This is a genomic window from Rhizobium sp. C1 (assembly GCF_021026335.1).
Taxonomy (GTDB): domain Bacteria; phylum Pseudomonadota; class Alphaproteobacteria; order Rhizobiales; family Rhizobiaceae; genus Ensifer_A.
In genome coordinates this window covers 1-56,428 of record NZ_JAJNCY010000010.1, presented here as the reverse complement: position 1 = coordinate 56,428, position 56,428 = coordinate 1, and the positions used below count along the sequence as shown (strand labels likewise).

Here is a 56,428-nt window from a genome sequence, read left to right as displayed (position 1 = left end):
CGAAGCGTTCGAAGCGGGACTGGTCGCCGTCGATCGCGTTGGCGAGGATCTTGCCGAAGAGATGCGTGCCGGTGACGCCATGGCCGGAATAGCCGTGGGCGAAATAGACGTTCGGCGCGAGCCGGCCCATCTGCGGAACGCGAGTGAAGGAGATGGCGAAATTGCCGCTCCAGGCGTAATCGATCTTGACGTTCGCCAGTTCCGGGAAGACCTTGGTCATGTTCGGCCGTATCTTCGCGATGATATCGGACGGATCGGTACCGCCATAGATCGTGCCGCCGCCGAAAAGCATGCGGCGATCGGCTGACAGACGGAAATAGTCGAGGATATAGCGTGCATCCTCGACGCATTTGTCGCCGGGGATGAGCTTCCTTGCCAGGTCTTCGGACAGCGGCTCGGTGGCGATGATCTGGGTCGAGGCTGGCAGCACGCGATCGGTCAGTTCCGGGATCACATGACCGAGATAGGCATTGCCGCAGGCGACGACGACGCGGGCCGTGACCTTGCCCTTTTCCGTATAGACGACCGGCTTGGCCGCCGATTTGTCGACGCGGGTAACGGGCGACAGTTCATAGATCGTGCCGCCGAGGCTTTCCAGCGCGCGGGCTTCGCCGAGCGTCAGGTTCAGTGGATGCAGATGGCCGCCGGACGTGTCGAGCATGCCGCCGACATAGGCGTCGGTGCCGACTTCCTTGCGGACAGCCGCACGATCGAGCATGACGTGATCGTTCATGCCATAGCTTGCCCAGAGCGCCTTCTTGGCTTCGAACTCGCGCATATGGGCGCCCGTATAGGCCGTGTAGATATTGCCGCGCTTGAGGTCGCAATCGATATTGTACTGCTCGATCAGACGGTAGATCGTCTGCGCGCCCTCCTGCACCATGCCGCCGACGAAGCGGGCGGCATCGTCGCCATAGGCGCGCTTGATCTTGTCGAGGCCGGCATTCAGGCCGTTGACCACCTGGCCGCCATTGCGGCCGGAGGCGCCCCAGCCGATCTGCGCGCCTTCAACGATTGTGACCTTGTAGCCCTTTTCGGCAAGGTGGATCGCGGTGGCAAGGCCGGTATAGCCGCCGCCGATGATGCAGACGTCTGTCTCGACATCACCTTCCAGCTTTACCGGCTGGCGCTGGATATTGCGCGAGGCGGCGTAATAGGAGCCCGGATAGCTGCCGTCCCCGGCATAGGATACGTTTCTAGCCATCACACAATCTCCAGGTAGGCGCTGAATTCGTAGTCGGTCACTTGTTCGGCAAAGCCGGCGATTTCCTGCCGCTTGCAGGCCACCAGCATGTTGCGGAGCAGCGGCGAGAAAACCTCTTCCATGATCTCGCCATCCTCGAAGGCATCGACGGCGCCGCCCCATTCGGAGGGGATCTTCTTGAGCCGTTCGCCATAGGCGCGGCCTTCGATCGGGCGCGGCGGCATCCACTTGTTCTTGATGCCGACCAGAGCCGCGCCGAGAATGGCAGCCATGGCCAGATAGGGATTGGCGTCGGCGCCGGGCACGCGATGCTCGATGCGGCGCGACTTCGGGCCACCGCCGGGGATGCGGATCGCCGCCGTGCGGTTCTCGAAGCCCCAGGTGATCGAGGTCGGCGCATGCGTGTCGGGACGCAGGCGACGATAGGAATTGAAGTGCGGCGCGAAGAGCAGCGTCGATTCCGACATGCCCTTCAGCATGCCGGCGACGCAATGCTTGAAGAGATCGGTGTTCTCGCCGTCGGCATCGGCAAAGACGTTCTTGCCGTCCTTGTCGACCAGGCTCATATGCATGTGCATGCCGTTTCCGGAGCGCGTGCCGTAGGGCTTGGCCATGAAGGTGGCGGCAAAGCCGTGCTTGCGGGCCACACCCTTGATGATGCGCTTGGCGAACATGATGTCGTCAGCCGCCTTCAATGGATCGTTGCCATGCAGCAGCGTGATTTCGAACTGGCCGATGCCGTTTTCGGCAATCGCCGCATCGGCCGGCACATTTTGGCGCTCGCATTCGGCATAGACGTCGGAGAAGAAATTGCCGAAGTCGTCGAGTTCGTCGATCGAGAGGATGGCGTCGGAGTCGAGGCGCTTGCCGGTATAGGGCGAGATCGGCGGCTCGGGATAATCCGGCTCGGAATCGATCAGATAGAATTCAAGCTCGGAACCAACGACGGGGTAAAGCCCCATCTCGTTATACTGCTTGACGATAGCGGCGAGCGCCTGGCGCGGATCGGCAAGAAAGGGCTTGCCGCTTTCCTCGAACATCCAAAGCGGCACCATGGCGCTGGGACGCTGGGTCCAGCGCACCGGCACGACGCCCCTGCCCGTCGGTTCGCAGATGCCGTCATTGTCACCGTGGATGAAGACCTGTTCAGAGCCAACGATATCCTCGCCCCAGATATCGACGCCGACGATCGAAAGCGGCATGCGGATGCCGCCGCCTGTGACCTTGTCGATCTGGCTGACCGGCACGCGCTTGCCGCGCAAAATGCCGTTGAGGTCGCAAACGACCGCCTGGATGCTCTCGATGTCCTTATCGAGATCGTTTGTAATGTCCGAGTTTTCCACTTTGGTTCCGCCTGGGGTGCTGGTTCTTTGATACAGAAAATCCAAACTTTTGATCAAATTGTCAAGGGCCGACGAAAAAGCCCGCCTCGATGACGAAGCAGGCTCAGCGAAAATTTGCGCTATGCCATTCAAAAATCTGGATTTTATACCCGATTTTCAAGTGAGGTGGAACGCCTCGGTTCAACGGCAGACGCGCACGGTATACACGCGGCGATAGCCTTCCCAGTCGCGCTTGACCCGCTTTTCGAGCCAGCAGTCACGGCGAACATGCCGACGCGGCGGCACGACACGGACGCCGCCCTCGCCAATGTATACGCCCGGAGGCGCCGCATGGCGGTAACCGCCGTGGCGATGGTGGTGATAGGGCTCGGCGCTGGCGGTGCTGATGCCGACCCCCGTGAACAAAAGCGCGGCGGCGGCGATGACGAGATGCTTCATCTGATCTTCCTCCCTGTTTTCCGGTGATGATCGCAGAGAACGCTATTTTAGCGTTTCTTGTTCCACAAAATGAATAAAGGCTTTTCTCTGGTCTTTCCGATATCGGACGGGCGTTTGTCTCATCCATCGACCCGTCATGCCGCAGCCTGTCGCACCACGCTGCTCCCGTGGAAACACCGAACCGTACCGGCAAGGACGCTCTCGCGCTTGAAATGCCGGATTTCCCGCTATAAGAACCCCGCCATCACAAGCTTTTCAGGAGACTTTCGACATGACAGCGCGCAATCTCTTCCTCCTGCCCGGCGACGGCATCGGCCCGGAAGCCATGGCGGAAGTCCGCAAGATCATTGCCTGGATGAACGAGGCAAAGGGCGCCAATTTCGTCACCGACGAAGGTCTCGTCGGCGGATGTGCCTATGACGCGCATGGCGCGGCCATTTCCGACGCCGACATGGCCAAGGCCATGGCGGCAGATGCCGTTCTCTTTGGCGCGGTCGGCGGTCCGAAGTGGGACGACGTGCCTTACGAAGTTCGCCCGGAAGCCGGCCTTCTGCGACTGCGCAAGGATCTCGAACTCTTCGCAAACCTGCGCCCGGCCATCTGCTACCCGGCGCTTGCCTCTGCTTCGTCGCTGAAGCCGGAACTGGTCGAAGGCCTCGACATCCTCATCATCCGCGAGCTGACCGGCGGCGTCTATTTCGGCGAGCCTAAGACGATCACCGATCTGGGCAACGGCCAGAAGCGCGCGATCGACACGCAGGTCTATGACACATACGAAATCGAGCGCATCGCCGGCGTCGCATTCGAGATGGCCCGGACGCGCAAGAATTCCGTCTGCTCGATGGAAAAGCGCAACGTGATGAAGTCCGGCGTGCTCTGGAACCAGGTGGTCACCCAGACGCACAAGGACAAGTATTCCGACGTGAAGCTCGAGCACATGCTGGCGGATGCCGGCGGCATGCAGCTGGTGCGCGCGCCGAAGCAGTTCGATGTCATCGTGACGGACAACCTCTTCGGCGACATGCTCTCGGACGTTGCCGCCATGCTCACCGGTTCGCTCGGCATGCTGCCGTCGGCCTCGCTCGGCGCGCCGGATGCCAAGACCGGCAAGCGCAAGGCGCTTTACGAGCCCGTGCACGGTTCGGCCCCGGACATTGCCGGCAAGGGCATTGCCAACCCGATTGCCATGATCGCATCCTTCGCCATGTGCCTGCGCTACTCGTTCAACATGGTCACGGAAGCCGACAATCTTGAAAAGGCGATCGCCAACACGCTCGACAAGGGCATCCGTACCGGCGACATCATGGCCGACGGCTGCACAAAGGTCGGCACGGTCGAGATGGGTGACGCAATTTTGACGGAATTCAAGGCTCTGTCAGCCTGAGGCCGATCATAACGTGTCGGAGCGTCGCACCCGTTGAAACGGTGCGGCGCTTTCTACATTTAAGAAGCCGCACACCCCTGTGTTTCCGATCCCTGCCCCTGGGCCGGATCTTGTTGCGAAAGGCGACTGACGCATATGATGGGCCTCGACGGCTTTCTGAACTGGCTCGCGGAACGCCGCGCGCAATATTCCGCCTCCACTCCCCCGATCCGCTGGAAAACCTGGGCCGCGATCACTGTCTTGCTCGTCGTGTTGGCCATGGTGTTTCGCGACAGCGCGTTGACCCTCGCCGCGCGTCATGAGCCGCACTGGCTGCGCGTTCTTGCCGAAAATACGACCGATATCGGCAAGTCGTGGTGGAGCCTGACGCTGACCGGCATTGTCTTTATCGCCGCCATTCTGATCATCCGGTACGGCGATCTTGCGGCCGCCGCGCGCGTAAGACTGCGCTATGTAGCGACCGCGTCTGCCTATGTCTTTCTGAGCGTTGCGCTCTCCGGCATCATTACCAATATCGTCAAGCGCATCATCGGCCGCGCCCGGCCGCCGCTCTTCGATGCGGAAGGCGCCTTTCACTTCAAAGCTTTCTCAGGCCATCTCTATGAAAGCTTTCCCTCCGGTCACTCGACGACGGATGGGGCCATGGCCATGGCGCTGGCGGTGCTGTTTCCGTCGATCCGCATCCCGATTCTCATCCTTGGCGGCTTCCTCGCGCTGACGCGCATCATGGTCGGCGCGCACTACCTCAGCGACGTCATCGCCGGCTACTCGTTCGGCCTGTGGTATGCCTATATGAGCGCACTGTTCTTCGCCAAGCACGGTTTCTCGCTGAAGCGGCCTAGGTGGTAATTAAGCGACCGCTGGGCGGCGACCGCCCAGCATCAACAATGATACGATCAGCGCCACCACGCCGCAAAGGCCGATAACGGCTGCCATCGTGACCGGCTTGCCATCGAACACGGCGCTGACGCCAACGATGGCCGCAGCGCCGATCAGCATCTGCATCGTGCCGCCGAGCGAGGCGGCGGTCCCGGCGATCGGCCCATGCTCTTCCAGCGACAGCACCATGGCGGTCGGGATCACGAGACCGAGGAAGGCATTGGCGACGATCAGCAGGCCGACCAGCATGACGAACGAGCCGATGCCCGTAGCGAACACGATGTAAAGCAGCACGGTCGCGACGGCAAAACCGGCCACGCAGAAACGCACGACGGGCATGGCGCCGAAGCGGTTGCCGAGATTGGCCGCGAACTGACTGGAGCCGAAGAAGCCCAGCGCATTCAAGGCAAAGGCCAGGCTAAACTGCGTGGATGTCAGGCCGAAATGCTGGGTGTAAAGGAAGGGCGCGGTGGCGAGGAAGGCGAAGAAGCTCGCCATGCCGGCGCCGCCGATCAGCGTCTGGCCGATAAAGTTGCGGTCGCGGATCAGCACCTTGAAGGCGGCGATCATGCCGCTGAGCTCGAAGGGCGTGCGATATTCCGGATGCAGGGTTTCCTTGAGACCGAAGCGGGTGAGCAAGAGGCTGACGCCCGCCGTACCCGCCGCAAACCAGAAGACCGCCGGCCAGCCGAAGGCGGCCATCAGCCCGCTGCCGCCCAGCGGAGCAAGCATGGGCGAGACTGACGTGACGAGCATGATCGTGGACATGAGCCTGGTGGCGTCGCTTCCCGTGTAGAGATCGCGGATGACGGCGCGCGGGATCGACATGACCGCAGCGGCTCCCACGCCCTGCACGAAGCGCGCGGCAATCAGCCAGCCCATGGAGGGCGCGAGCGCGCAGGCGGCGGATGCAACGAGGAAAAGGCCAAGCCCGAAATAGAGCGGTGGCTTGCGGCCGACGCTGTCGGATGCGGGACCATAGATCAGCTGACAGATGCCGAAGGCCGAGAAGAAGGACATGAGCGTCCATTGCGCCGCGGCGGCATCGGCATGCAGATCGGCGGCGATCTTCGGCAGGGCCGGAATGTACATGTCGATCGCGACGGGCCCGACAGCGCCGAGCAGCGCGAGGATGACCGCGAGCTTGAAGATTTCCGGTTTCATGAGGAAGAGTGCCTGACTTTATATTAGAAATGTCTTTTCTAAATCTCAGATTCGACCCTGCGCCACAAGGCGCGATCGCTCAATAGTTTTGAACCCGGGATTTACCTTCTTGATGAACCGCAAGCCGGCCTCTGTAACTTTCCCGACACATATTCACGTTAGGGCATTGTTTCCTGACCCCATCCGGGGTAAGGGGGCCGCTTCGCGCGCCGGGGTCAGGGTTTTGGCCTTCGGCGCACCATCTTTTCCGGGGCACGGACTTTAGGATTGATGCTGAAAACACCCTATTACCTGATCGACAAGGCGAAGCTTCTTCCCAACATGGAGAAGATCGCATGGCTGCGCGAGAATTCTGGCGCGAAATCGCTGCTGGCGCTGAAATGCTTTGCCACATGGTCGGTCTTCGACCTGATGCGCGAGTATATGGACGGCACGACGTCCTCCTCGCTCTATGAAGTGAAGCTCGGCCGCGAGAAGTTCGGCAAGGAAACGCATGCCTATTCGGTGGCCTATGGCGACGACGAGATCGGCGAAGTGATCGACAATTGCGACAAGATCATCTTCAACACGATCAACCAGCTCGAGCGTTTCGATACGGCCTCCTCTTCGAAGGTTCGCGGCCTGCGCGTCAATCCGCGTGTCTCGACCTCCGAGTGGCTGATCTCCGACCCGGCCCGTCCGCATTCGCGTCTCGGCGAATGGGATGCAACGAAGATCGAGGCCGTGGCCGACAAGATCACCGGCTTCATGTTCCATAACAACTGCGAGAATGACGATTTCGATCGCTTCTCGGAAATGCTCGGCAAGATCGAGGCGGATTTCGGCCATCTGATTGCGAAGATGAAATGGGTGAGCCTCGGCGGCGGCATTCACTTCACCGGCGAGAACTATCCGATCGACAAGCTGGCCGACCGGCTGAAGCGCTTTGCCGACACCTATGGCATCCAGGTCTATCTGGAGCCGGGCGAGGCCTCGATCACCAAGTCCACCACGCTGGAAGTGACCGTGCTCGACACGCTCTATAACGGCAAGAACCTCGCCATCGTGGATTCCTCGATCGAGGCGCATATGCTCGACCTGCTGATCTACCGGCAGTCGGCCAAGATGGCCCCGAACGAGGGTGCGCACGAATACATGGTCTGCGGCAAGTCCTGCCTGGCGGGCGATATTTTCGGCGAATTCAAATTCGACCATGAACTGAAGGCCGGCGACCGCCTCTCCATCCAGGATGCGGCCGGCTACACCATGGTCAAGAAGAACTGGTTTAACGGCGTGAAAATGCCGTCAATCGCCATCCGTGAATTGGATGGCAGCATCAGGACGGTCCGCGAGTTCACCTTCGCGGACTACGAACAAAGCCTGTCCTGAAGCGACCTGCTTCCGGAAGGCTTCTGACGATTGGACACAAGGAGTTTAGTCCTCATCATGAAGAAGAACGTTCTCATCATCGGCGCCGGTGGCGTCGCCCAGGTGGTTGCGCACAAGTGCGCGCAGAACAACGACGTCCTCGGCGACCTGCATATCGCCTCGCGCACCAAGTCGAAATGCGATGACATCATCGCTTCCGTGCACGAGAAGAAGGCCATGAAGCAGCCGGGCGTGTTTGAAGCCCATGCGCTCGACGCGCTCGACATCGAAGCCACCAACGCGCTGATCCAGTCGACCAAGTCCGAGATCGTCATCAATGTCGGCACGGCCTTCCTCAACATGTCGGTGCTGCGCGCCTGCATGGACACGGGCGTCGCCTATATCGACACCGCGATCCATGAAGAGCCTAACAAGATCTGCGAAACGCCGCCGTGGTATGGAAACTACGAGTGGAAGCGTGCCGCCGAATGCGAAGAGAAGGGCATCACCGCCATTCTCGGCGCCGGCTTCGACCCGGGCATGGTCAATGCCTATGCCAAGCTCGCCAAGGACGAGTATTTCGACAAGATCACCGATGTCGATATCGTCGACATCAATGCCGGCAGCCATGGCAAGTATTTCGCCACGAATTTCGACCCGGAAATCAACTTCCGCGAATTCACCGGCGTCGTCTATTCCTGGCAGAAGGGCGAATGGCAGGTGAACAAGATGTTCGAGATCGGCAAGGATTATGACCTGCCGGTCGTCGGCACGCGCCGCGCCTATCTCTGCGGCCATGACGAAGTGCATTCACTGGCGAAGAACATGGATGGCGCGGACGTGCGCTTCTGGATGGGCTTCGGCGACCACTATATCAACGTCTTCACCGTGCTGAAGAATCTCGGCCTGCTCTCTGAACAGCCGGTCAAGCTGGCTGACGGTTCGGAAGTCGTGCCGCTCAAGGTCGTCAAGGCCTGCCTGCCCGATCCGGCATCGCTTGCGCCCAACTACGAAGGCAAGACCTGCATCGGCGACTTCGTGAAGGGCACAAAGGACGGCAAGGAACGCGAAGTCTTCATCTACAACGTCGCCGACCACAAGGAAGCCTATAACGAAGTTGGCTCCCAGGGCATTTCCTACACCGCCGGCGTTCCGCCGGTTGCCGCTGCAATCCTCATCGCCAAGGGCGTCTGGGATGTGAAGAAGATGGTGAATGTCGAAGAACTGCCGCCGCAGCCCTTCCTCGCCGTCCTCAACCGCATCGGGTTGCAGACCTGCATCCGCGACGAACAGGGCGACCGCCCGCTGGAATTCATCGAGCCCTGAGATTTGGGATCATTGAATTGAAGAACCCGCCGGAGCGATCCGGCGGGTTTTTTGTTGGCGGGTGTGGCGCCCCCTCATCGCCTCGCTGTGCTCGGCACTTCTCCCCGATGGGGAGAAGAGGGTGGATGCCGCAGCGTTGCGGTCCCCCTCGCCCCTTCGGGGAGAGGTCCGCCGAGCGGAGCGGAGGCGGGGTGAGGGGGGCGAAGCGGGAGAGCCCTAAGCCGCCAGCCCCTTCTTCCGCAACATGGCCTCCGGGCTCGGCAGCTTGCCGCGGAAGGCCTTGTAGGCGTCTTCGGGGTCCATGGAGCCGCCGGAGGAGTAGATCTTCAGCTTCAGCTTCTCCGCCATTGCCGGATTGAAGGCGTCGCCGGTTTCCTCGAACGCCGAGAAGGCGTCGGCGTCGAGCACTTCCGACCACATGTAGGAGTAATATCCTGCCGAATAGCCGTCGCCGGAGAAAACGTGCTGGAAATGTGGCGAGCGGTGGCGCATGACCATGGCGTCCGGCATGCCTATATCCTTGAGAACCTTGGCTTCCAGCGCCATCGGATCGGCTGGCGGCTCGGCGGCGGTGTGGTACGCCATGTCGACCAGCGCGGAAGAGGTGAACTCGACCGTGGCAAAGCCCGCATTGAAGGTGCGGGCGGCGAGAACCTTGTCGAGAAGCGCCTGCGGCATCGGCGCGCCGGTCTCATAGTGCACAGCATAGGTCTTGAGGATTTCCGGAACCGTCAGCCAGTGTTCATAAAGCTGCGAGGGCAGTTCGACAAAGTCGCGCGAAACCCCCGTGCCGGAGACGGTCGGATAGGTCACGTCCGAGAGCATGCCGTGCAGCGCATGGCCGAATTCGTGGAAGAGCGTGCGCGCGTCGTCCAGCGACAGCAGCGCCGGCTTGCCCTCGGCGGGCTTTGCGAAGTTGCAGACATTGTAGATCAGCGGAATTTCGCCCTCGTCGCCATTCTTCAGGGTCAGCTTGTGCTGGCTCTGGAACGAACTCATCCAGGCGCCGGAGCGCTTGGAGGGCCGTGCAAAGTAATCGCCGACGAACATGGCCTGCAAGGCGCCCGACGCGTTGCGGATCTCGAAGACGCGGGCGTCGGGGTGATACGCCTTCACGTCCTTGAGCTCCGTCGCGGTGATGCCGAAGAGACGGCGGGCGACATCGAAGCAGGCCTCAATGATCTTTTCGAGCTGGAGATAGGGCTTCAGCTCGCCTTCGGAGAAGTTGAAGCGCTCCGCGCGGATCTTTTCGGCATAATGCCGCCAGTCCCAGGGCTTCACGTCGTGGTTCTTGCCCTCGTCTGCGATGGCTTTCGCAATATCCGCCTCTTCTTCGGCGGCCCGCGCCCGCGCCTTTTCCCAGACCTGCATCAGGAGGCCGTTCACGTTTTCCGGCGTCTTTGCCATTGTGTTGTCGAGCTTCATTTCGGCGAAATTGGCATAGCCCAGAAGCTTCGCCTTCTCGTCGCGCAGCGTCAGCGTCTCGGCAATCACGCCGCGATTGTCGGTCGCGCCGCCGTTTTCACCGCGCGCAATCCAGGCCTTGAAGGCGGTTTCGCGCAGGTCTCGCCTGTCGGAGAATGTCAGGAACGGCTCGATGATCGAGCGCGACAGCGTCACCGCATACTTTCCCTTCTCGCCTCGCGCCTCGGCCTGTATGGCCATCGCGTCCTTCAGGAAATCCGGCAGGCCGGCGAGATCGGCCTCGTCGCTGAGGATCAGGAACCAGCTCTTCTCGTCGGCGAGCACATTCTGGCCGAAGGTTGCGCCGAGCGAGGCGAGCCGCTCGTTGATGGCCGCCAGCCGCTCCTGTTGTGCACGCGGCAGTTTCGCGCCGGAACGGACAAAGCCCTTCCAGTGGCGCTCCAGAACACGCGTCTGCTCCAGATCGAGGTTCAGCGTCTCCCGCGTCTCCCAAAGCGTGTCGATGCGCTTGAAAAGCGCTTCGTTCATCCCAATCTTGGAATAATGACGCGACATCTTCGGCGAGATATCCCGCTCCAGCGCCTGAATCACATCATTGGTATCGGCCCCGGCCCGGTTCCAGAAAATTGCGGAGACGCGCGACAGCTCGTCACCGGCGATTTCCAGCGCGACCACTGTGTTTTCAAAGGTCGGCGCCTCGGGATTGTTGGCGATTGCGTCGATTTCGGCTTCATGCAACTTGAAAGTGACGTCAAAAGCCGGCGCAAAATCGTCATCGCCGATAAGGGCGAAATCCGGGAGGCCGTTCAGTCCGTTCCAGTGAATCAGCGCGGGATTGATGGGGGCGTCCGCCATTGGGGTTATCCTCATATGAATCGATTATCCCTGGCAATATAGGGTCCTGTCGGTCCTTTGGAACATGGTGTTCCAAAAAAAGAACCTGTAATCCTTGCAATCACAGCCATGTTATAATAAGAAACCCTTATTAATTGAACGGACCCAGATCATGATCGAACCGGAATCCATCGGTTTCCTCATTGTAGAAGTCGCCCGCCTTCAGCGGACCGAATTCGAGAAGCGTATTGCCACGGCAGGCTTTGAACTGACGCCTGGCGAGGCGCGTGCTCTCCTGAATATCGGCAATCGCTCAGGCTGTCGCCAGAACGAGATCGCCGAGAAGATGGGCGTCGAGCCCATGACGATGAGCGGCTATATCGACAAGCTGGAAAGTCTGGGCCTTGCAGAGCGAATGCCTGACCCCACCGATCGGCGCGCGCGTAACGTGATCCTGACGCCAAAGGCGGAGCCCATGCTGGCTGAAATCCGCCGCATGGCAAAATTGATGCTGGCCGACATGGTTTCGGAACTCGGCGAGGGCGAACGCGAAGGGCTTCTCAACGCGCTCAAGGCACTGAAGATCTCCCTGCTCGAAATGTCGGCGGCCCGGGACGCGGCATGAATGTCGCGCCCAAAGGGGCCTCGCAGATGGTCGAAAACAAGCCGCTGATGTCAGAGCGGCGAACGAGCCTCATCGGCGCGTTCATGACGATGATCGGCTCCATCTCGATGTCTCTTTACACGCCGGCCATGCCGGCGTTGGCGCATGCTTTCGGGGTCAGCGGTGCATCCGCCAAGATGACGCTGACCTTTTACTTCGCTGGCTTTGCGGTGGCGCAGCTGATCACCGGCCCCGCCTCGGATGCGATCGGGCGGCGCAACGCGGCCATCGTTTTCATGCTCGTCTACATGGCGGGCAGCCTGATGGCCATTTTTGCCCCGACGATCGAATGGCTGATGGCAGCACGTCTGATCCAGGGCGTCGGCGCCTCTGTCGGCACCACGGTGTCGCGCGCGATCGTCCGCGACCAGTTCACCGGCGAGCAATCCTCCCGCATCATGAACATGATCGGCATCGTGCTGGCCGTTGGCCCGGGCATTGCCCCGACGATTGGCGGCCTGATCCTGGAATTCTCCACGTGGCAGGGAATTTTCCTCGTCATGGTCGGCATGGGCTTGGCTGGCATCGGTATTGCCCTTTTTGCCCTGCGGGAGACCGCCATTCCCGACCTCGCGCGCGCCGCGCCCGGCCCGCTGCTTCGCTCCTACGGCAGGCTGCTGTGCAGCGGACCCGTCATGTCGGCAGCGCTGACCATCGGCTTTGCGGTCGGGGCGCTCTACATGCTTGCCACCGTGCTTCCCTTCGTGCTGATCGATGAAGCGGGGCTGACGCCTGCCCAGTTCGGGCTCGGCATGTTGGGCCAGACCGGCAGCTATTTCCTTGGCTCCGTGCTGTTTCGGCTGCTGCTGCCCTCGGTGTCGGCCGAACGGCTGGTGCTGCCCGGCCTCGCGCTGATTCTGATCGGCAGCCTGCTTGCATTCCTGTCGATCCAGTTCCTGCCGGTTTCCTATCTTTCGGTGATGGTGCCGGTCGGCTTCTATGCCTTCGGCATCGCCTTCGTCATGCCGCATATGACGACAGCCGCCCTCATGCCGTTTCCGCGCATTGCAGGGACGGCGGCCGCCATGCTCGGCTTCGTGCAGATGGGCTCCGGCGTGTTCGGCGGGGCCGTGGCTGCCGCCATCGGGGAGCCGGTTCTTTCGCTGCACATCCTGATGCCGGGCATGGGCGTGCTCTGCGCCCTCTTTTATCTCTGGCACATCAGGGAGATGCGGTCACTGCAGGCGATCACGATCGCCTGAGCCCCGCTGCGCCAATGTGTGGCACACATCCCCGAAATGGGACCGATCGTTCAAATTTTACACATCCATTTTATCTTATGTAACCGTCCCTGCGATAAAACACATATCCGGCGGCAACGACTGGTCATACAGGTTGTGCCTGCGCCGCAATGTTGAAGGCAGAATTTAGCTTGGGGGACGCATGGCGATTCTGATCGTCGAAGACAATCCGACCAACGGTCTCATCCTGCGCCATCTTGTGGCGAAGGCCGGCGACTGCGAGACCGCCGTCTTTGAAGACCCCGCCGAGGCGCTCGAGGCGTGCCAGAGTCGATGCTTCGACCTGGTGATGGTCGATCACATGCTCCCCGGCATGACCGGCGTCCAGTTCGTGCATCGCCTCCGCACCGTCGAGAATTTTCGCGAAACGCCGATCGTGATGGTGACCGCAGACACTTCGGACGGGTTGCGGGAGGAGGCCCTTGCCGCCGGCGTGACGACCTTCCTCACCAAGCCGATCGAAGCCCTCGGTTTCACGCATTTGGTGGGCCGTCTGATCGCTGGCAGCAACCCGCATTCCACACCGCCAGTCTGATCTTTCTCAGGAGACAAAACCGTATGAAAAGCATGATCCATACCCTGATATTTGTCGGTGCCTTTGCCTTTTCCTCCACCGGCGCCTTTGCGCTGGACAAGCCCGCGGGCGAGCCCATCCTGACCATTACCGGCCATATCAGCGAGACGAATGCCGGCAAGTCGGCGACATTTGATCTGGCAATGCTGGAGAAGCTTGCCGGCCGCCAGGCGACCATGGAAACGCCATGGACAAACGGCAAGACGGAATTCTCCGGCCCGTATCTGCGTGCTGTGCTCGCCGCGGCGGGTGCAAGCGGCAAGAAGCTCGTCGTGAAGGCGCTGAACGATTACGCCTCGGACGTCCCGTTCGAGGATGCGCAAAAGCTCGACACGATCCTGGCGGTCCGCATGAATGGCGAGGAAATGTCGGTTCGCGAAAAGGGTCCGGTTTTCCTGATCTACCCGTTCGACAAGGACAAGTCGCTCTATAACGAGAAGTATTTCTCCCGCTCGGTCTGGCAGATCAAGGAAATCGAGGTCGTTGAGTGAGCACGGGCGGGGAAAAGACCAGCGATATCCTCAGGCGGGCCGGCAAGCGGACCGCCTTGCTGCAGGCCTTTGCCGCCGTGCTGCTGGTCGTCCTCATCTATCTTTATCTGGATATGGCTGACCGGCAGGCCTCGCTGCAGAACGGCATTCGCGAAAGCGCGATGTGGGCCGCCTTCCAGCTCGACCGCGAAGCGCATGAACTGGAAATGGAAACGCAACTCGCAGTTTCCGCTCCGGCGACCATCACGCCCGACCGGATCAAGGGGATCGCTCGGCGCTACGACATCGTCTATTCGCGCGCAGACCTTCTCCGGCAAGGTCATTTCCTCGATTTCTTCATCCAGCCGGGCGATGTCGGCCAGATCAGCAACGAGGTGCGGCAGATGGTGCATTCGCTGGACCCGGTGTATTCCGCACTGCAGAAAGCGCCGGATCCTCGTTCACAGCTTGCGCAGGCCCTGCCCGCGGCACATGAACTGCACGAGAAGACAAACAATCTGCTTCTGGCCGCCAATACCGTCATTGCCGACAACCGCGCGCAGGCCCGCGACGAGCTCATCCGGCTCCAGCAGACTTCGGGCATTTATGTCCTTCTTCTGACCGCGTCCGTGGGTTTCCTGATCTTTACGCTACGTCGCCAGCTGAAGGCCGTTCGACTGGCGGGGCTGGCCTTCGAGACCATGGCCACCGACCTTGCCTCCTCCTATCACGCGGCGGATGCCGGAAACCGCGCCAAGTCGCAATTCATGGCGACCATCGGCCACGAAATCCGCACCCCGCTCAACGCGATCCTGGGGACGGCGGAACTCCTGCAGCTCTCCGACATCCCCGACGACGTGCGCGCAAGCGTCGATACGATCAGCGCCTCGGGCGAGGCGCTTCTGGAAGTTCTCAACGAAATCCTCGACTATTCGAAGATCGAATACGGCAAGCTGGAAATCGAAACGCGACCGACCAACCTTGTCGATCTTTCCAAGACGGTCGTGAACATCATGATGAGCCGGGCGCGGGAGCGTGGCAACACGCTGGTTCTCGACATGCCGGATCAGCTGGAAAGACCATGGGTCAACACCGACCCGACGCGGCTTCGCCAGATCATCCTCAATCTGCTGAGCAACGCGACCAAATTCACCAGCCATGGCACGGTCACCTTGCGCCTTCGCGAAAGCGCAGCGGCGGGCGGCCTTCGTCTCTTGCGCATTGAAGTGCAGGACACAGGCATCGGCATTGACGAGGAAGGCCGCAAGAAGCTGTTCAAGCCCTTCTCGCAGGTCGACGCCTCGATCAGCCGCCGCTTCGGCGGGACGGGTCTCGGCCTGACGATCTGCAAGGAAATCACCGGACGGCTCGGCGGAAAGATCGGTGTCGAGAGCGAGAAGGGCAAGGGCAGCACCTTCTGGCTCGAGATGGCGGTCGAGCCGGCAGACCAGCCGGAGATCGCGCAGCCGGTGGAGCGCCGCAGCAGCCTCGCGCCCCTGCCGGGTCTGAAGGTTCTGCTTGTCGAAGACAACAAGGTCAACCAGCAGCTCGCCTCGCGCTTTCTCGAGCGCCTCGGCCAGACGGTCGAGCTTGCCACGAACGGTGAGGAAGCCGTGGTTGCTGCGGGCCAGAAGCCCTACCATCTCATCCTGATGGACATGCAGATGCCTGTCATGGACGGGATCGAGGCCGCGCGGATCATTCGTGAAAATGTCGGCAGCAATCGGGCCACGCCGATCATTGCCATGACCGCCAATGCCTCCGACGAGGATCGCGACGCCTGTCTGGAAGCCGGCATGGACGGGTTCGAGCCGAAGCCGATCACCTTTCAGCGGCTGCACAGCATCCTGGCGGGCGTGGCTGCAGAACGAGCGGCACCGATCAGTACGCCCCTCGAGACACCGCCGGCGCCCTCTGCCGCCGAAGCACCGTCGCTTCCCGAAGACGGGATCGATCCGGCCCGCAAGGCGGAACTGGTGGACGTGCTCGGCGAGGAGATTTTCAATGAACTCGTCGCCTCCTTCTTCAAGGATGCCGACCTGCTTCTCAAGGATTATGCCGCGGCGCGCGCCGCCGGCGACAGCGAGACAGCCGACAAGGCCTTGCATACGTTGAAGGGCGCGGCCGCCAATGTCGGCTTCAAGGCCGTAGCCGAAATCGCCCAGGCGCTGCGGCAGACGCCGCAGACACAGGACAGATCGGGTGAACTTGCCGCGCTTCTGGCGCGCTACACATTTCAGAAAGCCGCATGAAGGGGGAAAGCATGAAAGTTCTGATCGTTGATGACAACAACACCAATCTTCGTCTTCTGACCAGCATGGTGCAGAAACTGCCCGGCTGTTCGCCGATCCCCTTTTCCTCACCGGCAGACGCGCTTGCCGCCATGCCCGATCTGGAATTCGATGTGGCGATCCTCGACTATATGATGCCGGTCTATAACGGCGTCGAATTCCTGACGGAAATGCTGCATTTCGACCGCTATGCCGGTGTGCCCGTGATCTTTGTGACGGCGGATCACGAACTGACGACCCGCATGGACGCGCTGAATGCCGGCGCAATCGACTTCCTGACCAAGCCGGTCGACTTCCAGGAGTTCAAGGCGCGTGTGCAGAACATCGCTGCCCTTGCCGAGGCACGGCGGCGACATTCGGAGAGCATCGGCGCAAACGGGGCGGGCAATGAAAACGCCGTGCGCGAACACGAATGCGAGATCATCCAGCGCATCACGCTCGCCGCCGGCTACAAGGACCCGCAGGCAGCACAGCAGCGGATGCGGGTGGCCGCCTATTCGGAGGCGATTGCGAGGGCCGCCGGTCTGCCGGAACCGTTCTGCCGCGATATCCGGCTTGCCGCCCCGCTCTTCGACAACACGACAGCACTTGCTTCCGACACCGCGCTGCTGAAAAGCGGGCGGATGACGGAAGCCGATTTCCGCCGGCGCTCCAATGGCGGCGAAGCCGGCGCCGGCGGATCCTCTCTGCTCGAGCTTGCCGCCGAAATTCACCGGACGTATCGCGAGCGCTTCGACGGCCAGGGCTATCCTTCGCGGCTGAAGGGCGACAGCATCCCGCAGGCGGGGCGGATCGTGGCGATCGCCGCGAGCTTCGACGCGCTGATTTCGGAACGTCAGTTCAAGCAGGCGTGGCCCTTCGAAAAGGCCGCGGATTACGTTCGCGGCAAGGCGGACAGCCATTTCGACCCGAAGCTGATTGCGGCTTTCGGGACTGCACTGGAAGACATCCGCAAGATCGCCTTTGCCGATACGGTCCCCATGGGAACGGAGGCTGCCTGACGCGGCAGCACGGCAGGCTTTGGCTGCCCTTTGTCACCGCGTCGATTGAACGCATCGCGCCGGAATGCTATCAGCGGCCTGACCGGCTGGCAGAAGAAGGACGCGCGTCATGACGAAAATCACCCTCCGCAGGCCCGACGACTGGCATCTGCATCTGCGTGACGGCGCGATGCTGGAGGGCATTCTGCCGGAAACGACGCGGCATTTCGCCCGCGCGATCATCATGCCGAACCTCGTGCCGCCGGTGACAACGGTGGCGGATGCAAGCGCCTATCGTGACCGCATCCTGGCCGCCATCCCGGAAGGCGACCGGTTCGAGCCGTTGATGACGCTTTATCTCACCGAAGCGACCGAGGCCGACGACGTCGCGCGCGGCAAGGCGGAAGGCCTGATCCATGCCGTCAAGCTCTATCCGGCAGGTGCGACCACCAATTCGCATGGCGGCGTGCGCAATCTCGACAAGGTGATGCCTGTTCTGGAGCGCATGGCCGAGATCGGCCTTCCCATGTGCGTCCATGGCGAGGTGACGACGCCGGAGGTCGACATCTTCGATCGCGAGGCCGTGTTTATCGAAACGGTGCTCGATCCGCTGCGCCAGCGCTTGCCCGAGCTCAAGGTGACGATGGAACATGTCACGACGGCTGATGGCATCAACTATATCCGTAGCGCCGAGAAAAACCTTGCAGGCTCGATCACCACGCATCACCTGATCATCAACCGCAATGCCATTCTCGTCGGCGGCATCAAGCCGCATTACTACTGCCTGCCGGTCGCCAAGCGCGAGAGCCACCGCGTGGCGCTGGTCGAGGCGGCCACATCCGGCGACCGCCGTTTCTTCCTCGGCACGGATTCCGCGCCACATGCCGATCCGCTGAAGGAATGCGCCTGCGGCTGCGCGGGCTGCTTCACCGCAACCAACACAATGAGCTGCCTTGCCCATGTCTTCGAGAATGCCGGCGCGCTGGACAAGCTTGAGGCCTTCGCCTCGCTCAATGGTCCGGCCTGGTATGGCCTGCCGGCGAATGAGGAGACGATCACACTGGTCAAGCACGACGCGCCCGTGGCCTATCCGGCAAAGATCGACACCGGGGCCGGGCCGGTCACCGTGTTCGATCCGATGTTCCCGCTGTATTGGGCCGTCGAGGCCTGACATTCGTCCGCCAGAGGAAAGTGGGACGCGCTTTTCCCGTAAAGGCAAATTGCTACAAAGAACAAGCAAAAGGGCCGGACTTCTATCGAGGTCCGGCCCTTTGTGATGTTTCGCTTTGAGCGGAATTACTTCTTCGGCGCGGCGGCGTCTGCAGGCTTGGCCGCGTCGGCAGCAGGCGCTGCATCCGCCGCCGGGAAGGGAACTTTCGTATCGGCCAGCGTCTGCAGATAGGCCAGAAGATCGGCGCGCTCGTCTTCCTTCGGAAGACCGGCAAAGCCCATGGCCGTGCCCTTCACGTAATCCTTCGGCTTCTTGAGGAAGTGGTAAAGGTGATCATAGGTCCACTTTTCCGAACCGCCCTTGGAGAATTCCTTCATGCCGGCCGAGTAGGAGAAGCCTTCGTGGCTGGCGACCGGGCGGTCGACGATGCCCCAGAGGTTGGGACCAACCTTGTTCGGGCCGCCCTTGTCGCCGGTGTGACAGGCTTCGCACTTCTTGAAGATGGCGGCACCCTTGGTTGCGTCGGCCTTGGCCAGAACCACGCCCACCGGCGTGTCGGCCTTGGCGGCTTCGGCCCCGGCACCACCGGCAGCCTCGCCCTCGGCGGCGGCAATGGCGTAGCCAGGCTTTTCGGGTGCGGGCGACTTGAAGATGCCTTCCGAAGCGATCGAAACCGACATCAGAACGAACACGGTCCCCAGAAGGGCGCCCACGCCCATATTCACATGAGAATTCATCTGCTAACGCTCCCCTTAGCGATGTCCGGGTGATCAGCGCCGGCGCATCTTGAAATCGAGCGGAACCTATGTCTTTTAGCGCGCGAGCGCAACAATTCTTGTTCCTCCCGGACTGAGACCTTTTGCCACTTTTCGCTCAGGAATTGAAGGGATCCTTGATGCAGATCAACCGCTTTGATCAATCGCTGGTCCTGATTCCCGCGCGTATGGCCTCGACGCGACTGCCCGGCAAACCGATGGCCGACATCTGCGGCGAGCCGATGATCGTGCAGGTCGTAAGGCGCGCCGTGGAGGCCAATGTCGGCCGGGTCGTGGCCGCGGTCGATCATGAAGAGACCTTTCACGCCGTCACGTCCGCCGGTTTCGAAGCGGTGATGACGCGGGAGGATCATCAATCGGGCTCCGACCGTATCTTCGAGGCGCTGGAAAAGGCCGATCCGCAGGCGCGCGCCCGCTATGTCATCAATGTGCAGGGCGACTTACCGACCATCGAGCCGGAAACCGTGCGGGCGGCACTTGCGCCGCTTGAGGACGAGGCGGTCGATATCGCGACGCTGACCGTCGAGATCACCGACGAGGAAGAGAAGACCGCGCCGAGCGTCGTCAAGGTCATCGGCTCGCCCGTCTCGGAAACCCGGCTGCGCGCGCTTTACTTCACGCGGGCGACCGCGCCCTGGGGCGACGGGCCACTCTATCATCACATCGGGCTTTACGCCTATCGCCGCCAGTCGCTGAAGCGTTTCGTGTCGCTGACGCCGTCCGTTCTTGAAATGCGCGAAAAGCTCGAGCAGCTGCGCGCGCTGGAAGCCGGGATGCGGATCGATGCGGAAATCGTGAAGGCCGTTCCCCTCGGCGTCGACACGCCGGCCGATCTTGAAAAGGCGCGCCGCGTGTTGGCCGCGCGCATGAAGTGAGTACAAGACCATGATCGCAAGAACCAACCGCATTTCCTTCCAGGGCGATTTCGGCGCCAATTCAGACATGGCGGCCCGCGACATGTTTCCCGACATGGCGCCCCTGCCCTGCCAGACGTTCGAGGACGCCTTCAACGCGGTGGAAAGCGGCGACGCAGATCTCGCGATGATCCCGATCGAGAACACGCTGGCCGGTCGCGTGGCCGACATCCACTACCTGATGCCGCAGTCGCGCCTCTACATCGTCGGCGAATATTTCATGCCGATCCGTTTCCAGCTGATGGTGCTGCCGGGCGTGGCCAAGAGCGAGATCAAGACGGTTCATAGCCATATTCACGCGCTGGGCCAGTGCCGCAAGATCGTGCGCTCCAACGGCTGGAAGGCCGTCGTTGCCGGCGATACGGCAGGCGCTGCCAAGCTCGTTTCGGAAACCGGCGACCGGTCGATGGCAGCGCTCGCCCCGCGCCTGGCGGCCGATCTCTACGGGCTGGAGATCCTAGAAGAGAATGTCGAGGATTCCGACAACAACATCACCCGCTTCGTGGTGCTCTCGCCCAACGAGAAGCACGCCACGCGCGAAAGCGCCGACGAAACCATCGTCACCACCTTCGTCTTCAATGTCCGCAACATTCCCGCCGCGCTTTACAAGGCGCTGGGCGGCTTTGCGACGAACGGCATCAACATGACGAAGCTCGAAAGCTACCAGATCGGCGGCAAGTTTGTCGCCACGCAGTTCTTCGCCGATATCGAGGGTCATCCGGACGACGAGAACGTCAAGCGCGCGCTGGACGAACTGAAGTTCTTCTCCGAAAAGGTTCGCATTCTGGGTGTCTACAAGGCGCATCCGATGCGCAAGCAGTTCTGATCCTCACGAATTTACCGGAAGAGCGACGTGCTTTTCCGGGACATGCTCCAGAAACGCAGCCTCAAACGCGATCAGCGAACGAGGCGGTAGACCTTGAGATTTGTCGCGCCCGACGGCGTGACATCCTTCAGGAAAGCCGGTGGCCTGTCTTTAAGAAGGGCTGCTGCGAAGCCATCGGGTGCGCGCTGCGCCAGTTCCTTCAGCTCGCCATCCCCCGGGCAGAAGGCGACATAGTCCGTACCGACATTCCCGAGGATCGCTTCGGCCTTTTCAGGCGCGGCAAGGCCGGCCTGCAACACGACCAGCATGCCGTTGGGATCGCGATGATAGGGCGCCGACAGAACGCTGTGCCCCGTGAAGCGCAGGATCGGCGACCCCATGTTGGAGGGCGCGGCGATCATGCCCTTCGGCAGGCGGTTCAGCTGCTCGAGATTGGCTTCCTTCGTGCAGGCGGCGATCTTGTCGCCGGCTGCTGCAAACTGGGTGGCCTTTTCGTTGCCAACCGCCTCCGAGACCAGGAAGCCCGCCACGAACCAGAAGGCCGGAATGCTGGCAAGCGTCATGACAGCGAAGGGCAGGCCTGCAATGACCGAGTCAGGATCGCGCCGGCTGATCGTGTGCAGTTCCGCGATGAGAACCGATAGCGGCAGGATGGAAAGCATCTGCGGAAAGGTTGCGGCGCGCACCTGAATGAGCGAGATCGCCCAGGCGGCGGTGAGCAAGACGAGCAGAACGAGATGGACGCCCACGCGGTCGCCCATCTTCACGCGCCATGCCGAAACGACCATGGCGATAAAGCCGACGAAATAGAAGCCGCCGACAGTCGCCGGGTGGAGCTTGGCCTGCGAGAGGATCGGTTGCGCTTCCGCCACGCGATCGAGCCAGATTTCCTTCAGCAGCGGATCGAGACCGGCCAGCGGGTTCTGCAGGCATTGCGGCATCACGGTGAGGGTGAGCCCGGCTGCCCCCAGGCCGATGCAGGCCAGAATGACGAAGCGCAGCGCGATCGGCGCGCGACTGGCAAGACCAGCCGCACAGAAAAGCGCAAAGCCGCCATAGACCGTCAGGACAAGGAAGCCGAAGGAGAGATTGTCGCAGGTGACAGCGGAGTAGAGCGTCTTCGGCACCGTGGCGACATAGGCAGCCCCGGTCAGAAGCGCGAAGAAAAGGCCGAAGCTGCAAGCGGCCGCCCGATAGGACGGGCCAAGCACGGCCCATCTGGCTGCAACGATGACGGCGGCGACGCCCAGAAGCGGCGTGGTTTCAGCGCCCACGGCCAAGGCAATGGCTGCGGCCAGCGCCGCCAGCGCGTAGCTGGAGGCGCGGTGGAGCGGATCGACCAGGGCCGCGGCGACGATGGCGATCAGCGCCATCTGGGCATTGTGATGATCGATCCCGCCGGGCTCGAAGCGATGGACCTGCAGCACGAACAGGGCCGCCATCGGAATGGCCGCCCACATGGCCCTTTCGCCCCCGATGCGGCGCGCGCCAAGGCCGATAAAATAGAGGACCGGAAGCGAGAGCGAGACCGGCCACACGAAAAGCGCTGTCGCCTCGGCCATGCGCGGCGACATAAAGAGGCTGAAAAAGGTAATCAGCGCGGCAATCGGCAGGTCGATGAAACGCGACCAGTGCATGAGTGTGCCCGGCGCGGGACCGAGGCGATATTGCATGAGATCGTACCAGCCCTGGCCCGCCAGGAAATCGCGCACCTCGACCAGCCGCATCGCATCGTCGTTGTCGGGACCGACATAGTCGGTATAGCTCGACAGCAGGTTCGTGACATGGAAGAGGAGAATGACGATAAAGGCGACGAGGACGGCAAGGCCAAGGCGGCTGCCGCCAACCCTTGTCTTGCTGATGCCTGCGCCTGCCTTCATCGGAGACAGAGTGCCGGTGTTGTCGATGCTGGCCATGACCGATCCTGGATTACGCGTGGCCCTTCATCTCACATGGACGGGGCCGAACCGGCGAAGAGGGGTGGATAATTTCGTGGCGCGGGACGCCCGGAATTCAAGCTAACTTAACCTTCTCAAGAAATAGTAAAGCGCAAGGCAACGCGCGCCCATGACGGCGCAAACCGCAGGAAAAGAACAATGGCGACGCACGGAGCCACGGATGGCATTCTCGACGATCTCGACATCGCCGTGCTTCTGCCGTGCTACAACGAGGCCGCGACCATTGGCGATGTGGTTGCAGGCTTCAAGGCGGCGCTACCCGGCGCGCACATCCATGTCTATGACAACAATTCGACCGATGGCACGGCGCTGAAGGCGGCGCTGGCGGGGGCGACCGTGACGCGCGAACGCCGACAGGGCAAGGGCCATGTCGTGCGCCGCATGTTTTCCGATATCGACGCCGACATCTATATCATGGCGGATGGCGACGGCACTTACGATCCTGAAGAGGCACAGGATCTCATCCGCACGCTGCTGTCGGAAGGCGCGGATATGGTGGTGGGAACGCGCCGGGGCGTGACGGAAGATGCGGGTCGCCAGGGCCACGCCTTCGGCAACGCCATCTTCAACAAGCTCTATCGCATGATTTTCGGCGCCGGCTTTTCGGACATCTTTTCCGGCTACCGAGCCTTTTCCCGGCGTTTCGCCAAAAGCTTCCCCGCCGTTTCCGGCGGCTTCGAGATCGAGACGGAAATGTCGGTGCATGCCTCGCGGCTGAAAATGCCGGTGAGCGAGCTGGAGCTTTCCTACGGCCGCCGTCCGGAGGGCTCGCATTCCAAGCTGTCCACCTTCAAGGACGGCGCGAAAATCCTCTGGATGTTCGCCATGCTGATGAAGGAAACGCGGCCCTTTGCCTTTTTCGGCGTCATCAGCGGCGCATTTCTGGCCGCCAGCCTCGGCTTCATGGCGCCGGTGCTTGCGGAATATCTGGAGACCGGCCTGGTGCCGAAACTACCGACCTGGGTGTTCTCCATGGCGCTGATGATGATCTCCTTCATGATCTTCACCGCCGGGCTCATCCTTGACAGCGTCGCGCGGGCGCGGGCCGAGCAGTTACGCATCCACTATCTCTCGCTGACCTCGCTGCGCCAGAGCCGCCACCAGACCGCGTTCCATCGCGGCGAAACCGTCCGCCCCCGAGACAAACGTCGCGCGGCCTGATCATGAAAAAACTCTTGTGGTTCGCATTTGCTGGCGGCACCGGCTTTCTCGTCGATGCCGGCACGCTGTCCCTGCTTCTCTGGCTGACGCCGGCCGGACCCTATGTGGCGCGCGTTCTGTCGATCGCGACCGCCATGGCCTATACCTGGACCATCAACCGCACCTTCACCTTCGGCCGCTCCAACCGCAATCTCGCCTCGGAAGGGGCGCGCTACGGTCTTGTCGGCCTTCTGGGGGCCCTGGTCAATTACGGCAGCTATTCGCTCTGCCTGCTCCTCTGGCCGCCCATGCCGCCTGTGGTCGCCGCCGCCCTCGGTTCGGGCGTCGCCATGGTGTTTTCCTATTTCGGCTATTCGCGATTCGTGTTCGGAAAGTGAGCCGTCACGGCATCCCACCGGCCTTGGCTCAATTCGAAGCCTTCAATGCAGCCGCAATTTCCCGACGCATGGTCTCATAATCGCCAATAGCCGCCGCTTCGGCGTCCACAAGTGGGCCGCCGTTCTTCAACCGGCGAACCAGAATATCGATGACATCCTCAATGCGTCCGAGTTGCTTGCCATAACTTGCGACATCCAACGCAACGCGTTCAGCGTCGGGATTACTTGAGTGGCCCAGATCGATATTCAGATTGAAAAAGCCGATCTGGTTTCCGCACGTGTTGAACGCCCAGGTCCAGGGGTTGATTGTCTGGTTGACGTTGCCGGAAACCGGAAATCTCACATTGCCCATGCGCCCGCACCCCTTTTTGTCCATCGGCAAAACAATTCCCGTCGCTGCGGGAAGCCCTGAACAAAGACTAGCGCATGAGTTGTGCAATGCACAAGCTTCTGTTCTGCCTCTTTGTCAGACCGTCTCCCAGCCATCCTTTTCGCTGGCGCGATAAATCGCGTCGATGAACAGCTGGTTCTTCTTGGAGCTTTCCAGCGTCACCACTTCCGCCTCCTCGCCCTGTGCCGCACGCGCGAAGGCTTCCGCCTCAAGGCGATATTGCCGGGCGTCCTGGAAGCGATAGTGGCGCGATTCGGCGTGGTTGACATTGGTCACCTCGATCTCTTCGGCGCCGTAGCGGTCGGCGTTGAAGGGCGACTTCACCTCGATGAAACCTTCCGTGCCGTGGAAGACCATGATCTGGCGGGCGGCGAGCTGGGTGGAGATGTAGAAGCTGAGCTCGAAATCGCCGAAATCGGCGCGCACCGAGGAATAGATGTCCGTGCCGAACTGCGGGTCACGCTCGGTCGTCGCCTGCACGCGGATCGGCTCCTTGCCGGTCGAGAAACGCGTGGAGATCGCCGGATAGACGCCGATATCCGGCAGGCCGCCGCCACCGAGTTCCGGGATGTTGCGCATGTTGCCGGGATCGCGGTTGAAATAGGTGAACGCGCCCTGAACGTGGCGGACCTTGCCGATCGCGCCCTCGGCAATCAGCATGCGCACACGGCGCCAGACCGGCGAATAGGTCACCATATAGGCCTCGGAGACGAGAACCTTGTTGCGGTCGCGGGCCGCGATGATGCCGTCGATTTCGGAAGCCTTCAGCGCAATCGGCTTTTCGCAAAGCACATGCTTGCCGGCATCTGCCGCCTTGATGGCCCATTCGGCATGCTGCGAGGTCGGCAGTGGAATGTAGACGGCATCGATCAGGTCGGAGGCCAGCATTTCCTCGTGCGAGGCGAAGACATGCGGGATCGAGAAGCGGGCGGCGAGCGCCGCGGCCTTTTCCCGATCACGGCTCGAAATGCCGGCCACGACGCAGTTTTCCGCATCCTGGATCGCCGGAATGACGAGTTCGCGGCCGATCTTGGCAGTCGATATGATTCCGAAGCGCAGCATGGTGTCTCTCTCCTCGTTTGGTTTTTCAAATTGGTAGGAAATTGATGCACGTTGCGCAATCGGTTTCGGCGGGCATCATTGGGCTGGTACCGCCCTTGACCGAACCCGTCGCCTCCCTACATTCGTTCGGCACCCTTATGAAACAACTCCGGAGTTTCCCATGCAGAAGCGCAAGCTCGGCCGCACCGGCCTCGACATCTCGCCCGTCGTCTTCGGCGGCAATGTTTTCGGCTGGACGGCCGACGAGAAGACATCGTTTGCGCTCCTGGACGGCTGGCTCGATGCCGGGTTCAACACGATCGATACGGCCGACGTCTATTCGTCCTGGGCACCCGGCAACAAGGGCGGTGAGTCCGAGACCATCATCGGCAAATGGCTGACGCAGAGCGGGCGCAAGCGTGACGATGTCGTCATCGTCACCAAGGTCGGCTCCGACATGGGCAATGACAACAAGGGGCTGAAGGCGGGCTGGATCAGCAAGGCCGTCGAGGATTCACTGCGAAGGCTCCAGACGGATTACATCGATCTCTACCTCTCGCACTGGCCGGACCCGGAGACGCCTTACGAAGAGACGCTTGCCGCCTTCGACGCGCTGAAGAAGGCCGGAAAGATCCGGGCCATCGGCTGCTCGAATCTCGATGCAAGCCAGCTCGCGGAATCGCTGAAGGTGGCGAAGGACAAGGGCCTGCCGCGTTACGACGTCTTGCAGCCGGAATATAATCTCTACACCCGCGATAAGTTCGAGGGATCGCTGGCCGATCTCTGCATCGCCGAGGATATTGGCGTCATCACCTATTTCAGCCTCGCCTCGGGTTTCCTGAGCGGCAAATATCGCACGCTGGCGGATGCCGAGGGCAAGGCGCGCGGTGGCGGCATGAAGGCTTATCTGAACGAGAAGGGAAGCCGCATTCTCGATGCACTGCAGACGGTCGCCGGCGAGACCGGCGCAACGCCGGCCGAGATCGCCATTGCGTGGCTGCTGAACAAGCCCGGCGTGACGGCGCCGATCGCCAGTGCGACGAGCCTTCCGCAGCTTGAAAGCCTGAGGAAGGCCGCCTTACTGACCCTTGATGGGCAGGCCATGGCGCTTCTCGATTCTGCCGGAGCCTGAGGCGTTCAGAAAATGCCTGCGCGGCGCAGCAGCCACCAGGCGAGCAGAACCGACACGCCGATCGCTCCGAAGGCGGAGACCGTTCCGAGATCGTCCTTCTGGAACGGCAGGCCGCCGGTATTCATGCCGAAGAAACCGGTGACAAGCGTCGGCGGCATGATCAGCACGGTCATGACCGACATGATGTAGAGATGCCGGTTGGTCTCGATGGAGGTGAGCGAGTTCACCTCTTCATGCAGCAGGCGCGCGCGCTCCTGCAGCGCGTCCACCTCGTGGCCGGCTGCCTCCAGGCGGCTGGTGCTGCGCGCCGACACATCGGCAAAGCCTTCCGGCATCTCGTCTTCCTCAGCCGCTGCAGCGTGACGCATGGCGGTGAGAAGGGTGCGCATGTGTCTGTGCAGGCGCACGATCGAGCGGCGCAGCGGCTGCAGTTCCTTCTGGTGCTTCAGCGGCTCGCGGTTGGAATAGACGGCATCCTCGATCACGTTGAGGTCGGCCGTGATCTCCTTGACGAGGCCGAAGAGCGAGCGCTGGAAATTGGCGACGATCTGCTCGAAAATGTCGATGGGAGTGTCGAATTTCCCCGGCGTCTTTTCGACCGCGAAGCGCACGCTGTCGACGCTTGCCAGCGGATGCAGCCGGGTCGTGACGATGAAACGGCCAAACACGGCATAGTGCAGGAAGCCGATCTCGCGCGTGCTCTGGTCGAAATCGCGTTGATAATCAACCAGCGTGCCATAGAGATAGCCTTCGTCGACATTGACGGAAGGGTGCGTCTCATGCGTCGTCAGCGCGACGAGTGCGGCCTCCGGAAGCACGCCGAGGCTTTCGAGAAAGGCGGGCAGGCGCGCATCGGCGAGCGAGAAATGGAACCAGAAGAAGCCCTCTCCTGGCAATGTCTTCACCTCGTCATCCGGAAGCGCGCGCGCCGGTGTCGAGCCCTCATGCAGATGATATGCCCAGACGAGACCGGGGATTTGTGAGGCGGGAAGATGCATGTCTGAATTCCGTTCAGTGATCAGGTGAACGCGGGGTGATTGCCTGCTGTGTAAGCGAGGTTTGGGTCGCGAGTCGAGAGGTGCAATGTGAAGCTTTCTTGAAACGGTGCCTTCCCTTGCCGATCTTTGGCGTCCTCCGCCCTCATCGCCTGCATGCCGACTCGCTTATGGACATCGGGGCGACGTTCAACGATAGTGCGGCCGGGACCAGGCATCGGGCTTGGGGAGGAAAAATGTCTGTCGTGATCAGAAGGGCCGTTCTCGGCCTCGTCTTTGCGTGTTCGTGCCTCTTGTCATTGGTTGCCGCCGCCCCGACGCAGGCCGCTACCCCGCCGCAGGCGGTGGTGACGGGCTGGTACAAGCTGATCCTCGAACTTGTCCGCCACACGTCCAACTATTCCCCGCCGGTCGCCGCCCGATCCTTCGCCTATATCGGCGTCACGAGTTATGAGGCCGTTGCGAGTGGATCGGACAATCTGCAAAGCCTTGCCGGCCAGTTGAACCGGCTGAAGACGCTTCCCAGCCGCGAAAAGGGCGCGATTTACGACGACGCCGTGATCCTCAACACGGTCATGGAGTTTGCGGTCACCCATTTCTTCGATCGTACCGGACCGACCGGCCAGCATGTGATGAAGAAGATGGCCAAGCGGATGGATGAAGAGGTGACGCAAGGCGTCGCCCCGGATGTGGTTACGCGCAGCCGCGCTTACGGACAAATCCTCTCGCAAGCCGTCTTCGACTGGTCGCAGACGGACGGCGGCGCCACTGTCGAGAACATGGGCTTTCCGCTCGATTACAAGGTCTCCGACAAGCCCGGGCACTGGGTGCCCACCAGCCTGATCCGCCAGCAGCAGGCCCCGCTTCTTCCCGAGTGGGGCAAGGTTCTGCCGCTTGCCATGCCGGCCGGATCGACCTGCCGGCTGTCCGAGCCTCCGGAATACAGCGAAAAGCCCGATTCCGCCTTCTACAAGGACGCTGATGAGGTCTATGCGGCCGTCAAGGGCCTGACGGACGAGCATCGGACGATCGCCCGCTTCTGGTCCGACGACCCGATGCTTTCACCCACGCCGCCGGGCCACTGGATCAACATCGCGCTCATCGTCCTTGATCAGCAAAAGGCCGATCTGCCGACGACCGTCGATACGCTGGCGCGGCTCGGCGTGGCGCTATCGGACGCCTTCATCGGCTGCTGGGACTCGAAGTTCGAATTCGATCTCATTCGCCCGATCACCTATATCAAGAAGAACATCGATCCCAACTGGGATGCGCTCCTGATCACGCCGCCCTTCCCGGAATATCCGAGCGGTCACAGCACGCAATCGGGGGCGGCGGCGTCCGCAATGACGCATATCTTCGGCAAAGCGCTTGCCTTTGACGATTCCACCCATGAAGCAGACGGGATCAAGCCACGCCACTTCGCCAATTTCCGCGCGGCCGCTGAAGAGGCCGCGATCTCGCGCCTATACGGCGGCATCCACTTCCGACCGGCGATCGAGCGCGGGCTGACGCAGGGTGAATGCATAGCCAACTATGTCAACGCACTGAAGACGAAGAAGTGAGGCCATTGATGACGGCTATCCGGTCGGGCGGCCTTTCGCTTGCCCTAGCTCTCGCCTCGACGGTCGCCTTCGCCGACGATACGCCAGCGCCGCGGCCCATCACGCCGATCTTCCAGGAGGAACAGGCGGCCGAGAGCGGCGTGGATACGGTCTACAATGGCGACTGGGAGTTCATGGTTGGTGGCGGCGTCTCCACCTTCGACTGCGACGACGATGGGTTCCCGGACATGCTGCTGCCGGGCGGGTCCGGCAAGTCGGTCTTCTATCACAATGAGAGCAAGAAGGGCGGCGCTATCGTCTTCAAGGCGATGACCTCCGGCCTGGAGGTCGACAATCTTCTCGGCTCCTATGCCATCGATATCGACGGCGACGGGATCAAGGACATCATACTTCTCCGCCTCGGCGAAAACATCGTCATGCGCGGCAAGGGCAAATGCCAGTTCGAGCGCGCCAACGAGACGTGGAATTTCGACGGCGGCAAGGCGTGGTCGGCGGCCATGGCCGCGACCTGGGAGCGCGGCAACACCTGGCCGACGATCGCCATCGGCAACTATATCGACCCGGAGGCCGACATGGAGCCCTGGGGCTCCTGCACCGACAACTGGCTGCACAAGCCGGAAGCTGCCACGCCGCAGCGGAAATTCGCCAATCCGCTGCCGCTGACGCCGAGCTATTGCGCGCTCTCCATGCTCTTTACTGACTGGAACCGCTCCGGCACGCCGTCCCTTCGCGTCTCCAACGACCGCGAATATTACAAGGGTGGGCGCGAGCAGATGTGGCATGTCGATCCGGGCAAGGTGCCGACGCTCTACAGTGAGGAGGAAGGCTGGAAATACCTGCGCATCTGGGGCATGGGCATTGCCAGCTACGACCTCGATTTCGACGGCTATCCGGAGTATTTCCTGACCAGCATGGCCGACAACAAGCTGCAGACGCTCGTCACCCTGCCGAAGGACGGCAAGGGACCTGCCTCGTACAAGGACATTGCCTTCGCCAAGGGCGTGACCGCCCACCGGCCTTATACGGGTGGCGACTGGCATCCCTCGACCGCGTGGCATGCGGATTTCCAGGACGTCAACAATGACGGTCTCACCGATCTCTTCATCGCCAAGGGCAATGTCGCGGAAATGCCGGACTTCGCGAAACTCGACCCGAACGACCTGCTGGTGCAGAACACAAAGGGCAATTTCATCGAGATGGGACTGGAAGCCGGGATTGCCAGCATGAATGTCTCGCGCGGCGCAGCGCTTGTCGATTTCAATCTCGACGGCCTTGTCGACCTCGTCGTCACCAACCGCTGGAAGCCGGCGCAGGTCTGGCGCAACGTCACGCCCGATGCCGGCCATTTCATCGAGATCGGCCTGAAGGGTGACGGCGGCAACCGCGACGGTATCGGCTCGTGGATCGAGGTGAAGCATGACGGCCACGTCCTCCGCCGCGAAATCACCATCGGCGGCGGCCACGCCGGCGGCTCCCTCGGCTGGCACCATTTCGGCGTAGGCAAGGACACCGAGGTCGAATTCCGCGTCATCTGGCCGAATGGCGCTACGGATGAATGGCAGAAGGTGGCGGCGGACGGGTTCTATTGGGTGAGCCCGAAGAGGGCGGCGGTGAAGTGGGAGTGAGCTGATGCCCCATATACCGGGCCCGCCCGTTTGCAGCCGAAGCGAAATTGCTTCGGCTTGATAGCCAGAAACGGCCTCACGCGCGCCGAAAACAACACTCGAAACCTTTTTTTGTATTGCACGAAATGCCGGAGGATAGACACACCCAGATAACTTGACAATTTTAATCAAGATATCTAGCCCTACCCTCGATCACGGACAGGCGACCTCGGTTGAGATCCGAAAGCGCCGCCATCTCGAGGGGTTATCATGAAGTTCAGACTTGCATGCACAGTTGCTCTGCCGCTTGGTTTCAGCGGCCACGCCCTTGCCGACGATGCCACGGCATTGAAACAGATTGTCATTCAGGGCGATCGGAGCACGACATCCACCATCGGCAAGCTACCTGAGGCCTATGCCGGCGGACAGGTCGCCAAAGGCGGCCGCCTCGGCATTCTGGGCAACCGGGATTTCATGGACGCGCCCTTCAGCGCCACGAGTTATACGGCGCAGAAGATCGAGGATCAGGGCGCGCAAACGGTCGCAAGCGTGATGGAGGCCGATCCGTCGGTCAGAAACACGCATTCGTCGAATGGCATGCTCGATTCCTTCTACATCCGGGGCTTTCCCGTCGGCGAGGGCAATTTCGGCGAGATCGCTTTCGATGGCGTTTATGGGATCGCACCCAATTATCGCGTCTTGACCGATTATGCCGAGCGGATCGAGGTCCTGAAAGGTCCGACCGCCTTCCTCTACGGTATTTCACCAGCCGGCTCCGTTGGCGGCACGATCAACATCGTTCCCAAGCGAGCGCAGGATGCAGATCTGACGCGGATCACGACGGATTATGCCTCGAACGCTCAAGTCGGAACCCATCTGGATCTGTCGCGGCGCTTCGGCCCTGACCGCCAGTTCGGCATCCGCTTCAACGGCAGCGCCCATGGCGGCTCGACGGTGATCGACAACCAGACCCGCGACGCCTTTGTCGGCGCGTTGGCGCTCGATTACGAAGGCGAGAATTTGCGCGCGACGCTTGATGTCATCGGCCAGCGCGAAAACTATGACGGCGTCCTGCGCCCCTTCTATCCCGGCGCCGGCCTTGCCAGCATACCCGCCGCGCCGAAAAGCTCGCTCAATGTTCAGCAGCCATGGGAATGGTCAAAAAGTTCGGATCACTCCGTGCTGGGGCGTGTCGAATATGATCTCAGTGATAACGTCACCTGGTTTGCAGCCGTGGGCGGCGGCAATTCCTATGTTCACCGCATCTTCGGTCTTCCGACCATCCTCAACGCGGCCGGCGATGTCAGCATCACACCGCAGAACGCCATTTTCAATGTGGACCGCTTCACGGCGGAAACAGGTGTGCGGGCGAATTTCGATACGGGACCCATATCCCACACCGTCACCCTCCAGACCAGCTACCTGAAGCAGACCTTCGACCGCGCGATCGTGTCGGGAAGCGCCCAGCGCAGCAACATGTACAATCCGGTCTTCCGTCCCGAACAATTTGTGGCGGATCCGCTTTCGGTCCCGACAATTTCCCAGAACGCCCTCTCCGGCTTTGCGCTTTCCGACACGCTGTCGATGCTGGACAACCGCGTCCAGCTGACCGTTGGCGGGCGCTTCCAGAAGATCGATTCGAAGAATTTCAACACCACGTCGGGCGCGGTCTCGTCCTCTTCCAACGCAGATGCCATCACGCCGCTCGCCGGTCTCGTCCTTCGTCCCTCGGAGACGGTCTCGCTATATGCCAACTATGCCGAAGGGCTTAGCATTGGCGACACCGCCCCGGCGACGGCCATCAATTCGGGCGAGACACTGGCGCCCTATCGCACCAGCCAGACGGAAATAGGCACGAAAATCGACCTCGGCCGCATTGCGGTGACGGTTAGCGCTTTCCAGATCGAAAAACCCTTCTCGCAGCTGGAGCAGACGCGAGCCGGACTGCTGTTCACCCCGGGTGGCCAGCAGCGCAATCGTGGTGTCGAGCTGAATGTGGCGGGCGAGGTAACGGACGAGCTGCGCGTCCTGGGCGGCCTCACGCTGATCGAGGGCCGCATTTCAAAAACATCCACCCCATCGACGCTTGGCAAGAAGCCCGTCGGCCTGCCGGCCCTGCAGGCCAATCTCGGCCTGGAGTGGGACACGCCCTTCGCGAAGGGCCTGACCCTTTCCGCCAATGTGATCCACACCGCCGAGCAATATGTGAACACGACCAACACGCTGAAAATCCCGGAATGGACACGCCTCGATCTCGGCGCACGCTACAAGATGGACATCGACAACAAGCCGGTCACCTTCCGCGCGTCCGTCGAGAATGTCTTCAACAGTGATTACTGGTCGGGGCTGGCAAGCTACAGCACCATCGCACAAGGTGCTCCGCGGACCTTCAAACTGTCGGTCAGCACGGATTTCTGACCCTGGGCACCGAATGCCTCCGGCTGTCGCGCAAGTTCCGGGTAACAGCGCCCGGAACTTGCCCGCTGCAGGCGATGAACGCCCCACTGCGCCGTGGGGCAGACCAGAGCTTCAACACGGCTCAAGACGCAGCGAACGACAATCTCTGCGCTTCTTTTTTCGGAATCTCATCGGAAAAGAAAGAATGGCGCACCCGAAGAGATTCGAACTCCTGACCCCCAGATTCGTAGTCTGGTGCTCTATCCAGCTGAGCTACGGGTGCGTACCGCGCGGCGCTTCTTGTCGAAGCGGCGGTGTGGGGCTCTCCTAAAGCGTTGCTTGTCGGAATGCAAGCGGAAATCGGAAAAAATTTGAGTCAGGTGCGTTTTACGATCCGGAGGAGGGATTGGGCGTGCCCTGCGAGGGCTGGCGGCGGAAGCCGTCGATGGCGATGGGGCGGTCGGGTATTTCGATGCGGAAGAGCGTGCCGGGCTGGGCCTTTTCGACGAGCGCAATGGTGCCGCCGTGGGCGAGAACCAGTTCGCGGGCGATCGCCAGGCCAAGCCCCGTGCCGCCGGAGCGGGTGGAGCCACGGAAGGCCTTGAAGAGATTTTCGCGCGCCTTCTGCGGCATGCCGGGGCCGGTGTCGTCCACAGATATGCTGACCACGCTGCCCGTGCGATAGGCCGAGACCGTGACCTGCTTGATCACCGCTTCGTCGTCCGGCTCGTTCATCAGCGCCTGCACGGCATTGCGGACAAGATTGTGTATGACGCGGAACAGCTGGTCGGGATCAGCGTCCACCGTCAGATCATCCGGCACGCGGATATCGAAACCGATCCCGCCTTCCGCGCCAATCCCGGTCAGAACGTCCAGGACGTCCTGCACCACCATCTTGAGGCGCACAAGCCGCCGCTTCGGCTCGGCTTCGCTCGCCCTGCCGAAAGACAGCACGCTATCGGAATAGCTGACCGCGCGGTCGATGGTGCGCAGAAGCTTCGGGGCAAGGCGTTTGACCATCGGGTCCTCGGTGTCGCCGAGGCGGTCGGAGATAAGCTGGGCGGAGGCCAGGATATTGCGCATGTCATGATTGATCTTGGACACGGCAAGACCGAGTTCGGCGAGGTTCTTCTGCTGGCGCAGCGTCTTTTGCAGCTCCTTCTGCATCCTCTGCAGATGGCGGCCGGCGGCGGCGAGTTCGTCGGCACCCTTGCCCGGTTCGAAAATGCTGTCGGCCTCTTCCGGATGCTGCGAAAACCGCTCGATACTGTTGGTCAGCCGGCGGATCGGGCGGATCATGATACGGTTGATCGCCATGAAGATCAGGCCGGCGGAAATCAGCGAAATGACCATCGAGATCAAGAGCACATTCCGCGAATAGGTGATCATGGCGGCGCGCAGGTTGGTATCCGCCATCACAACCTCGATCTTCATGCCGGTCTTGTTGATCGGACAGAAGACGCGGATGACGCGATCGCCGCCGAAGAGCAGTTCGTCGAACGCGTCATAGATGGCGCGCGGCAGTGAGACATCGTCGAGATTGTATTGATAATCCACCGTCGGCGGCATGTCGGCCATGGCGATGAGATGGCGCATGCCGTCCTTGGTCAGCACGATCGCCTTGGTGTCGGTAGCCATCAGCGTGTGATCACGCACCGGCTTTGGCAGCACGACATCCTTGAGCCCGTCGACCACCACCGAGGCGGCGGCCGCCGTGTTCAGGCGGTCTGACAGCCAGTTGAGGCGCATGTTGGCGATGGAGGGCAGGAAAATCAGGATTTCCGCGAGCGTGACGAACACGAAGGTGAGCCAGAGCAGACGCGCAGACAGCCCGCTCCACGGACGCGTCTTCGTCGCCTGCGGCGCATTCCCTGCCGATTGCCGCCCTGTTTCCTGCACCCGCGCGCCCCATCTCCTGCCGGGCGTCTCCTGCCGCCCGTTTGCAGAGATTATAGCGGTTCGCCCGCCGGAAACAAAGACAAACAGGAACGCCCGGCGCAGGGGCCGGGCGCGTGATGTTCCACAGCTCCGGTCAAACGGCGCCAAACAGGATTTGCCGGGCTCAGAACTCTTCCCAGCCCTGTGCACTCCCGCCGCCCGCTACCTTTTTCGGGCGAGACATGGAGGCTTGCGGGACACGCGGGGCCGGCGCCCGGGGAGCCGGCGTCTGCGCTGCTGGGGCCGATGCCGGCACGTCGGAAAGGCGGAACCAGGCGATGATCTCGGTCAGGCCGGCAGCCTCCTGCGACAGCTTGTGGGTGGCCGCCGAGGTTTCTTCGACCATGGCCGCGTTTTTCTGCGTCACCTGATCCATCTGGTTCACCGCCGCATTGACCTCGCCGAGCCCGACAGACTGCTCCTGCGCCGCCGTCGAAATCGACTGGATGTGCTGGTTGATCTCGCTGACCTGCCGTTCGATTTTCTGAAGCGCATCGCCCGTGCGGTGAACGAGCCGGACGCCGCCGCCCACCTCCTCGCCCGACTTGGAGATCAAGCCCTTGATATCCTTGGCGGCATTGGCCGAACGCTGGGCAAGTTCGCGGACCTCCTGCGCCACGACCGCAAAGCCCTTGCCGGCATCGCCGGCGCGGGCGGCCTCGACGCCTGCATTCAGCGCGAGAAGATTGGTCTGGAAGGCAATTTCGTCGATCACATTGATGATCTGGCTGATTTCGTTGGAGGCCTGTTCGATCCGGCCCATGGCCTCGATTGCATCGCGCACCACAACGGCCGAGTGGGCCGCATCCGAGGTCGCGTCCGCCACCATGCGGCTTGCCTCGTGGGCGCGCTGCGAGGAGGTCTTGACCACGGCCGTGATCTGATCGAGCGCGGCGGAGGTTTCCTCCAGCGCGGCGGCCTGCTGCTCCGTGCGGCGCGACAGATCGTCGGTCGCCGCGCGGAGTTCGCGTGTGCTGTCATCCATGCTGACGGAGCTGCCGCGCATATTGGCGATCATGCGGGACAGCGCATCGAATGTGGCGTTGATATTCCGCTGCAAGGCGGCAAACGCGCCTTCGAACTGTCCGTTCATCCGCCGCGTCAGATCGCCCTGTGCCAGAAGCGCCACCGCAGTGCCGGCTTCGGCGATGCCGCCATCGACATTCTCCATCAGACGATTGATGGTCTCGGCGAGCCGATTGAGTTCCGGATGACCGAAATCACCCGGAATGCGACCGGTAAAGTCACCGGCCGCTGCACGCGACGTCGCTTCGGTGATGGCGGCCTGCAGGCGCGAAACGTTGACCCGTTCGTCATCCTTGGCGCGATTCAGGTCGCGCATGGCAAGCCCGTTGCGACGGAAGACTTCCACGGCGCGCGCCATGTCGCCGATCTCGTCGGGGCGGTCCTCAAAGATCGCCCGGGTGTCGTAATCGCCGGCGGCCATGGCCGTCATCTGGCCGGTGAGCTTCAGGATGGGGTCCGCAAGCGAACGTCTGGCAATGACGAAGGCCATGAAAAGGCCGAGCGAGACACCGCCGAGGGTCATCACGGCAACAATGGTCAGCATGAGCGTCCGCGAGCCGGCAACTTGCTGGGTGATGGCGGCCAGTTCCTTACGGTCGGCATCGACAATCCTGTCAATCTCGGCCTGAAAGGCCTTGCGATTGTTGCGATTGGCCTCGTTATTGCCCTGCTTGTTGGCGTCAGCGGGGGAGACCTGCGTGCCGAGGCGTACGGTTTCGGACCGGAATTCGCGGAACTCGCGGGCGCGGGCGGCCATGGCCTGGAAGATCTCGGCCTGATCCGCCGAGACAAGCGGCCGCCACTCGGCAACCACGGCATCGATTTCGGCGAGACGCTTGGTCAAACCATCGGCGAACTGTTTCGCCTTTTCCGTATCCGGCGCGGCATAAATGCCCCGCGCCTCCATGACAACGGCGGTGACGAGCCGGTTCATTCTTTCGCCGAGATAGGCGCGCTCGGAAACGTTCTGGAACTCGGAGAGCCGCGCATTATACTTTTCAACGACAAATATGCCGACGCCGCCCAGCATCAGCGCGACAATGCTCATGATTGCCACGAGCATCAGAATCTTTCCCTTGATTTTCACGCCAATGCCTCCCTTGATCGACACAGACGCGCCGAAAAATCTGCCGAGACCGATTCTGCGCCTCGTTGCGTTAGCAAAGACTAAACAGGACACAACAATGCTCGGGACGGCTGGGGCACCTTTCGACCGCCTCCCGAAACCGGTCCGGCAGACGCGCTATTTTCGCTGCAAGGCCTGTGGCAATTGACTTTCCGGCCGTTTTATATCAATAAGCCGCCACGTCGATGGATAGGTGGCGCTTGTCGCCTTCTTTCCGGGCGAAAACGCTCCTTGCAAACTGTTGCAAATTCAAGAAGGGCCGCACACCGCGGTATTAAAATAAATGTCTACGAAGCGTACATTCCAACCGTCCAAGCTTGTTCGCAAGCGTCGTCACGGCTTCCGCGCCCGCATGGCAACTGCCGGCGGCCAGAAGGTTCTCGCAGCTCGCCGCAACCGCGGCCGCAAGCGCCTGTCGGCCTGACAAGCGGTCCCGCCCGATGGAAACGCACGGGCAGGACGCCTCATATCAAGTCAAAAAGCCTGCGGGGCGGCTGAAAAGCCGGCCCCAGTTTTTGCGTGTCCGCGAGGGAGAACGCCGCAAGGGTCCTTTCTTCATCGTTGAAGTGCTCGACCGCCAGGCGCCCGAAGCGCCGCCACGCGTCGGTTTCACGGTGACGACCCGCCAGGGCAATGCCGTCGAACGCAACCGCATGCGCCGCCGCCTCAAAGAGGTCGTGCGGCTTTCCGCGCAATTTGCAATGAAGCCGGGACACGACTATGTGATCGTCGCGCATCGGGACATGCTCAACGCTCCCTTCGAGCGACTGACCCAAGCCATGACGGCGCGCATCGCCGGCACTGACATCAAGAAGCGGCCGCGACCGGCCAGCTCGGGAAAATCTGATGGAAAATAACCGCAACTATATCGTCGCGATCGTGCTTTCGGTCCTGATCCTGTTCGGCTGGCAGTATTTCTACATGGGCCCGCGCATGGAAGCCCAGCGCCAGGCCGAGCTTGCCAAGCAGAGCGCGCAGGACGTGGCCGGCAAGCCGGACGCCAATGGCAGCGCGGCTCAAACTGCTGCCACGCCGAACGGTGCCGTGCCGCCCGCCGGCACGACCGCTGGCGCCGTCAGCCGTGATGCTGCACTTGCCGCCTCCGGCCGCGTCGTCATCGACACGCCCGATCTTTCCGGCTCGATCAACCTGCGCGGCGCGCGCTTCGACGATCTGAAGCTGAAGAAGTATCGCGAGACGGTCGCCAAGGACAGCCCGATCATCACGCTGCTCAACCCGGCCGAAACCGCCGACGGCTATTTCGTCGAGCTCGGCTATATCGGCGGCACCGCGCTTCCCGGTCCTGCGACCGAATGGAAGGCCGACGCCAATGCCAAGCTGACGCCGACGACGCCAGTGACGCTGACCTATACGAGCCCCGAGGGGCTGACCTTTGCCCGCACGATCTCGGTTGACACGAACTACATGTTCACGATCACCGACAAGGTCACCAATGGCGGCCAGCAGGCGGCGTCAATCTCCGGCTACGGCCGCGTGACGCGCTACAAGGAACCGCTGGAACCCTCGACCTACGTCCTGCACGAAGGCTTCATCGGCTGGCTCGGCTCCAACGGTCTCGTCGAAGAGAAGTACAAGGCGTCCAAGGACAAGCCGCTGACCTACGATCGCACGACCACCGGCTGGCTCGGCATGACCGACAAGTACTGGGCAACGACGATCATCCCGCCGCAGGCGATCGACTATGATGCCCGCTTCACGCATTTCGAAGACGGAACCCCGCGCTTCCAGGCAGACTACAAGAGCGGCGGCATCTCGATTGCGCCGGGTGAGACGAAGGAACTGAAGAACCTCGTCTTTGCGGGCGCCAAGGAAGTTCCGGTCGTGGACGGCTATGCCAAGGACGATTCCTGGTTCGGCCGGATGACCAACGGCCTCATCGGCACCAAGACGGTCGAGAAGGGCTATGACGTTCCGCGCTTCGATCTCCTGATCGACTGGGGCTGGTTCTACTTCTTCACCAAGCCGATGTTCGCGCTGATGGACTTCTTCTTCCGCTATTTCGGCAATTTCGGCCTCGCGATTCTCGCGACGACCATCGTCATCAAGGCGCTCTTCTTCCCGCTGGCCTCGAAGCAGTATGCATCGATGGCCAACATGAAGAAGATCCAGCCGAAGATGGAGGAACTGAAGGCCAAGTATGGCGAGGACCGCATGGCGCTGCAGCAGGCGACCATGCAGCTCTACAAGGAAGAGAAGATCAATCCGGTGGCCGGCTGCTGGCCGGTTCTCCTGCAGATCCCGGTTTTCTTCTCGCTCTACAAGGTGATCTACGTCACGATCGAAATGCGCCAGGCGCCGTTCTTCGGCTGGATCAAGGACCTGTCCGCACCGGACCCGACTTCGATCGTCAACCTGTTCGGCCTGCTGCCCTTCGATGCGCCGACCATCGTGCATCTCGGCGTCTGGCCGATCATCATGGGCATCACGATGTTCCTGCAGATGCGCATGAACCCGACGCCGCCGGACCCGGCACAGGCCATGATCTTCACCTGGATGCCGGTGGTCTTCACCTTCATGCTGGCCTCGTTCCCGGCCGGTCTGGTGATCTATTGGGCCTGGAACAACACGCTGTCGATCATCCAGCAGTCGATCATCATGAAGCGCCACGGCGTCAAGATCGAGCTCTTCAACAATCTGAAGGGATTGTTGAAAAAGCGAACGAAGGCCTGACGGCGCTTCATCTCGACCTCACGAACCCCGATGCTTTCAAGGCATCGGGGTTTTTCTTTGCGGATCAGGCAAAGGGGCCGATACGCGGCGGGAGTGCGGGCACATCGAAGGCTTGCGGAGCGAGACCTTTGGCGGCCCGCTCGAGCATGGCGACAAAGGCTGCCTCGAGATGGCGGGTGAAGCGCTCGGTGTCGAAGAGCGGCAGGCGCAGCCGGTTCTGTTCGATGCGCGCCTTCAACGCCTTGCGGCGCAAGGGGCTGCGCGCCATCGTCGCCGCCATATCGACAAAGGCCTGCTCATCCTTCGCGACCAGTTCCACAAGCCCGATGGCCGAAAGCAGGCTTTCGGAAACACGTGAGGCGAAATTCGTCCCCTTCAGCGCCACGACCGGAATGCCGGCCCAGAGACAGTCCGATGTCGTGGTGTGGCCGCTATAGGGGAAGGTGTCGAGCGCGACATCGGCAAGGGCGATGCGCGCCACGTGTTCGGCATAATCGGCGCGCGGCGCATAAAGCACGCGATCCGGCTCGATGCCGAGGCCCTGCATGTATCGGGTGAAATTTTCCCGCGCCGGGCCCGGCTGGCACAGCACCCAGAGAACCGAATCGGGAACCGTCTCGAGCACCCTTGCCCACAGGCCCGCCACCTCGGCGTTGATCTTGGAGGGCTTGTTGAACGCGCCAAAAACGATCTTGTCTTCCGGCAGGCCAAGAGAGGCTCGTGACGGTGCCGGCGGACGCGGGCGGCGACGCCAGTCATTGCACTGATAGGTCTCCGGCAGCCGGCAGAAGAGTTCGTGGTAATAGGGCTCCGAGCCATCCGGCAGCACGATCGGGTCGCCGATGATGTAATCGCAGTCGATGCCGTAGCAGGTGCCGGGAAAGCCGAGCCAGGCGACCTGGACGGGGGCAAGCCCGCGATTGACCAGATCGACGCGGGCGCCGCGCGTATGCCCCTTCAGATCGACCAGGATGTCGATGCCGTATCCGCGGATCAGGTCCGCGGCCGCGTCGTCGTCGAGATCGCGGATGACGACCAGATTGGGATAGCGCTTGCGGAATTGGAGATCCGTCTCGGCGAGATCGTCATCGGTATAGCAGAAGAGCGTGATTTCGAAGCGTTCCGGGTCATGTGCATCCAGCACGCCCTGAAAGAGGATCATGGTGGGATGCTGGTCCGAGACGTCATTGCTCAGATAGCCGATCCTGATCTTCTGCCCATAGGCGTGCGAGCGGGCGCGGCGCGCGGCGCGCGCTTCGGCGGTGAAGGGCTGACCGGAGGGCATGTGGCGCACGAGCCCGTTCAGGCGCTCGTCGCCGCACCACATGAGATGGGAGAGCGGGTCTTCATTATCGAAGGCCCAGGCCTCACCCGAGAGCATGGCCTGATAAACAAGCGCATCGTGCCGGGGAAGTTCAGCCAGCGCGAGACGCGGGCGCAGCAGCTGGCGCAGCGTGAACAAGGCCTCGACACTCAGGGGTGCCAACGCCTGGGCACGGCGGATCAGCGACAGCGCCTTGCTGTCTTCAAAGAGCTGGGCGCGGATGCGGGCGGCCAATGTGAACAGAAACGGGGCCTGATCGGGCATCAGTTCGGCGGCCATTTCATAGAAGTGCGCCGCTTCCGAGCGATGACCGAGCCGGGCATAGGACTGGGCTGCCACGAGAATGACGGATGCAGGCGCATGGCCTTCCGTCAGCAGCGGGGCAGCGCGGGTCAGGCACAAATGCCAGTCACCCTCATTGAAGGCTTGCAGGATCTTGCCGACGTCTTCTTCCGTGCTCATGCCACCCATCCGCTGTTATGACCTTGTAGAAACAGCGGCTTGCGTGAGACTGAAACCGGGCCGGTCAGGGGCTGTGACCGGCCCGGCTTCCAAATGAACGCTTTCTCAGGCGGCGAGGAAAGCGTCCTTGGTGGCTTCGAAGAAGGTCTTCAGCGTGATCGGCGCCTTGCCGGTCAGCTTTTCGATGTCGCCCGTCACCGTTGCCAGCTTGCCGGCGCGGGTGTTGGTGTCGAAGGAGAGATAGGTGGGCGCCACGAAGTCCGGCACGCCGGCCGCAATCATGCCCTGAAGCAGGCCTTCGTCCGGAACATGGACGACCTGGATCGGCTTGCCGATGATCTGGGACGCCAACGTCGCAATCTGTTCATTCGACAGCGCTTCGACGCCGGTCAAAGTGTAGGTGTTGCTCGACGTTTCCGAAGACGCGAGCACGGCGGCAGCGGTGCGGGCGAGGTCTTCGCGGGTCACGTAGGCCGTCTTGCCTTCGCCGGCAGCCGTAAACCACTGGCCGGACTTCAGCGCGTTCGGGATCGAGGCGAAGAGGTTTTCCATGTACCAGCTGTTACGCAGGATCGTGTAGCCGATCCCCGACGCCTTGATGGCATTTTCGGTGCCGAGATGGTCGGGCGCAAACGTCACCAGCGATTCGTCCGGCAGCGGCATGGACGTGTAGATGATATGGCCAACGCCGGCGGCCTTGGCGGCGGCAACGGCAGCCGAATGCTGGCGCAGGCGCCGGTCGGTGCCGTCAAGCGCATCGGTGGAGACGATGAGAAGGCGGTTGACGCCGGCAAAGGCCTTTTCCAGCGAGGCGGCATCGTCGAAATCGGCGGCAACCGTCTTCACGCCCTTGGCGGCGATATCGGCGAGCTTCGACGGATCACGGCTGGCGGCGACGATGGAACCGGGCGCTACGCCTTGCGTTTCCAACAGGTGCTTGATGACGAGGCGGCCGAACTGACCGGAGGCGCCGGTGACGAGAAGCGTATCGGACATGTATGAATCCTTTTTTGTAAGCGTGGGCACGATGAGTCTCCGGAGGGGTCTACTCCGGCAAGATGACAACAGATGCATCGGCGCGCTATTGTCTCTTTCAGTAACCAGGGCTACAATGAGCCTGTTAGTCTGTAAAGTAGGCAGTGTTTGAGCCCCTGGGCACAGAAAGGTAACCACCCATGCACAATGCGCCGGCGCAGGCCCTGGGCGACATCCGCTCGCGGTATGAGAGTTTCAACGCGGGCGACTGTCCGGTGCGGGACGTTCTGGGCCAGTTGGGCGACAAATGGAGCACACTGATCATTGGATTGCTGGGCGAGAAGGCGCATCGCTTTGGCGAACTCCGGCGCTCGATCCCCGATATCTCGCAGCGCATGCTGACCCAGACGCTGAAGGATCTTCAACGCGACGGGCTGGTGGATCGGACGGTGTTCGCCACCGTGCCGCCGAGCGTGGAATACAAGCTGACACCGCTGGGTCAGTCGCTGCTCGCCCCTCTCGGCGTGCTCGTCGCCTGGGCCGAAACGCACCATGGCGCGATCCGGTTGGCGCGTCAGGCTTACGAGTCCGGCAACGTTTGATCGTTCAGCCGAATTCGGCATTCAATCGATATAAATCGATTGACATGCGTGCGGCATTGTTGGGAATAAGATCTCAAACAGCGCTGGTTTTCAACCGGCGCAACGGCCGGTTCAAGCCGGCGAAAGACGGGAGAAAAACGTGACATCCAAGCTGGAACAATTGCGCGCAATGACCACGGTTGTTGCTGATACGGGCGACATCGAAGCGGTTGCGCGGCTCAAGCCGGTCGACTGCACCACCAATCCGTCGATCGTCCTCAAGGCGCTCGGCACGGACATGTTCAAGGACGTGTTTGCAGAAGCGATAGCCTGGGGCAAGGCGTCCAGCCTTTCCCGCGACGACGCCGTCGCTGCCGTTTCCGACCGTCTGGCCGTGTCCGTCGGCGCCGAGCTCACCAAGCTGGTGCCGGGCCGCGTTTCCACGGAAGTGAACGCTGACCTGTCCTTCGACATCGAAGGCTCGATTACCAAGGCGCGCGAAATCATCGCCGACTACAAGGCGCGCGGTATCGAGAAGGATCGCATCCTGATCAAGCTCGCCTCCACCTGGGAAGGTATCCGCGCTGCGGAAGTGCTGGAAAAGGAAGGCATCAACTGCAACCTGACGCTTCTTTTCTCCATGGCCCAGGCAATTGCCTGCGCTGACGCCGGGGTGTTCCTGATCTCGCCCTTCGTCGGTCGCATCCTTGACTGGTACAAGAAGTCCACGGGTGAGAACTACACGTCCGAGACCGATCCCGGCGTCGTCTCCGTCCGCGCAATCTACAATTACTACAAGGCGCACGGCATCAAGACCGTGGTCATGGGCGCGTCGTTCCGCAATATCGGCGAAATCGAAGCACTGGCCGGCTGCGACCGCCTGACAATCTCGCCCCAGCTGATGGACGAACTGGACGCCGACAAGGGTTCGCTGACACGCGTTCTGTCGGAAGACAAGATCACGCCGGTCGACAAGATCGCGATGGACGAGAAGACCTTCCGCTGGATGCTGAACGAGGACGCCATGGCGACCGAAAAGCTTTCGGAAGGCATCCGCGCCTTCGCAAAGGATCTTGGCAAACTGCGCGAGATCGTCGCCAAGGCCATGGCCTGACGAGAACGGTCCTCACGAGAACGGCCGGGCGAAAGCCTGGCGTCTGGCATTTCATCCAGGATCGGGCCGCCTTCGGGCGGTCCTTTTGCTTTGCAAGATCCTTTCGCTCGAGCCATCGCCTCCAAGGCCTTCCGGCACGGAGCCGTCTCTTCCGCCGCGTTTCGTCCGGTTTTGCTTGACATTGATCCTCAAAACATCAATTCCGGCCTGATAGCCTTTTGTACAGCGGAGCGATACATGGAACCGAATGCCCGGGCCGGGGACGCCATCCTCTTCGGAAAACCGTGGGTCTTCATCCGCGGTGTGCCGTCGCTGAAGTTCCTCCCGCCGGAAGGTCCTCCCGAAATCGCCTTTGCCGGCCGCTCGAATGTGGGCAAGTCGTCGCTGATCAATGCGCTGACGGGCGTGAAGGGTCTGGCGCGCACGTCCAATACGCCAGGCCGGACACAGGAGCTGAACTATTTCGTGCCTGACGGCTATTCCGGTGAGGATGGTGATCTGCCGCCTGCCGCCATGGTCGACATGCCCGGCTATGGCTATGCGCAGGCGCCGAAGGAAACGGTCGACAACTGGACCAAGCTGATCTTCGATTATCTTCGCGGCCGCGCGACGCTGAAGCGGGTCTATGTGCTCATCGACAGCCGCCACGGCATCAAGAAGAATGACGAGGAGGTTCTGGACCTGCTCGACAAGGCCGCCGTGTCCTATCAGGTCGTGCTGACCAAATCGGACAAGATCAAGCCGCCGGCAGTGGTGAAGCTGCTGGCCGATACGCTCGAGAAGATCCGCAAGCGCCCCGCCGCCTATCCCTTCGTGCTCGCCACCTCATCCGAGAAGGGCGACGGGATGGAAGAGCTGCGCGCGGCCATCGAAACAGCGCTGCGGACCTGATCAGTTCCGCCCGAATTGAAGAGCCCGCCGCAGGTCGTCTGCGGCGGGCTTGTTCATGTCAACCAACGGTAAGACGCAGCTTACTTCGGCAGCAGCACGTGGTCGATCACGTGGATCACGCCGTTCGACTGCTTGACATCGGCGATCGTGACGTTGGCAACATCGCCCTTCTCATCGGTCAGGGTGATCTTGCCGCCCTTTTCCTTGGCCTTCAGGATGCAGCCGCCGACTGTCTTGATGTCGTGGGTGCCGCCGTCCGACTTGATCATCTTGTCGAGCGCTGCCGACATCACATCAGCCGCAACGACGTGGCAGGTCAGAATTTTGGTCAGCTTTTCCTTGTTTTCCGGCTTCAGAAGCGTTTCGACCGTGCCCTTCGGCAGCTTTTCAAAGGCTTCGTTGGTGGGTGCGAAGACCGTAAACGGACCCTTGCCTTCCAGCGTCGGAACCAGGCCTGCAGCCTTGACGGCGGCAACGAGCGTGGTGTGATCCTTCGAATTGACGGCATTCTCAACGATGTTCTTTTCGGGATACATCGGGGCTCCGCCGACCATCGGATTGGCGGCAAGTGCAACGGCCGGAACGGCGGCGATGCTGGTCACGGTGAGAATACGGATCAGTTTCTGCAACATTGTCGACTCCTGTTTGTCGGGACGCAAAGTCCTGCGTCTCATTTTGCTTCCTCCCCCACCACAGTTCCACAATTTCGCCATATTGAACAAAATCGGGCGCAGTACTTCCTAGTAATACAGAGCATCATCGCCCACATGTTCTAGTGTGAACGTTCTCTGCATTGGGGTAACGGGAACATCTACGCAGCGAATGCGCGACAAGTTTCAGAAATATTCGAGATTTATTTTTTTATTGAAACTGATCCATTGCAGCGCGCCATCGTAATCGCGCGCCCGGTCTTAACGAAACGCGCGTCCTGGCGGGCGGACTCAGATGCCGATCTTGCCGCTTGCGACGACGGGTCCGGTCGGCTTTCCTGTCGGCGAGCCGCCAAAGGGTTCGAGCGAAACGGCAAGCGTCACGCCGTCCTTGAGACGCCCGCGCATGTCGGGCGGGATGACGATCGAACCATCGCCCTGATCCTGGAACACGCCGAGTGGCACCGGAGCGCTCTCGCCTTCTATCAGCCAGAGTTCGAGCGACTTGGACTTTTCAGCACCCGCGGCAACAGGCAGAACCTGGAGGCGGCCCGTCTGGCGGTCAAAGAAGGTGACGAGGCTGATGGAAGAGCTTCCCGAGCCCAGCGTCGCGACTGCGGAAGGCACGGCGGCCGGCTTGCGGAACAGGCCGCCAGCACTTGCAGCGAAGAAAATGGCGGCGGACAGCGAGACCAGCGTCAGGCCGCGCCAGAAGGTGAGCGAGGACCACACGAGCCCCTTGGGCTGGTCCGCGACGGATGTGTTGAAGAGCTTCGTCTCCACCGATCCGTAGAGCCAGGATGGCGGCACTTCTGTCACATAGTCGTTGTTGAACGTCGCCAGATTTTCCTGCCAGCGCGCCACGATCACCTGGAACGCCTTGTCATCGCGTAGCCGGTATTCGACGCGCAGCCGGTCCGGCAGCGACAGTACGCCGAGGACATATTCGCCGGCTAGCACCTCGTCGCGGCTGCGGTCGCTCCTCTTGTTTTCCGGCGTCGTCATCGGTCCATGCACTCTCTCAGTTTGATCAGGCTGCGCCTGAGCCATGTTCGCATCGTATTCAGCGGAACCCCGTGCAGACCGGCCAGTTCCAGATAGCTCATGCCGTCGACATAGGCGCTGCGAACGGCCGCTGCGCGATCCTCTTCGAGCTCGCGCATGCAATCCTCGATCCGGCGGCCTTCCGAACTCAGCACTGCAGTCTCTTCCGGCCCTACCTGCGGATCGGCAATCTCCCCGGCCTCGTCCAGTTCGACCGCAACCTGACGCCTGCGCCTCAGCATATCCAGCGCATGGTTGCGCGCAATGGCGATCAGCCATGTCATCGGTCTGCCCATATCGGCACGATAGGCGCCGGCACTATTCCAGACCTTGATATAAATCTCCTGCAGCGCCTCTTCGGCGTCTGCCCTGTCTTGCAACATACGCAGGCAGACGCCGAATAGTTTCCGGCTCGTGCGCTGGTATAGCGTCGCAAACGCCTTTCGGTCGGCAAGCGTCACCTGCGCGATCAGCCGGGCGACCTCTGCCTCATCCCTGTCATCGTTGCCCGCCAAGAATACCTCATCCCGATGGCTCAAGAATATTCCTCATGGGATTATTCACATCGCCGTGGAAACACACTAAACAATCGCCGACCAATTCCCAAGAGGCCATTTGATGTCCGAGACAGAAAGCGAAATGCAAGCCAGGCTCCTGGCGCAGGCTCTGCCCTTCATGCAGCGCTACGAGCACAAGACGATCGTTGTGAAATATGGCGGTCACGCCATGGGCAATGCGGAGCTCGGCAAGGCTTTTGCCGCCGATATCGCGCTGTTGAAGCAATCCGGCGTCAACCCGATCGTCGTGCATGGCGGCGGCCCGCAGATTGGTGCGATGCTGACCAAGATGGGCATCGAGAGCCGCTTCGAAGGTGGGCTTCGCGTCACCGACCAGAAGACGGTGGAGATCGTCGAAATGGTTCTGGCCGGCTCGATCAACAAGGAGATCGTGGCGCTCATCAACCAGACCGGCGAATGGGCGATCGGCCTGTGCGGCAAGGACGGCAACATGGTCTTCGCCGAAAAGGCCAAGAAGACCATGATCGACCCGGATTCGAACATCGAGAAGATCCTCGATCTCGGCTTCGTCGGCGAAGTGGTCGAGGTCGATCGTACGCTGCTCGACCTGCTCGCCAAGTCGGAGATGATCCCGGTCATCGCCCCGGTCGCACCGGGCCGCGACGGGAACACCTACAACATCAATGCCGACACCTTTGCCGGTGCGATTGCCGGTGCGCTCAATGCCTCGCGCCTGCTCTTCCTCACTGACGTTCCGGGCGTCCTCGACAAGGACAAGCAGCTGATCAAGGAACTCTCGGTCGCCGAAGCCAAGGCTCTCATCAAGGACGGCACGATTTCCGGCGGCATGATCCCGAAGGTCGAGACCTGTATCGAGGCGATCGAAGCCGGCGTGCAGGGCGTGGTCATCCTGAACGGCAAGACCAGCCATTCCGTCCTGCTCGAACTCTTCAGCGAACAGGGTGCGGGCACGCTGATCGTGCCCTGAGGGAACACTATCTTACCGAATACCAAAAGGCCGCGGACTGCTCCGCGGCCTTTTCCGTTTGAACCCTCACCTACCCTCTCAATCCACCATGACTGGTGCCGCCGGGGCACCGCCCGGCATGGGGATGCGCGGCGGGTTTTTCAGCATCAGCACGCCGAGGATCACCAGAACATAGGCGACCAGGTTATAGATGACGGCGGTCATCAGCGACGTGCTGTAGGCCGCGACAGGCTGTGCGCCGGAGGCCATCTGTGCCGTCAGCGCGCGGAAGAAGATCTCGCTGACGATTGCCACGCCCAGCGCGCCGCCCGCCTGCTGGATCGCCTGCAGCGAGCCCGAACCCGAGCCGGCATCCTTGACCGGTACGCCCGCCAGGATGGTCTGGAAGAGCGACGAGATCGAGATGCCAAGGCCGATCCCCGCGACGAGAAGCGGCGCAACGAAGACGCCGTAATGCAAACTGCCGCCAATGCTGCCGACGACCACGCGGAGCGCGAAGATGCCGGCGAACATCAGCGCGACACCGGCTGCGATGCGCTGGCGCTGCCAGCGGAAGCCAAGACGGCCCGAAATGATCGAGGCGACCAGAACGCCGACCGAGAACGGCAGCGTCGTCATGCCCGACCACAGCGGCGAAAGCCCGTAGCCCGATTGCAGATAGAGCGCGAAGATCAGGAAGAAGGGCGGCATGGCCGAGAAGAAGATCAGCGACATGATCGCGCCGATCATGAAGTTGCGGTTTTTCATCAGATCCACGGGCAGGAGCTGCGGGCCGCCGGTGCGGCTCTGGCGCCGTTCCCAGAGCACGAAGGCGACGAAGAACACGGCGGAGGCGGCAAGCATCGCGAAGCACCAGGTGGCCCATTGATAATTGCGGCCCTCGATCAGCGGGAAGACCAGCAGGAACATGGCTGCCGAGACGATGAGAATGCCGCCGAAATCGTTCTTCATACCCGGATTGCCGGGGATTTTCGGGATGAACTTCGCGCCGAGAATGAGCGCCAGGATGCCGATCGGAACGTTCATGAGGAAGATCGGCCGCCAGGCGAGACCGCCGAGATCGGCGCCGATGATGAGGCCACCCAGCACCGGCCCGATGACCGAGGCGAGACCTGCCGTCAGGCCGAAGAGCGAAAATGCCGTGGCGCGCTCATGCGGCGGAAAGATCGTCTGTGCAATCGAGAGCACCTGCGGCGTCATCACCGCGCCGCCCATGCCCTGCAGAAGGCGGGCGATCACCAGGAACTCGATGTTCGGGGCGAGACCGCACATGATGGACGCTGTCGTGAAACAGCCGACGCCGATCAGGAACATCTGCTTCTTGCCGACGATGTCGCCATAGCGGCCGAAGGGCAGAAGACCCAGCGCGAAGGTGAGGATGAAACCGGCAACCACCCATTCGATATCGGAAGAGCTCGCGCCCATGTCTTTCTGCAGCGTCGGCAGCGAGACATTGACGATGGTCACGTCCAGCAGGTTCATGAAGCTCGCCATCAGGATGATGGCCATGGCAGTCCAGCGCTTTTCGTAGGTCGGATAGGGCTGGTGGTCGTTCGGGGGTGCAGATGTCATGGAGCGTGTCTCTTCTTAAACTGCGACGACGGATCGAATGATTTCATCGGCCACCTGATCGAAGATCTGCAGCAGATGTCTGGGTTTGTACTGGAAGGAAACGAGCGCGCCGATGATGATATGCGCGCCGGCCTCCGGATCGAGCGTTGAGCGAAACTGTCCCGCCGCGCGACCTTCCTCCAGAATGGTCACGAAACGGCGATGCCAGTTGATACGCATGGCGCGCACTTTCGGTTCCAGCAGGGGATCGAGACGCGCGCGCTTTCCGATTTCTTCGATCAGCGGAAGCAGATCTGGCTTGTGCACCATGAGAGATTTGTATTCCGCGATCTCCAGCTTGAGACGGCCAAGCGGGTCGAGCGCGATCTGGTTGATACGTCCGCCCTGCTCGACGAATTCCTCCTGCAGGGTATCGACGACAAGACCGAGAAGCGCCTCCTTGCTGGGCACATGATAATGCAGCGTGGCGATGTTGATGCCGACGCGCGCCGCCACGTCGCGGGTCCGCAGGCCATCAATTCCCTTCTCGACGATCAGCGCACGCACCGCCGCCGCAATTTCGCGGCGCCGCGTGTCTGTGCTGGCATATTTCGACGTAGGCTCGGTCATCAATCAATCAGTTGATTGAATCAGGTCCGAAAGTCAATTGAAGTTTTTGCGACCGATTCCGCATTTTCCGCTTGATCTGGAGTGCACTCCAGAAACTATCAGGGACGGGTCTCAACGCTTGAGAGGACGAAAAAGCCATGAAGATCGGCGAATTGTCGGAACGCACCGGGCTCAGCATCGATACGATCCGCTATTACGAAAAGCTGGGCCTGATCGCCGCGCCCTGGCGCAATGCCGGGGGCACGCGGGTCTATGATCCCGATATTCTGGGTTGGATCGACTTCCTGAAGGCGTTGAAGGCGACGGGGATGCCGCTGTCCGACATGCAGGCCTATGCCGGCATGCGGGCCCGTGGCAACGCCACCGCCGCACCGCGACGGCTCATGCTGGAGAAGCAGCGCGAGATCGTCGAGGCGCGGATCGCGGAGCTCGCGGATTGTCTCAAGCTCCTCGACTACAAGATCGCCAACTATCACGACATCGAACGCGCCCATGACCTTGCTGATGAGGCAAAGGCCACGCGCACCGGCCGAAGGAGCCAGACCCGATGACCAAGACCCAAGCCAAGCCAACCCCGCTGGACCTGGGCGAGGCGCTGAGCCGCCGCCTGAACCCGGAACTCCGCGCCGTGCTCGAAGCCCGCTATGACGAGCTGGTGCCGGGCTTTACCGACACGCTGATCGAATTCGCCTATGGCCGGCTCTATGCCCGCGAAGGGCTCGACCTCAAGACCCGCCAGATTGCGACCGTCGCGGCACTGACCGCGCTCGGCGGTCAAACCGGGCCGCAGCTGAAGATCAATATAGAGCATGCGCTGGCCGCCGGTGCATCGGAGAAGGAGATCACAGAAGTCATCTTCCAGATGGCCGTCTATGGCGGCATGCCGGCGGCGATCAACGGACTGAATGCGGCGATGGAGGTGTTTGAAGCGCGAGCGGCATAACCGCCGCATCCTCGGCGGGCGCGTCTTGCGTCCGCCGACCTTCACGGATGCATGCGGGCGCCCTTGGTGATCTTGTCGGCGATCTTCTTGTCCGTTCTGAAGGCGAGACCAACCAGTTTTGCATCCTCCGGCGCAAATTGAGCGAACACGGCACGATTGGCGGCGTCATGGCCCGTCGAGAACATTTCCTCGACATAGGCGGCGGCAGCGACATTGCGCTCCAGCGCGCGCCGATGGATGGTGCGCATCAGTTCCGTATCGGCGGCCAGCACGATTATCGGCTGGATGGACATGGCGTGATAGCGGTTGCCGTCACGGTCGACATAGGGTTCGCCGATGAGGTCGGGCGCGCTCGCCGCAAGCCCCGTGGCGAGGAAGGCAGTCACATTCAGCGCCTGCCAGGCGGCTAGATCGTCGCGCAGGACAATCACGATTTTGGTCTCGAACATATTGGCTCCGTCTTTCGGCTTGCATAAGCTCATGCGATGGGAATGCTTCTAGACGAGCGGATGCTGGACGGTCTTGGACGTTTGTGCAACGGCGCAGGCGAGATCGGAATCGAGATCGCGCCGCCATCATCGGGCCTTGAGCGGATCGGCGCGCGCTTCTTCGGCAATGGCTACGCGCCCCATCGCCACGATACCTATTCGCTGGGCATTACGCTCAGCGGCGTCCAGACCTTCACCTATCGCGGCGCAAGACGGGCCTCCATGCCGGGACAGATCATCGTTCTGCATCCCGATGAGCTTCACGACGGGGCGGCCGGCACCGAGGACGGCCTGAGCTATCGCATGCTCTATCTCGAACCGGCCTTGCTGCAGGCGGCCCTCCCGCGCGGCTTCGCGCATCTGCCTTTCGTGCGCGATCCGGTGCTGACAGATCCTCACTTTCGCAAGACGTTGAGCCTATTGCTGGCCGATCTGGACAGCGAAGTCGAGCCGTTGCAGCGAGATGCCTTCCTCGCGGCGGCGGCGGATGCGCTCTGTCGGCATTCCGGTTTCCCCGCTTCGCGCCGCGGCGCGATCGACACGGCCGCGATCAACCGCGTTCGTGATTACATCCGCGAGAATGCTGCATCTTCGGTCAGCTCCGATGACCTAGAGGCGCTGTCAGGCCTCGACCGCTTCAGCCTAGCGCGGCAGTTCCGCGCGCTTTGCGGCACCAGTCCTCACCGGTATCTCACCATGCGGCGGCTGGACCTTGCCCGCAGCCTGATCAGCACAGGCGTGCCTCTGGCCGAGGTCGCAGCTGCGTCCGGCTTTGCGGACCAGAGCCATCTGAACCGGCAGTTCAAGAAGGCCTTCGGCATGACGCCGGGGGGCTGGAGCCGGATGGTGATCACCAAATCCGCGCCTTGAGCTTATTTCGCTGATGCGCGAGGGCTCGTCTCGTGGCATAAGGCCGCCATGACCGCGACACTTCCCAGACCTTCCCTGCCGAACCCTGCCGATTTCGCTCATGTGCGCGAATGGGTGTTCGATCTCGACAACACGCTTTATCCGCACCGGATCAATCTCTTCGCGCAGATCGACCGCAACATGACGGCTTTCGTTGCCAATCTGCTCGGCATGGAGCCCGCGGAGGCGAAGGCGCTGCAGAAGCGTTATTATCACGACCACGGCACGACGCTGAAAGGCCTTATGCTGCATCACAATGCCGATCCGAGCGCGTTTCTGGAAGCGGCCCATGCGATCGACTATTCCGGGATTCCGGCCGATCCGGAACTGGGTGACCTGCTGAAGGCGCTGCCGGGGCGCCGGTTCATCCTGACGAACGGGACGGTGGCGCATGCCGAAGACACGGCTCGTGCGCTTGGCATTCTCGACCATTTCGACGACATCTTCGACATCGTCGCGGCCGATTACGTGCCGAAGCCGGCGGGCGAGACCTATGACAAGTTCATGGCCATGCACCGCATCGACACGACGCGCGCCGCCATGTTCGAGGACCTGCCGCGCAATCTGCTGGTTCCGCATGCGCTTGGCATGAAGACGGTTCTGCTCGTGCCGGAAGTTTTCGAGACGGGCTTCGTCGAGGCCTGGGAGAAGGCCGGCGAGGACGACGCCCATATCGGCTACATGACGCATGACCTCAAGGGTTTCTTGAAGGCCCTGCTCTAGGATCGGGGGCTCAGGCCCCGCCGTTGCCCGAGGGACGGTAATGCCGTTCGATGATGGCCCAGGCTTCGTCTGCCGTTTCGACGAAATTGAGCAGCTTGATGTCGTCTGGTGCGATGGTGCCGAAGTCGGCCAGCGCGTCGAAATTGATGATCTTGCGCCAGAATTTTTCGCCGAAGAGGATCAGCGGGATGCGCTCCATGCGTCCCGTCTGGATCAGTGTCAGCGTTTCAAAGAGCTCGTCCATCGTGCCGAAGCCGCCGGGGAAGACGGCGACGGCCTTGGCCCGCATGATGAAATGCATCTTGCGGATCGCGAAATAGTGGAAGTTGAGGCTGAGTTCCGGCGTCACGTAAGGGTTCGGCGCCTGCTCGTGCGGTAGAACGATGTTGAGACCGATGCTCGGCGCATGGACGTCATGCGCACCGCGATTGCCGGCCTCCATGACACCCGGCCCGCCGCCCGTGACGACGACAAATTCGCGATGTTCATACTCCGCCGAATATTCCGAGCAGAGGCGGGCGAATTTGCGCGCCTCGTCGTAATAGACCGATGCGGCTTCGAGATTCTGCCGCTGCACCTCGTTCTTTGCGGCCCAGGCAGGACGGCCGGGCTCGGGGATGCGGGCGCCGCCGAAGAGCACCACGGTGGAGCGGATGCCCGCCTCGTCGAGGATCATGCCGGCTTTCAGCAGTTCCAGCTGCAGGCGCACGGGGCGAAGTTCGCGGCGGCACAGGAAGTCGTCATCGGCATAGGCCAGCCGATAGGAGGGCGAGGCGGATTGGGCGGTGAGCGGCACGGCTTCGGTGTGGGCGCGGTCCTCCCGGTTGTCGCGCAGCGGCGCCCATTCCTGCTGTTTCGCCTTGCCGTTCCTGCTGCCATTCGCCATTGCTGCACTCTCTTCAAGATTGACGGGCAAGCCCCCGTCGCATAGGACTGACGCCCGATATCCCGGATGTCGATCCGGTCGATGATAGACAGCGAAGTTTAAGGAATTTCCCATGCACGCAGCCGATCTTGCCGGGCTCGAAAAGACGATCGAAGCCGCCTTTGACAACCGCGACAGCATCAACACATCGACCCGTGGAGAAGTGCGCGATGCGGTCGCCGAAGCGCTGAACCTCCTGGACAACGGCAAGGTTCGCGTGGCTACGCGCGGCGAAGACGGCACCTGGACCGTGCATCAGTGGCTCAAGAAGGCCGTGCTCCTTTCCTTCCGCCTGAACCCAATGGAGATCGTCAAGGGCGGACCGGGCGAGTCGAGCTGGTGGGACAAGGTCCCCTCCAAGTTCGACGGCTGGTCGGCGCTGGAATTCGAGAAGTCCGGTTTCCGCGCCGTACCGAACTGCGTCGTGCGCCGCTCGGCCTATATCGCCCCCGGCGCGATCCTGATGCCGTCCTTTGTCAATCTCGGCGCCTATGTCGGCGAGGGCACGATGGTCGACACCTGGGCGACAGTCGGTTCCTGTGCGCAGATCGGCAAGCATGTGCATCTGTCCGGCGGCGTCGGCATCGGCGGCGTTCTGGAACCGCTGCAGGCCGGCCCGACCATCATCGAGGACAATTGCTTCATCGGCGCCCGTTCGGAAGTCGTTGAAGGCTGCATCGTGCGTGAAGGCTCCGTGCTCGGCATGGGCGTCTTCATCGGCAAGTCGACGAAGATCGTCAACCGCGCCACGGGCGAGATCACCTATGGCGAAGTGCCGCCCTATTCCGTTGTCGTAGCCGGCACCCTGCCCGGCAAGCCCTTCCCGAATGGCGAACCGGGTCCGAGCCTCTACTGCGCCGTCATCGTCAAGACGGTTGACGAGCGCACGCGCTCGAAGACGGGCATCAACGAACTGCTGCGGGATTGAGCCCGCTTTCCCTCCCCCCTTGTGGGACCGTTGCAAAATTCGGGTGATGTGATTCACTTGGTTTGCAGCGGTTTGGAGAGGATGCGATGTCGGTTCGAGGGTCTGGGCAGTTCAGTTTTGTGGATGCGCTGATG

52 protein-coding genes and 1 tRNA gene (1 of these 53 cut by a window edge) are annotated in these 56,428 nt (G+C 61.6%); 31 read left to right on the top strand and 22 right to left on the bottom strand.

Going from position 1 to position 56,428, the window contains the following annotated elements:
- The 3 genes from LQK83_RS18345 to LQK83_RS18335 all read right to left on the bottom strand — a co-directional run.
- Nucleotides 1-1,207, bottom strand: the 5' portion of a protein-coding gene (locus tag LQK83_RS18345; protein ID WP_230838854.1) for an NAD(P)/FAD-dependent oxidoreductase. Its footprint begins 104 nt before the window's first position; 1,207 of the gene's 1,311 nt are visible here — the first part of the coding sequence; it begins with the start codon at nucleotides 1,205-1,207; its stop codon lies off the left edge, out of view.
- The gene (locus tag LQK83_RS18340) at nucleotides 1,204-2,547 is read right to left on the bottom strand and encodes a glutamine synthetase family protein (RefSeq protein ID WP_230838853.1); all 1,344 of its coding nucleotides are present in this window, start codon (nucleotides 2,545-2,547) and stop codon (nucleotides 1,204-1,206) included. The genes LQK83_RS18345 and LQK83_RS18340 overlap by 4 nt, the downstream gene beginning before the upstream one ends.
- A gap of 180 nt (nucleotides 2,548-2,727) precedes the next feature.
- Nucleotides 2,728-2,985, bottom strand: a complete 258-nt coding sequence (locus LQK83_RS18335) for a hypothetical protein (protein WP_230838852.1) — start codon at nucleotides 2,983-2,985, stop codon at nucleotides 2,728-2,730.
- Between the two features lie 271 nt (nucleotides 2,986-3,256).
- Here LQK83_RS18335 and leuB point away from each other — a divergent pair, with 271 nt between their 5' ends.
- Together leuB and LQK83_RS18325 are read left to right on the top strand one after the other, a co-directional pair.
- Nucleotides 3,257-4,369, top strand: a complete 1,113-nt coding sequence (gene leuB, locus LQK83_RS18330) for a 3-isopropylmalate dehydrogenase (RefSeq protein WP_230838851.1) — start codon at nucleotides 3,257-3,259, stop codon at nucleotides 4,367-4,369.
- 135 nt (nucleotides 4,370-4,504) lie between these two features.
- On the top strand, nucleotides 4,505-5,218 hold the full coding sequence (locus LQK83_RS18325) for a phosphatase PAP2 family protein (RefSeq protein WP_230838850.1): 714 nt from the start codon (nucleotides 4,505-4,507) through the stop codon (nucleotides 5,216-5,218).
- Here the strand turns inward: LQK83_RS18325 and LQK83_RS18320 are convergent, their stop codons facing one another.
- A complete protein-coding gene (locus LQK83_RS18320; protein WP_230838849.1) occupies nucleotides 5,219-6,412 on the bottom strand; it encodes a multidrug effflux MFS transporter in 1,194 nt (397 codons plus the stop codon).
- Between the two features lie 270 nt (nucleotides 6,413-6,682).
- Here LQK83_RS18320 and nspC point away from each other — a divergent pair, with 270 nt between their 5' ends.
- Together nspC and LQK83_RS18310 are read left to right on the top strand one after the other, a co-directional pair.
- Complete coding sequence (nspC, locus tag LQK83_RS18315; RefSeq protein ID WP_230838848.1) at nucleotides 6,683-7,780, top strand: carboxynorspermidine decarboxylase; 1,098 nt, start codon at nucleotides 6,683-6,685, stop codon at nucleotides 7,778-7,780.
- A 57-nt stretch (nucleotides 7,781-7,837) separates the two neighbouring features.
- The gene (locus tag LQK83_RS18310; RefSeq protein WP_230838847.1) at nucleotides 7,838-9,085 is read left to right on the top strand and encodes a saccharopine dehydrogenase family protein; all 1,248 of its coding nucleotides are present in this window, start codon (nucleotides 7,838-7,840) and stop codon (nucleotides 9,083-9,085) included.
- 216 nt (nucleotides 9,086-9,301) lie between these two features.
- Here the strand turns inward: LQK83_RS18310 and LQK83_RS18305 are convergent, their stop codons facing one another.
- Complete coding sequence (locus tag LQK83_RS18305; RefSeq protein WP_230838846.1) at nucleotides 9,302-11,365, bottom strand: M3 family metallopeptidase; 2,064 nt, start codon at nucleotides 11,363-11,365, stop codon at nucleotides 9,302-9,304.
- A gap of 151 nt (nucleotides 11,366-11,516) precedes the next feature.
- Here LQK83_RS18305 and LQK83_RS18300 point away from each other — a divergent pair, with 151 nt between their 5' ends.
- From LQK83_RS18300 to pyrC, 7 genes are all read left to right on the top strand, one after another.
- Nucleotides 11,517-11,969 (top strand): MarR family winged helix-turn-helix transcriptional regulator, encoded by a 453-nt coding sequence (locus LQK83_RS18300; protein ID WP_230838845.1) that lies wholly within the window; start codon nucleotides 11,517-11,519, stop codon nucleotides 11,967-11,969.
- Nucleotides 11,966-13,210, top strand: a complete 1,245-nt coding sequence (locus LQK83_RS18295; protein WP_230838844.1) for a multidrug effflux MFS transporter — start codon at nucleotides 11,966-11,968, stop codon at nucleotides 13,208-13,210. The genes LQK83_RS18300 and LQK83_RS18295 overlap by 4 nt, the downstream gene beginning before the upstream one ends.
- A gap of 181 nt (nucleotides 13,211-13,391) precedes the next feature.
- Nucleotides 13,392-13,784, top strand: a complete 393-nt coding sequence (locus LQK83_RS18290; protein ID WP_230838843.1) for a response regulator — start codon at nucleotides 13,392-13,394, stop codon at nucleotides 13,782-13,784.
- Between the two features lie 23 nt (nucleotides 13,785-13,807).
- Nucleotides 13,808-14,314, top strand: a complete 507-nt coding sequence (locus LQK83_RS18285) for a molybdopterin-dependent oxidoreductase (protein ID WP_230838842.1) — start codon at nucleotides 13,808-13,810, stop codon at nucleotides 14,312-14,314.
- Nucleotides 14,311-16,545, top strand: coding sequence for an ATP-binding protein (locus LQK83_RS18280; protein ID WP_230838841.1), 2,235 nt, complete (start codon nucleotides 14,311-14,313; stop codon nucleotides 16,543-16,545). The genes LQK83_RS18285 and LQK83_RS18280 overlap by 4 nt, the downstream gene beginning before the upstream one ends.
- Nucleotides 16,546-16,556: 11 nt before the next feature.
- Complete coding sequence (locus LQK83_RS18275; protein WP_230838840.1) at nucleotides 16,557-17,585, top strand: response regulator; 1,029 nt, start codon at nucleotides 16,557-16,559, stop codon at nucleotides 17,583-17,585.
- A 109-nt stretch (nucleotides 17,586-17,694) separates the two neighbouring features.
- Entirely contained in the window at nucleotides 17,695-18,735 is a 1,041-nt protein-coding gene (gene pyrC / locus LQK83_RS18270; protein ID WP_230838839.1) for a dihydroorotase, read from the top strand.
- A 125-nt stretch (nucleotides 18,736-18,860) separates the two neighbouring features.
- Here the strand turns inward: pyrC and LQK83_RS18265 are convergent, their stop codons facing one another.
- Nucleotides 18,861-19,472: a c-type cytochrome gene (locus tag LQK83_RS18265; RefSeq protein ID WP_230838838.1), complete on the bottom strand. Its 612-nt coding sequence runs from the start codon at nucleotides 19,470-19,472 to the stop codon at nucleotides 18,861-18,863.
- Nucleotides 19,473-19,630: 158 nt separating this feature from the next.
- Between LQK83_RS18265 and LQK83_RS18260 the strand changes: the two genes are divergently transcribed.
- Both LQK83_RS18260 and LQK83_RS18255 read left to right on the top strand, forming a co-directional pair.
- Nucleotides 19,631-20,386 carry a 3-deoxy-manno-octulosonate cytidylyltransferase gene (locus tag LQK83_RS18260; protein ID WP_230838837.1) on the top strand — a complete coding sequence of 252 codons (756 nt, stop codon included), beginning with the start codon at nucleotides 19,631-19,633 and terminating at the stop codon, nucleotides 20,384-20,386.
- 10 nt (nucleotides 20,387-20,396) lie between these two features.
- Complete coding sequence (locus tag LQK83_RS18255) at nucleotides 20,397-21,251, top strand: prephenate dehydratase (RefSeq protein ID WP_230838836.1); 855 nt, start codon at nucleotides 20,397-20,399, stop codon at nucleotides 21,249-21,251.
- 71 nt (nucleotides 21,252-21,322) lie between these two features.
- Here the strand turns inward: LQK83_RS18255 and LQK83_RS18250 are convergent, their stop codons facing one another.
- Nucleotides 21,323-23,167, bottom strand: a complete 1,845-nt coding sequence (locus LQK83_RS18250) for a hypothetical protein (RefSeq protein WP_230838835.1) — start codon at nucleotides 23,165-23,167, stop codon at nucleotides 21,323-21,325.
- Between the two features lie 180 nt (nucleotides 23,168-23,347).
- Here LQK83_RS18250 and LQK83_RS18245 point away from each other — a divergent pair, with 180 nt between their 5' ends.
- Both LQK83_RS18245 and LQK83_RS18240 read left to right on the top strand, forming a co-directional pair.
- Complete coding sequence (locus LQK83_RS18245) at nucleotides 23,348-24,370, top strand: glycosyltransferase (protein ID WP_230838834.1); 1,023 nt, start codon at nucleotides 23,348-23,350, stop codon at nucleotides 24,368-24,370.
- Between the two features lie 2 nt (nucleotides 24,371-24,372).
- Entirely contained in the window at nucleotides 24,373-24,747 is a 375-nt protein-coding gene (locus LQK83_RS18240) for a GtrA family protein (protein ID WP_230838833.1), read from the top strand.
- A 28-nt stretch (nucleotides 24,748-24,775) separates the two neighbouring features.
- Here LQK83_RS18240 and LQK83_RS18235 read toward each other — a convergent pair whose 3' ends face one another.
- Together LQK83_RS18235 and LQK83_RS18230 are read right to left on the bottom strand one after the other, a co-directional pair.
- A complete protein-coding gene (locus tag LQK83_RS18235) occupies nucleotides 24,776-25,123 on the bottom strand; it encodes a hypothetical protein (RefSeq protein WP_230838832.1) in 348 nt (115 codons plus the stop codon).
- Nucleotides 25,124-25,213: 90 nt separating this feature from the next.
- Nucleotides 25,214-26,200, bottom strand: coding sequence for a Gfo/Idh/MocA family protein (locus LQK83_RS18230; protein WP_230838831.1), 987 nt, complete (start codon nucleotides 26,198-26,200; stop codon nucleotides 25,214-25,216).
- 160 nt (nucleotides 26,201-26,360) lie between these two features.
- On the opposite strand from LQK83_RS18230, the gene LQK83_RS18225 reads away from it, so the two are divergent.
- The gene (locus tag LQK83_RS18225) at nucleotides 26,361-27,311 is read left to right on the top strand and encodes an aldo/keto reductase (protein ID WP_230838830.1); all 951 of its coding nucleotides are present in this window, start codon (nucleotides 26,361-26,363) and stop codon (nucleotides 27,309-27,311) included.
- 5 nt (nucleotides 27,312-27,316) lie between these two features.
- Here the strand turns inward: LQK83_RS18225 and LQK83_RS18220 are convergent, their stop codons facing one another.
- Complete coding sequence (locus LQK83_RS18220) at nucleotides 27,317-28,309, bottom strand: transporter (protein WP_230838829.1); 993 nt, start codon at nucleotides 28,307-28,309, stop codon at nucleotides 27,317-27,319.
- A 233-nt stretch (nucleotides 28,310-28,542) separates the two neighbouring features.
- On the opposite strand from LQK83_RS18220, the gene LQK83_RS18215 reads away from it, so the two are divergent.
- The 3 genes from LQK83_RS18215 (at nucleotide 28,543) to LQK83_RS18205 (ending at nucleotide 33,890) form a co-directional block, all read left to right on the top strand.
- Nucleotides 28,543-29,868, top strand: coding sequence for a vanadium-dependent haloperoxidase (locus LQK83_RS18215; RefSeq protein WP_230838828.1), 1,326 nt, complete (start codon nucleotides 28,543-28,545; stop codon nucleotides 29,866-29,868).
- Nucleotides 29,869-29,876: 8 nt separating this feature from the next.
- Nucleotides 29,877-31,493 carry a CRTAC1 family protein gene (locus LQK83_RS18210; RefSeq protein ID WP_230838827.1) on the top strand — a complete coding sequence of 539 codons (1,617 nt, stop codon included), beginning with the start codon at nucleotides 29,877-29,879 and terminating at the stop codon, nucleotides 31,491-31,493.
- 249 nt (nucleotides 31,494-31,742) lie between these two features.
- Entirely contained in the window at nucleotides 31,743-33,890 is a 2,148-nt protein-coding gene (locus LQK83_RS18205; protein ID WP_230838826.1) for a TonB-dependent receptor, read from the top strand.
- 185 nt (nucleotides 33,891-34,075) lie between these two features.
- Here the strand turns inward: LQK83_RS18205 and LQK83_RS18200 are convergent.
- The 3 genes from LQK83_RS18200 to LQK83_RS21780 all read right to left on the bottom strand — a co-directional run bounded on the left by LQK83_RS18200 (nucleotide 34,076) and on the right by LQK83_RS21780 (nucleotide 37,920).
- Nucleotides 34,076-34,152, bottom strand: a tRNA-Arg gene (locus LQK83_RS18200).
- A 104-nt stretch (nucleotides 34,153-34,256) separates the two neighbouring features.
- Entirely contained in the window at nucleotides 34,257-35,768 is a 1,512-nt protein-coding gene (locus tag LQK83_RS18195) for a sensor histidine kinase (protein ID WP_230838825.1), read from the bottom strand.
- Nucleotides 35,769-35,931: 163 nt separating this feature from the next.
- The gene (locus LQK83_RS21780) at nucleotides 35,932-37,920 is read right to left on the bottom strand and encodes a HAMP domain-containing methyl-accepting chemotaxis protein (RefSeq protein WP_230838824.1); all 1,989 of its coding nucleotides are present in this window, start codon (nucleotides 37,918-37,920) and stop codon (nucleotides 35,932-35,934) included.
- Between the two features lie 322 nt (nucleotides 37,921-38,242).
- On the opposite strand from LQK83_RS21780, the gene rpmH reads away from it, so the two are divergent.
- Genes rpmH through yidC form a run of 3 tightly spaced genes read left to right on the top strand, consistent with a single transcriptional unit; the run spans nucleotide 38,243 to nucleotide 40,650 of the window.
- Nucleotides 38,243-38,383, top strand: coding sequence for a 50S ribosomal protein L34 (rpmH, locus tag LQK83_RS18185; protein WP_112696952.1), 141 nt, complete (start codon nucleotides 38,243-38,245; stop codon nucleotides 38,381-38,383).
- A gap of 16 nt (nucleotides 38,384-38,399) precedes the next feature.
- Complete coding sequence (gene rnpA, locus LQK83_RS18180; RefSeq protein ID WP_230838823.1) at nucleotides 38,400-38,816, top strand: ribonuclease P protein component; 417 nt, start codon at nucleotides 38,400-38,402, stop codon at nucleotides 38,814-38,816.
- Nucleotides 38,806-40,650 (top strand): membrane protein insertase YidC, encoded by a 1,845-nt coding sequence (gene yidC / locus LQK83_RS18175; protein ID WP_230838822.1) that lies wholly within the window; start codon nucleotides 38,806-38,808, stop codon nucleotides 40,648-40,650. The genes rnpA and yidC overlap by 11 nt, the downstream gene beginning before the upstream one ends.
- A 64-nt stretch (nucleotides 40,651-40,714) precedes the next feature.
- Here yidC and LQK83_RS18170 read toward each other — a convergent pair whose 3' ends face one another.
- Together LQK83_RS18170 and LQK83_RS18165 are read right to left on the bottom strand one after the other, a co-directional pair.
- Entirely contained in the window at nucleotides 40,715-42,436 is a 1,722-nt protein-coding gene (locus tag LQK83_RS18170; protein WP_230838821.1) for an O-linked N-acetylglucosamine transferase, SPINDLY family protein, read from the bottom strand.
- 105 nt (nucleotides 42,437-42,541) lie between these two features.
- Entirely contained in the window at nucleotides 42,542-43,432 is an 891-nt protein-coding gene (locus LQK83_RS18165; protein ID WP_230838820.1) for an SDR family oxidoreductase, read from the bottom strand.
- 179 nt (nucleotides 43,433-43,611) lie between these two features.
- Between LQK83_RS18165 and LQK83_RS18160 the strand changes: the two genes are divergently transcribed.
- From LQK83_RS18160 to yihA, 3 genes are all read left to right on the top strand, one after another.
- A complete protein-coding gene (locus tag LQK83_RS18160; protein ID WP_230838819.1) occupies nucleotides 43,612-44,013 on the top strand; it encodes a winged helix-turn-helix transcriptional regulator in 402 nt (133 codons plus the stop codon).
- A gap of 139 nt (nucleotides 44,014-44,152) precedes the next feature.
- Nucleotides 44,153-45,106, top strand: coding sequence for a transaldolase (gene tal / locus LQK83_RS18155; RefSeq protein WP_230838818.1), 954 nt, complete (start codon nucleotides 44,153-44,155; stop codon nucleotides 45,104-45,106).
- A 237-nt stretch (nucleotides 45,107-45,343) separates the two neighbouring features.
- A complete protein-coding gene (gene yihA, locus LQK83_RS18150; RefSeq protein ID WP_230838817.1) occupies nucleotides 45,344-45,997 on the top strand; it encodes a ribosome biogenesis GTP-binding protein YihA/YsxC in 654 nt (217 codons plus the stop codon).
- A gap of 80 nt (nucleotides 45,998-46,077) precedes the next feature.
- On the opposite strand, the gene LQK83_RS18145 is transcribed toward yihA, so the two are convergent.
- The 3 genes from LQK83_RS18145 to LQK83_RS18135 all read right to left on the bottom strand — a co-directional run bounded on the left by LQK83_RS18145 (nucleotide 46,078) and on the right by LQK83_RS18135 (nucleotide 48,206).
- Entirely contained in the window at nucleotides 46,078-46,629 is a 552-nt protein-coding gene (locus LQK83_RS18145) for a fasciclin domain-containing protein (protein WP_230838816.1), read from the bottom strand.
- A 309-nt stretch (nucleotides 46,630-46,938) separates the two neighbouring features.
- On the bottom strand, nucleotides 46,939-47,652 hold the full coding sequence (locus tag LQK83_RS18140; protein ID WP_230838815.1) for an anti-sigma factor: 714 nt from the start codon (nucleotides 47,650-47,652) through the stop codon (nucleotides 46,939-46,941).
- Nucleotides 47,649-48,206, bottom strand: coding sequence for a sigma-70 family RNA polymerase sigma factor (locus LQK83_RS18135; protein WP_230838814.1), 558 nt, complete (start codon nucleotides 48,204-48,206; stop codon nucleotides 47,649-47,651). Before LQK83_RS18135 ends, LQK83_RS18140 begins: the two co-directional genes overlap by 4 nt.
- Before the next feature lie 103 nt (nucleotides 48,207-48,309).
- Between LQK83_RS18135 and argB the strand changes: the two genes are divergently transcribed.
- The gene (argB, locus tag LQK83_RS18130) at nucleotides 48,310-49,197 is read left to right on the top strand and encodes an acetylglutamate kinase (protein ID WP_230838813.1); all 888 of its coding nucleotides are present in this window, start codon (nucleotides 48,310-48,312) and stop codon (nucleotides 49,195-49,197) included.
- Between the two features lie 78 nt (nucleotides 49,198-49,275).
- Here argB and LQK83_RS18125 read toward each other — a convergent pair whose 3' ends face one another.
- Together LQK83_RS18125 and LQK83_RS18120 are read right to left on the bottom strand one after the other, a co-directional pair.
- The gene (locus tag LQK83_RS18125) at nucleotides 49,276-50,769 is read right to left on the bottom strand and encodes an MFS transporter (protein ID WP_230838812.1); all 1,494 of its coding nucleotides are present in this window, start codon (nucleotides 50,767-50,769) and stop codon (nucleotides 49,276-49,278) included.
- Between the two features lie 15 nt (nucleotides 50,770-50,784).
- Nucleotides 50,785-51,378 (bottom strand): TetR/AcrR family transcriptional regulator, encoded by a 594-nt coding sequence (locus tag LQK83_RS18120; RefSeq protein ID WP_230838811.1) that lies wholly within the window; start codon nucleotides 51,376-51,378, stop codon nucleotides 50,785-50,787.
- A 137-nt stretch (nucleotides 51,379-51,515) separates the two neighbouring features.
- Between LQK83_RS18120 and LQK83_RS18115 the strand changes: the two genes are divergently transcribed.
- Both LQK83_RS18115 and LQK83_RS18110 read left to right on the top strand, forming a co-directional pair.
- Nucleotides 51,516-51,929, top strand: a complete 414-nt coding sequence (locus LQK83_RS18115) for a MerR family transcriptional regulator (protein ID WP_230838810.1) — start codon at nucleotides 51,516-51,518, stop codon at nucleotides 51,927-51,929.
- Nucleotides 51,926-52,321, top strand: coding sequence for a carboxymuconolactone decarboxylase family protein (locus tag LQK83_RS18110; RefSeq protein WP_230838809.1), 396 nt, complete (start codon nucleotides 51,926-51,928; stop codon nucleotides 52,319-52,321). The genes LQK83_RS18115 and LQK83_RS18110 overlap by 4 nt, the downstream gene beginning before the upstream one ends.
- A 41-nt stretch (nucleotides 52,322-52,362) precedes the next feature.
- Here the strand turns inward: LQK83_RS18110 and LQK83_RS18105 are convergent, their stop codons facing one another.
- Nucleotides 52,363-52,770: a DUF2000 family protein gene (locus LQK83_RS18105; RefSeq protein ID WP_230838808.1), complete on the bottom strand. Its 408-nt coding sequence runs from the start codon at nucleotides 52,768-52,770 to the stop codon at nucleotides 52,363-52,365.
- A gap of 36 nt (nucleotides 52,771-52,806) precedes the next feature.
- Between LQK83_RS18105 and LQK83_RS18100 the strand changes: the two genes are divergently transcribed.
- On the top strand, nucleotides 52,807-53,679 hold the full coding sequence (locus LQK83_RS18100) for an AraC family transcriptional regulator (RefSeq protein ID WP_230838807.1): 873 nt from the start codon (nucleotides 52,807-52,809) through the stop codon (nucleotides 53,677-53,679).
- Nucleotides 53,680-53,727: 48 nt separating this feature from the next.
- Nucleotides 53,728-54,441 carry a pyrimidine 5'-nucleotidase gene (locus LQK83_RS18095; protein WP_230838806.1) on the top strand — a complete coding sequence of 238 codons (714 nt, stop codon included), beginning with the start codon at nucleotides 53,728-53,730 and terminating at the stop codon, nucleotides 54,439-54,441.
- Between the two features lie 10 nt (nucleotides 54,442-54,451).
- Here LQK83_RS18095 and LQK83_RS18090 read toward each other — a convergent pair whose 3' ends face one another.
- A complete protein-coding gene (locus LQK83_RS18090) occupies nucleotides 54,452-55,327 on the bottom strand; it encodes an LOG family protein (protein ID WP_230838805.1) in 876 nt (291 codons plus the stop codon).
- A gap of 112 nt (nucleotides 55,328-55,439) precedes the next feature.
- Here LQK83_RS18090 and dapD point away from each other — a divergent pair, with 112 nt between their 5' ends.
- Nucleotides 55,440-56,294 (top strand): 2,3,4,5-tetrahydropyridine-2,6-dicarboxylate N-succinyltransferase, encoded by an 855-nt coding sequence (dapD, locus tag LQK83_RS18085; protein WP_230838804.1) that lies wholly within the window; start codon nucleotides 55,440-55,442, stop codon nucleotides 56,292-56,294.
- Nucleotides 56,295-56,428 lie beyond the last annotated feature (134 nt).

Bases quoted from the DNA above. Each gene is read 5' to 3' on its own strand.
- LQK83_RS18335 (WP_230838852.1), bottom strand. From the start codon at position 2,985: ATGAAGCATCTCGTCATCGCCGCCGCCGCGCTTTTGTTCACGGGGGTC.
- leuB (WP_230838851.1), top strand. From the start codon at position 3,257: ATGACAGCGCGCAATCTCTTCCTCCTGCCCGGCGACGGCATCGGCCCG.
- LQK83_RS18325 (WP_230838850.1), top strand. From the start codon at position 4,505: ATGATGGGCCTCGACGGCTTTCTGAACTGGCTCGCGGAACGCCGCGCG.
- LQK83_RS18320 (WP_230838849.1), bottom strand. From the start codon at position 6,412: ATGAAACCGGAAATCTTCAAGCTCGCGGTCATCCTCGCGCTGCTCGGC.
- nspC (WP_230838848.1), top strand. From the start codon at position 6,683: ATGCTGAAAACACCCTATTACCTGATCGACAAGGCGAAGCTTCTTCCC.
- LQK83_RS18310 (WP_230838847.1), top strand. From the start codon at position 7,838: ATGAAGAAGAACGTTCTCATCATCGGCGCCGGTGGCGTCGCCCAGGTG.
- LQK83_RS18305 (WP_230838846.1), bottom strand. From the start codon at position 11,365: ATGGCGGACGCCCCCATCAATCCCGCGCTGATTCACTGGAACGGACTG.
- LQK83_RS18300 (WP_230838845.1), top strand. From the start codon at position 11,517: ATGATCGAACCGGAATCCATCGGTTTCCTCATTGTAGAAGTCGCCCGC.
- LQK83_RS18295 (WP_230838844.1), top strand. From the start codon at position 11,966: ATGAATGTCGCGCCCAAAGGGGCCTCGCAGATGGTCGAAAACAAGCCG.
- LQK83_RS18290 (WP_230838843.1), top strand. From the start codon at position 13,392: ATGGCGATTCTGATCGTCGAAGACAATCCGACCAACGGTCTCATCCTG.
- LQK83_RS18285 (WP_230838842.1), top strand. From the start codon at position 13,808: ATGAAAAGCATGATCCATACCCTGATATTTGTCGGTGCCTTTGCCTTT.
- LQK83_RS18275 (WP_230838840.1), top strand. From the start codon at position 16,557: ATGAAAGTTCTGATCGTTGATGACAACAACACCAATCTTCGTCTTCTG.
- pyrC (WP_230838839.1), top strand. From the start codon at position 17,695: ATGACGAAAATCACCCTCCGCAGGCCCGACGACTGGCATCTGCATCTG.
- LQK83_RS18265 (WP_230838838.1), bottom strand. From the start codon at position 19,472: ATGAATTCTCATGTGAATATGGGCGTGGGCGCCCTTCTGGGGACCGTG.
- LQK83_RS18260 (WP_230838837.1), top strand. From the start codon at position 19,631: ATGCAGATCAACCGCTTTGATCAATCGCTGGTCCTGATTCCCGCGCGT.
- LQK83_RS18255 (WP_230838836.1), top strand. From the start codon at position 20,397: ATGATCGCAAGAACCAACCGCATTTCCTTCCAGGGCGATTTCGGCGCC.
- LQK83_RS18250 (WP_230838835.1), bottom strand. From the start codon at position 23,167: ATGGCCAGCATCGACAACACCGGCACTCTGTCTCCGATGAAGGCAGGC.
- LQK83_RS18245 (WP_230838834.1), top strand. From the start codon at position 23,348: ATGGCGACGCACGGAGCCACGGATGGCATTCTCGACGATCTCGACATC.
- LQK83_RS18240 (WP_230838833.1), top strand. From the start codon at position 24,373: ATGAAAAAACTCTTGTGGTTCGCATTTGCTGGCGGCACCGGCTTTCTC.
- LQK83_RS18235 (WP_230838832.1), bottom strand. From the start codon at position 25,123: ATGGACAAAAAGGGGTGCGGGCGCATGGGCAATGTGAGATTTCCGGTT.
- LQK83_RS18230 (WP_230838831.1), bottom strand. From the start codon at position 26,200: ATGCTGCGCTTCGGAATCATATCGACTGCCAAGATCGGCCGCGAACTC.
- LQK83_RS18225 (WP_230838830.1), top strand. From the start codon at position 26,361: ATGCAGAAGCGCAAGCTCGGCCGCACCGGCCTCGACATCTCGCCCGTC.
- LQK83_RS18220 (WP_230838829.1), bottom strand. From the start codon at position 28,309: ATGCATCTTCCCGCCTCACAAATCCCCGGTCTCGTCTGGGCATATCAT.
- LQK83_RS18215 (WP_230838828.1), top strand. From the start codon at position 28,543: ATGTCTGTCGTGATCAGAAGGGCCGTTCTCGGCCTCGTCTTTGCGTGT.
- LQK83_RS18210 (WP_230838827.1), top strand. From the start codon at position 29,877: ATGACGGCTATCCGGTCGGGCGGCCTTTCGCTTGCCCTAGCTCTCGCC.
- LQK83_RS18205 (WP_230838826.1), top strand. From the start codon at position 31,743: ATGAAGTTCAGACTTGCATGCACAGTTGCTCTGCCGCTTGGTTTCAGC.
- rpmH (WP_112696952.1), top strand. From the start codon at position 38,243: ATGTCTACGAAGCGTACATTCCAACCGTCCAAGCTTGTTCGCAAGCGT.
- rnpA (WP_230838823.1), top strand. From the start codon at position 38,400: ATGGAAACGCACGGGCAGGACGCCTCATATCAAGTCAAAAAGCCTGCG.
- yidC (WP_230838822.1), top strand. From the start codon at position 38,806: ATGGAAAATAACCGCAACTATATCGTCGCGATCGTGCTTTCGGTCCTG.
- LQK83_RS18170 (WP_230838821.1), bottom strand. From the start codon at position 42,436: ATGAGCACGGAAGAAGACGTCGGCAAGATCCTGCAAGCCTTCAATGAG.
- LQK83_RS18165 (WP_230838820.1), bottom strand. From the start codon at position 43,432: ATGTCCGATACGCTTCTCGTCACCGGCGCCTCCGGTCAGTTCGGCCGC.
- LQK83_RS18160 (WP_230838819.1), top strand. From the start codon at position 43,612: ATGCACAATGCGCCGGCGCAGGCCCTGGGCGACATCCGCTCGCGGTAT.
- yihA (WP_230838817.1), top strand. From the start codon at position 45,344: ATGGAACCGAATGCCCGGGCCGGGGACGCCATCCTCTTCGGAAAACCG.
- LQK83_RS18145 (WP_230838816.1), bottom strand. From the start codon at position 46,629: ATGTTGCAGAAACTGATCCGTATTCTCACCGTGACCAGCATCGCCGCC.
- LQK83_RS18140 (WP_230838815.1), bottom strand. From the start codon at position 47,652: ATGACGACGCCGGAAAACAAGAGGAGCGACCGCAGCCGCGACGAGGTG.
- argB (WP_230838813.1), top strand. From the start codon at position 48,310: ATGTCCGAGACAGAAAGCGAAATGCAAGCCAGGCTCCTGGCGCAGGCT.
- LQK83_RS18125 (WP_230838812.1), bottom strand. From the start codon at position 50,769: ATGACATCTGCACCCCCGAACGACCACCAGCCCTATCCGACCTACGAA.
- LQK83_RS18120 (WP_230838811.1), bottom strand. From the start codon at position 51,378: ATGACCGAGCCTACGTCGAAATATGCCAGCACAGACACGCGGCGCCGC.
- LQK83_RS18115 (WP_230838810.1), top strand. From the start codon at position 51,516: ATGAAGATCGGCGAATTGTCGGAACGCACCGGGCTCAGCATCGATACG.
- LQK83_RS18110 (WP_230838809.1), top strand. From the start codon at position 51,926: ATGACCAAGACCCAAGCCAAGCCAACCCCGCTGGACCTGGGCGAGGCG.
- LQK83_RS18105 (WP_230838808.1), bottom strand. From the start codon at position 52,770: ATGTTCGAGACCAAAATCGTGATTGTCCTGCGCGACGATCTAGCCGCC.
- LQK83_RS18100 (WP_230838807.1), top strand. From the start codon at position 52,807: ATGGGAATGCTTCTAGACGAGCGGATGCTGGACGGTCTTGGACGTTTG.
- LQK83_RS18095 (WP_230838806.1), top strand. From the start codon at position 53,728: ATGACCGCGACACTTCCCAGACCTTCCCTGCCGAACCCTGCCGATTTC.
- LQK83_RS18090 (WP_230838805.1), bottom strand. From the start codon at position 55,327: ATGGCGAATGGCAGCAGGAACGGCAAGGCGAAACAGCAGGAATGGGCG.
- dapD (WP_230838804.1), top strand. From the start codon at position 55,440: ATGCACGCAGCCGATCTTGCCGGGCTCGAAAAGACGATCGAAGCCGCC.